Annotated in this window: 59 protein-coding genes, 2 tRNA genes and 2 pseudogenes (1 of these 63 running past the window's edge); 44 read left to right on the forward strand and 19 right to left on the reverse strand. The window is 42.2% G+C overall.

The features are described 5' to 3' along the window. The 3 genes and pseudogenes from N7974_RS03580 to N7974_RS20730 form a co-directional block, all read left to right on the forward strand. Positions 1–504 carry the 3' portion of a DUF2285 domain-containing protein gene (locus N7974_RS03580; protein WP_262964290.1) on the forward strand. The gene continues 315 nt to the left of window position 1, outside the view, so only the last 504 of its 819 coding nucleotides appear in the window; its start codon lies off the left edge, out of view; it ends in the stop codon at positions 502–504. A 143-nt stretch (positions 505–647) separates the two neighbouring features. Continuing rightward, the gene (locus N7974_RS03585) at positions 648–1136 is read left to right on the forward strand and encodes a YkgJ family cysteine cluster protein (protein WP_262964291.1); all 489 of its coding nucleotides are present in this window, start codon (positions 648–650) and stop codon (positions 1134–1136) included. A 228-nt stretch (positions 1137–1364) separates the two neighbouring features. After that, a pseudogene (locus N7974_RS20730) lies at positions 1365–1436 on the forward strand (DUF924 family protein); the annotation flags it as partial. Positions 1437–1866: 430 nt separating this feature from the next. Here the strand turns inward: N7974_RS20730 and N7974_RS03590 are convergent. Further along, the gene (locus N7974_RS03590) at positions 1867–2235 is read right to left on the reverse strand and encodes a hypothetical protein (RefSeq protein WP_262964292.1); all 369 of its coding nucleotides are present in this window, start codon (positions 2233–2235) and stop codon (positions 1867–1869) included. Positions 2236–3522: 1287 nt separating this feature from the next. Next, positions 3523–4686 (reverse strand): hypothetical protein, encoded by a 1164-nt coding sequence (locus N7974_RS03595; RefSeq protein WP_262964293.1) that lies wholly within the window; start codon positions 4684–4686, stop codon positions 3523–3525. A gap of 681 nt (positions 4687–5367) precedes the next feature. Between N7974_RS03595 and N7974_RS03600 the strand changes: the two genes are divergently transcribed. The 8 genes from N7974_RS03600 (at position 5368) to N7974_RS03635 (ending at position 10410) form a co-directional block, all read left to right on the forward strand. Next, positions 5368–5619, forward strand: a complete 252-nt coding sequence (locus N7974_RS03600) for a hypothetical protein (protein ID WP_262964294.1) — start codon at positions 5368–5370, stop codon at positions 5617–5619. Positions 5620–5725: 106 nt separating this feature from the next. Continuing rightward, a complete protein-coding gene (locus N7974_RS03605; RefSeq protein WP_262964295.1) occupies positions 5726–6055 on the forward strand; it encodes a type I restriction endonuclease subunit M in 330 nt (109 codons plus the stop codon). Next, positions 6052–6582 carry a hypothetical protein gene (locus tag N7974_RS03610; RefSeq protein ID WP_262964296.1) on the forward strand — a complete coding sequence of 177 codons (531 nt, stop codon included), beginning with the start codon at positions 6052–6054 and terminating at the stop codon, positions 6580–6582. The genes N7974_RS03605 and N7974_RS03610 overlap by 4 nt, the downstream gene beginning before the upstream one ends. A 136-nt stretch (positions 6583–6718) precedes the next feature. Then, a complete protein-coding gene (radC, locus tag N7974_RS03615) occupies positions 6719–7213 on the forward strand; it encodes a RadC family protein (RefSeq protein ID WP_262964297.1) in 495 nt (164 codons plus the stop codon). A gap of 135 nt (positions 7214–7348) precedes the next feature. Then, positions 7349–7753 carry a DUF2787 domain-containing protein gene (locus N7974_RS03620; protein WP_262964298.1) on the forward strand — a complete coding sequence of 135 codons (405 nt, stop codon included), beginning with the start codon at positions 7349–7351 and terminating at the stop codon, positions 7751–7753. A 169-nt stretch (positions 7754–7922) separates the two neighbouring features. Beyond that, entirely contained in the window at positions 7923–8858 is a 936-nt protein-coding gene (locus N7974_RS03625) for a tyrosine-type recombinase/integrase (protein ID WP_262964299.1), read from the forward strand. A 305-nt stretch (positions 8859–9163) separates the two neighbouring features. Then, complete coding sequence (locus N7974_RS03630; protein ID WP_262964300.1) at positions 9164–9490, forward strand: hypothetical protein; 327 nt, start codon at positions 9164–9166, stop codon at positions 9488–9490. Positions 9491–9639: 149 nt separating this feature from the next. Next, positions 9640–10410 (forward strand): tyrosine-type recombinase/integrase, encoded by a 771-nt coding sequence (locus tag N7974_RS03635; protein ID WP_262964301.1) that lies wholly within the window; start codon positions 9640–9642, stop codon positions 10408–10410. 60 nt (positions 10411–10470) lie between these two features. Here the strand turns inward: N7974_RS03635 and N7974_RS03640 are convergent. From N7974_RS03640 to N7974_RS03650, 3 genes are all read right to left on the reverse strand, one after another. Beyond that, positions 10471–10546: transfer RNA gene (locus N7974_RS03640), tRNA-Thr, on the reverse strand. A 51-nt stretch (positions 10547–10597) separates the two neighbouring features. After that, positions 10598–12766 (reverse strand): YgiQ family radical SAM protein, encoded by a 2169-nt coding sequence (locus N7974_RS03645; RefSeq protein WP_262964302.1) that lies wholly within the window; start codon positions 12764–12766, stop codon positions 10598–10600. Beyond that, on the reverse strand, positions 12763–13572 hold the full coding sequence (locus N7974_RS03650; protein ID WP_262964303.1) for a spermine/spermidine synthase domain-containing protein: 810 nt from the start codon (positions 13570–13572) through the stop codon (positions 12763–12765). The genes N7974_RS03645 and N7974_RS03650 overlap by 4 nt, the downstream gene beginning before the upstream one ends. 356 nt (positions 13573–13928) lie before the next feature. Between N7974_RS03650 and uvrC the strand changes: the two genes are divergently transcribed. The 4 genes from uvrC (at position 13929) to N7974_RS03670 (ending at position 17314) form a co-directional block, all read left to right on the forward strand. Next, complete coding sequence (uvrC, locus tag N7974_RS03655) at positions 13929–15776, forward strand: excinuclease ABC subunit UvrC (RefSeq protein ID WP_262964304.1); 1848 nt, start codon at positions 13929–13931, stop codon at positions 15774–15776. Further along, positions 15760–16323, forward strand: coding sequence for a CDP-diacylglycerol--glycerol-3-phosphate 3-phosphatidyltransferase (gene pgsA, locus N7974_RS03660; RefSeq protein WP_262964305.1), 564 nt, complete (start codon positions 15760–15762; stop codon positions 16321–16323). Before uvrC ends, pgsA begins: the two co-directional genes overlap by 17 nt. Positions 16324–16502: 179 nt before the next feature. Next, positions 16503–17102, forward strand: coding sequence for a TetR/AcrR family transcriptional regulator (locus N7974_RS03665; RefSeq protein ID WP_262964306.1), 600 nt, complete (start codon positions 16503–16505; stop codon positions 17100–17102). 26 nt (positions 17103–17128) lie between these two features. Continuing rightward, on the forward strand, positions 17129–17314 hold the full coding sequence (locus N7974_RS03670) for a hypothetical protein (protein WP_262964307.1): 186 nt from the start codon (positions 17129–17131) through the stop codon (positions 17312–17314). Between the two features lie 175 nt (positions 17315–17489). Here the strand turns inward: N7974_RS03670 and N7974_RS03675 are convergent, their stop codons facing one another. The 3 genes from N7974_RS03675 to pdxA form a co-directional block, all read right to left on the reverse strand. Then, positions 17490–17975, reverse strand: a complete 486-nt coding sequence (locus N7974_RS03675; protein WP_262964308.1) for an EVE domain-containing protein — start codon at positions 17973–17975, stop codon at positions 17490–17492. 539 nt (positions 17976–18514) lie between these two features. Then, positions 18515–19300: a 16S rRNA (adenine(1518)-N(6)/adenine(1519)-N(6))-dimethyltransferase RsmA gene (gene rsmA, locus N7974_RS03680; RefSeq protein WP_262964309.1), complete on the reverse strand. Its 786-nt coding sequence runs from the start codon at positions 19298–19300 to the stop codon at positions 18515–18517. A gap of 1 nt (position 19301) precedes the next feature. Then, the gene (gene pdxA, locus N7974_RS03685) at positions 19302–20297 is read right to left on the reverse strand and encodes a 4-hydroxythreonine-4-phosphate dehydrogenase PdxA (RefSeq protein WP_262964310.1); all 996 of its coding nucleotides are present in this window, start codon (positions 20295–20297) and stop codon (positions 19302–19304) included. Positions 20298–20541: 244 nt separating this feature from the next. On the opposite strand from pdxA, the gene hemC reads away from it, so the two are divergent. From hemC to N7974_RS03710, 5 genes are all read left to right on the forward strand, one after another. Continuing rightward, positions 20542–21468, forward strand: a complete 927-nt coding sequence (gene hemC / locus N7974_RS03690; protein WP_243221096.1) for a hydroxymethylbilane synthase — start codon at positions 20542–20544, stop codon at positions 21466–21468. Then, entirely contained in the window at positions 21465–22256 is a 792-nt protein-coding gene (locus N7974_RS03695; protein ID WP_262964311.1) for a uroporphyrinogen-III synthase, read from the forward strand. Before hemC ends, N7974_RS03695 begins: the two co-directional genes overlap by 4 nt. Beyond that, positions 22244–23491, forward strand: coding sequence for a uroporphyrinogen-III C-methyltransferase (locus N7974_RS03700; protein WP_243221098.1), 1248 nt, complete (start codon positions 22244–22246; stop codon positions 23489–23491). Before N7974_RS03695 ends, N7974_RS03700 begins: the two co-directional genes overlap by 13 nt. Positions 23492–23504: 13 nt before the next feature. Then, positions 23505–24734, forward strand: a complete 1230-nt coding sequence (locus N7974_RS03705; RefSeq protein WP_262964312.1) for a heme biosynthesis HemY N-terminal domain-containing protein — start codon at positions 23505–23507, stop codon at positions 24732–24734. Between the two features lie 64 nt (positions 24735–24798). Beyond that, positions 24799–25137 carry a DUF2147 domain-containing protein gene (locus tag N7974_RS03710; RefSeq protein ID WP_243221100.1) on the forward strand — a complete coding sequence of 113 codons (339 nt, stop codon included), beginning with the start codon at positions 24799–24801 and terminating at the stop codon, positions 25135–25137. Positions 25138–25290: 153 nt separating this feature from the next. Here N7974_RS03710 and modC read toward each other — a convergent pair whose 3' ends face one another. The 5 genes from modC to N7974_RS03735 all read right to left on the reverse strand — a co-directional run bounded on the left by modC (position 25291) and on the right by N7974_RS03735 (position 30444). Then, the gene (modC, locus tag N7974_RS03715) at positions 25291–26370 is read right to left on the reverse strand and encodes a molybdenum ABC transporter ATP-binding protein (RefSeq protein ID WP_262964313.1); all 1080 of its coding nucleotides are present in this window, start codon (positions 26368–26370) and stop codon (positions 25291–25293) included. Then, positions 26367–27053 (reverse strand): molybdate ABC transporter permease subunit, encoded by a 687-nt coding sequence (gene modB, locus N7974_RS03720; protein WP_262964314.1) that lies wholly within the window; start codon positions 27051–27053, stop codon positions 26367–26369. The genes modC and modB overlap by 4 nt, the downstream gene beginning before the upstream one ends. A gap of 154 nt (positions 27054–27207) precedes the next feature. Continuing rightward, positions 27208–27972 carry a molybdate ABC transporter substrate-binding protein gene (gene modA, locus N7974_RS03725; RefSeq protein ID WP_262964315.1) on the reverse strand — a complete coding sequence of 255 codons (765 nt, stop codon included), beginning with the start codon at positions 27970–27972 and terminating at the stop codon, positions 27208–27210. A gap of 82 nt (positions 27973–28054) precedes the next feature. Beyond that, positions 28055–29575, reverse strand: a complete 1521-nt coding sequence (locus tag N7974_RS03730) for an alginate export family protein (protein WP_262964316.1) — start codon at positions 29573–29575, stop codon at positions 28055–28057. Between the two features lie 440 nt (positions 29576–30015). Continuing rightward, positions 30016–30444, reverse strand: coding sequence for a TOBE domain-containing protein (locus N7974_RS03735; RefSeq protein WP_262964317.1), 429 nt, complete (start codon positions 30442–30444; stop codon positions 30016–30018). Positions 30445–30820: 376 nt separating this feature from the next. On the opposite strand from N7974_RS03735, the gene N7974_RS03740 reads away from it, so the two are divergent. Next, entirely contained in the window at positions 30821–31630 is an 810-nt protein-coding gene (locus N7974_RS03740) for a TOBE domain-containing protein (RefSeq protein ID WP_262964318.1), read from the forward strand. Between the two features lie 117 nt (positions 31631–31747). Here the strand turns inward: N7974_RS03740 and hemJ are convergent, their stop codons facing one another. Together hemJ and N7974_RS03750 are read right to left on the reverse strand one after the other, a co-directional pair. Then, entirely contained in the window at positions 31748–32173 is a 426-nt protein-coding gene (hemJ, locus tag N7974_RS03745; protein ID WP_243221107.1) for a protoporphyrinogen oxidase HemJ, read from the reverse strand. A 3-nt stretch (positions 32174–32176) separates the two neighbouring features. Beyond that, positions 32177–32701 carry a peroxiredoxin family protein gene (locus N7974_RS03750; protein WP_262964319.1) on the reverse strand — a complete coding sequence of 175 codons (525 nt, stop codon included), beginning with the start codon at positions 32699–32701 and terminating at the stop codon, positions 32177–32179. Between the two features lie 93 nt (positions 32702–32794). Between N7974_RS03750 and serA the strand changes: the two genes are divergently transcribed. The 18 genes from serA (at position 32795) to N7974_RS03840 (ending at position 47373) form a co-directional block, all read left to right on the forward strand. Next, positions 32795–34378, forward strand: a complete 1584-nt coding sequence (serA, locus tag N7974_RS03755; RefSeq protein ID WP_262964320.1) for a phosphoglycerate dehydrogenase — start codon at positions 32795–32797, stop codon at positions 34376–34378. Next, on the forward strand, positions 34375–35013 hold the full coding sequence (locus N7974_RS03760; protein ID WP_243221110.1) for an HAD-IB family phosphatase: 639 nt from the start codon (positions 34375–34377) through the stop codon (positions 35011–35013). The genes serA and N7974_RS03760 overlap by 4 nt, the downstream gene beginning before the upstream one ends. Before the next feature lie 186 nt (positions 35014–35199). Beyond that, complete coding sequence (locus tag N7974_RS03765; RefSeq protein WP_262964321.1) at positions 35200–35949, forward strand: YebC/PmpR family DNA-binding transcriptional regulator; 750 nt, start codon at positions 35200–35202, stop codon at positions 35947–35949. Positions 35950–36044: 95 nt separating this feature from the next. Next, the gene (locus N7974_RS03770) at positions 36045–37712 is read left to right on the forward strand and encodes a DUF262 domain-containing protein (protein WP_262964322.1); all 1668 of its coding nucleotides are present in this window, start codon (positions 36045–36047) and stop codon (positions 37710–37712) included. Between the two features lie 51 nt (positions 37713–37763). Further along, positions 37764–37988, forward strand: coding sequence for a hypothetical protein (locus N7974_RS03775; protein ID WP_262964323.1), 225 nt, complete (start codon positions 37764–37766; stop codon positions 37986–37988). Positions 37989–38079: 91 nt separating this feature from the next. Next, positions 38080–38580 (forward strand): crossover junction endodeoxyribonuclease RuvC, encoded by a 501-nt coding sequence (ruvC, locus tag N7974_RS03780; protein ID WP_262964324.1) that lies wholly within the window; start codon positions 38080–38082, stop codon positions 38578–38580. After that, positions 38577–39182, forward strand: coding sequence for a Holliday junction branch migration protein RuvA (ruvA, locus tag N7974_RS03785; RefSeq protein WP_262964325.1), 606 nt, complete (start codon positions 38577–38579; stop codon positions 39180–39182). The genes ruvC and ruvA overlap by 4 nt, the downstream gene beginning before the upstream one ends. Then, on the forward strand, positions 39182–40213 hold the full coding sequence (ruvB, locus tag N7974_RS03790; RefSeq protein WP_262964346.1) for a Holliday junction branch migration DNA helicase RuvB: 1032 nt from the start codon (positions 39182–39184) through the stop codon (positions 40211–40213). The genes ruvA and ruvB overlap by 1 nt, the downstream gene beginning before the upstream one ends. Before the next feature lie 86 nt (positions 40214–40299). Beyond that, on the forward strand, positions 40300–40704 hold the full coding sequence (gene ybgC / locus N7974_RS03795; RefSeq protein WP_262964347.1) for a tol-pal system-associated acyl-CoA thioesterase: 405 nt from the start codon (positions 40300–40302) through the stop codon (positions 40702–40704). Beyond that, positions 40694–41371 (forward strand): protein TolQ, encoded by a 678-nt coding sequence (gene tolQ / locus N7974_RS03800; RefSeq protein ID WP_243221117.1) that lies wholly within the window; start codon positions 40694–40696, stop codon positions 41369–41371. Before ybgC ends, tolQ begins: the two co-directional genes overlap by 11 nt. Next, positions 41368–41802: a protein TolR gene (tolR, locus tag N7974_RS03805; protein ID WP_262964326.1), complete on the forward strand. Its 435-nt coding sequence runs from the start codon at positions 41368–41370 to the stop codon at positions 41800–41802. Before tolQ ends, tolR begins: the two co-directional genes overlap by 4 nt. 6 nt (positions 41803–41808) lie before the next feature. Beyond that, positions 41809–42930 (forward strand): cell envelope integrity protein TolA, encoded by a 1122-nt coding sequence (gene tolA, locus N7974_RS03810; protein WP_262964327.1) that lies wholly within the window; start codon positions 41809–41811, stop codon positions 42928–42930. Positions 42931–43077: 147 nt separating this feature from the next. Next, the gene (tolB, locus tag N7974_RS03815; RefSeq protein WP_262964328.1) at positions 43078–44361 is read left to right on the forward strand and encodes a Tol-Pal system beta propeller repeat protein TolB; all 1284 of its coding nucleotides are present in this window, start codon (positions 43078–43080) and stop codon (positions 44359–44361) included. Between the two features lie 56 nt (positions 44362–44417). Continuing rightward, on the forward strand, positions 44418–45017 hold the full coding sequence (pal, locus tag N7974_RS03820; protein WP_262964329.1) for a peptidoglycan-associated lipoprotein Pal: 600 nt from the start codon (positions 44418–44420) through the stop codon (positions 45015–45017). An 8-nt stretch (positions 45018–45025) separates the two neighbouring features. After that, positions 45026–45919 (forward strand): tol-pal system protein YbgF, encoded by an 894-nt coding sequence (ybgF, locus tag N7974_RS03825; protein WP_262964330.1) that lies wholly within the window; start codon positions 45026–45028, stop codon positions 45917–45919. A 2-nt stretch (positions 45920–45921) separates the two neighbouring features. Further along, on the forward strand, positions 45922–46563 hold the full coding sequence (queE, locus tag N7974_RS03830) for a 7-carboxy-7-deazaguanine synthase QueE (RefSeq protein WP_262964331.1): 642 nt from the start codon (positions 45922–45924) through the stop codon (positions 46561–46563). A gap of 6 nt (positions 46564–46569) precedes the next feature. Next, a complete protein-coding gene (queC, locus tag N7974_RS03835) occupies positions 46570–47247 on the forward strand; it encodes a 7-cyano-7-deazaguanine synthase QueC (protein WP_262964332.1) in 678 nt (225 codons plus the stop codon). A gap of 50 nt (positions 47248–47297) precedes the next feature. Further along, a tRNA-Lys gene (locus N7974_RS03840) sits at positions 47298–47373 on the forward strand. A gap of 100 nt (positions 47374–47473) precedes the next feature. Here the strand turns inward: N7974_RS03840 and N7974_RS03845 are convergent. Continuing rightward, positions 47474–48586 carry a tyrosine-type recombinase/integrase gene (locus tag N7974_RS03845; RefSeq protein WP_262964333.1) on the reverse strand — a complete coding sequence of 371 codons (1113 nt, stop codon included), beginning with the start codon at positions 48584–48586 and terminating at the stop codon, positions 47474–47476. Positions 48587–49046: 460 nt separating this feature from the next. Between N7974_RS03845 and N7974_RS03850 the strand changes: the two genes are divergently transcribed. The 4 genes from N7974_RS03850 to N7974_RS03865 all read left to right on the forward strand — a co-directional run bounded on the left by N7974_RS03850 (position 49047) and on the right by N7974_RS03865 (position 54377). Then, positions 49047–49283: a hypothetical protein gene (locus N7974_RS03850; protein ID WP_262964334.1), complete on the forward strand. Its 237-nt coding sequence runs from the start codon at positions 49047–49049 to the stop codon at positions 49281–49283. Positions 49284–49292: 9 nt separating this feature from the next. Then, entirely contained in the window at positions 49293–50414 is a 1122-nt protein-coding gene (locus N7974_RS03855) for a tyrosine-type recombinase/integrase (RefSeq protein WP_262964335.1), read from the forward strand. Positions 50415–50643: 229 nt separating this feature from the next. Continuing rightward, on the forward strand, positions 50644–52911 hold the full coding sequence (locus N7974_RS03860) for a PriCT-2 domain-containing protein (RefSeq protein ID WP_262964336.1): 2268 nt from the start codon (positions 50644–50646) through the stop codon (positions 52909–52911). Positions 52912–53273: 362 nt separating this feature from the next. Then, positions 53274–54377, forward strand: a complete 1104-nt coding sequence (locus N7974_RS03865) for a hypothetical protein (protein WP_262964337.1) — start codon at positions 53274–53276, stop codon at positions 54375–54377. On the opposite strand, the gene N7974_RS03870 is transcribed toward N7974_RS03865, so the two are convergent. From N7974_RS03870 to N7974_RS20735, 3 genes and pseudogenes are all read right to left on the reverse strand, one after another. Beyond that, positions 54323–54652, reverse strand: a complete 330-nt coding sequence (locus N7974_RS03870) for an IS66 family transposase (protein ID WP_262964338.1) — start codon at positions 54650–54652, stop codon at positions 54323–54325. The genes N7974_RS03865 and N7974_RS03870 overlap by 55 nt on opposite strands. A 316-nt stretch (positions 54653–54968) precedes the next feature. Then, on the reverse strand, positions 54969–55721 hold the full coding sequence (locus N7974_RS03875) for a hypothetical protein (protein WP_262964339.1): 753 nt from the start codon (positions 55719–55721) through the stop codon (positions 54969–54971). Positions 55722–55964: 243 nt separating this feature from the next. Beyond that, positions 55965–56096, reverse strand: a pseudogene (locus N7974_RS20735) (IS3 family transposase); the annotation flags it as partial. 524 nt (positions 56097–56620) lie between these two features. Between N7974_RS20735 and N7974_RS03880 the strand changes: the two are divergent. Further along, entirely contained in the window at positions 56621–57046 is a 426-nt protein-coding gene (locus N7974_RS03880; RefSeq protein WP_262964340.1) for a hypothetical protein, read from the forward strand. Positions 57047–57085: the final 39 nt, after the last annotated feature.

The raw sequence follows: 57085 nt of genomic DNA on the forward strand, positions 1-57085 counted from the left end.
AGAAGAAAGATTCTGGACGAATTTCCAGTCCTTACGTTTTCTATTCAACTCAAGCCTAGCAATGTTGAGCCACCTCAGTTCAACACTGATTATAACTATCCTCACATATACATTGCTGCCGACTTTGAAGAAGAATTTTTTTATAATACCCAGAATGATGACGAAGTATTTATAGTTTTTTCATCGGCACTGCCAATAGCAGATCAAATTAAAAAAGCCACTGAACAGCTAATGAAAAATCAGAAGGAATACAAAGTGAGCGGGAACGATGTTGGTGCGCGCTGTAAGTTTACTTATGATTCGCTTAAGAACTACCTACGTTTTCTTGATGGGGAGCTAGCTGGAGCTACGCCAACGGAACTTGCCGAGGTAATATTTCCTGGGCAAGGAATAACTGCTGGTGATAATGGTGCACTGGATAAAGTAAGTAAAGGATTAAAAAGAGCTAAAGAATATAGAGATGGTGATTATCTAAAAATTCTTGGGACTGTCTTGATGAATTAAAACCAATTGACAATTGTCAATTGCCATATCAGTAAAAGGTATAACCATTAGATACAGCATGATTGGTCAGAATACCGCTCACCATTTAAGACGCTTTTCTTTTTATGCAACAAACTCAAAACAAAGAAATTTCAGATAACAAAATGAACACTCTCGCTCAAATTCATACCGATATTGATACTCGCGTAAAAGCCATCCGAGACGATCATTCTGATTGGCTATGCGGCTTGGGTTGCGACGGTTGTTGCCACCGACTTTCCGAAATACCATTACTCACCAAGGCGGAATGGGATTTACTAAAAGAAGGGCTGTCGGCTCTGCCTTTGGAGCAACTTCGGGAAATTGGTCAGAACATTGCTGCATTGAACGAGCAGACATCGCGTCCTATTATCTGCCCGATGCTGGATCGGTCGGCAGGAGCCTGTCGGGTTTATGCTCACCGCCCGGTAGCTTGTCGTACCTACGGATTCTACGTCCAGCGTGACAAAGGGCTTTACTGCAAGGACATCGAAACACGCGTAGCAGATGGCGACTGGGCTGAAGTAGTGTGGGGCAATCAAGATGCTATCGACCACCGTCTTAGCGGCCTGGGCGATACCCGTGAATTGACCGAGTGGTTTACGCACTGGTAGAGTGGTATTTAATTTATGACAGACGATAAATAAGGGGGGGGGGTAACAACATGAGTTCAGTGCCGCTAAGCTAATGCCGGATGACGTTCTCGCTTTTTGGTTCGAAGAGATCACCCCAAACAGTGGCGGGTAACATCAGACGACCTGGATCGGCACATTAAGTAACGTTTCGGAGCCCAAGACTATGCAGCCAAACGCTGTGAGCTTTATAGTTGGTGTGAGCCAGCCAAAAGCCGATTTGCCGAAATCATTGTTCTCGACCAATTTTCACGTAATATCTATCGTAACCATCAAAATTAAAATCAGTAGATTCGTCGTTTTGAAAAACAATCTCAATACCGGCCATTCAAAGTTGTAATTTTTTTAAGGAGATCACGGGCGGCCCTCGACCCACTCCAGTCATTCGGATATGGATTTAAGCTTACCGATACCGGTCATTGGTAAAGTAAAACTATCAAACCAAATTGGCCAGTCAAATATGAGCTAATGCAGAAAATTAGTATAATGCGTTTACAGACTTTTTTAAGACGGTTTTATCGTGGGAAGTGGCGATGCCACGAACCATAAGCTTCAAGAACACCCTCCTAGCTTGGAGCGGAATACTGAATCAATCCGCTAATCCAAGAAATCAAAGTAAAGCTAACCGGGCGCGGCACGGGAAGCTGAAAAATAAAATCGTAGTATAAACGCGCTCCGGTTGAGCGCAAAGTTAGTCCCCACGCCACATAGCTCAATGCCACCGGTTACTTTCCTTTGGGATGTAGCCTTTTTTCACCCAGAAAACGCCGAAGCCTGCGACACAAACGACCTCGATTACCTTCTCGGCTATCAGGATCAGTGGTTGCACATGCTCTGCTACCACATGAATGACAAAGACAACGCTAACCGCGAGTGCGCACTGAAACCAAGGCAACTTCGGCGCAGCTAGCTTTAAACCGACAAGCACGATGAGAAGAAGCACTTGAAATAGATATTTGTATAACGAAACGCCGCCAGCAGCAGCGAGCGAATAAATAGAACCCCCTGCTGCAGTAGCCAGGACAGCAAGTGTCGTTAGCAGGATTACGACTGGATAAAACGGTGGTTCTTGATTATTCATGGTGAAAAAAGTATCGGTTAAAGTGCTGTTGGTTAGTTTGGTGCTTAACGTAAAGCTAACCGGGCGCGGCCTGGAAAGCTGAATAAACAAAACCGCATTATAACCGCGATCCGGTTGAGCGCCATGTTAGATTTGACGAACATACGAGACAATGACACCGGCGAAGTGATGGTTGCTTTCAAGTACATTAACTTCCGGGTTGTTTTCGTCAGGATATGAGACTTCCAGACCTTTACTAATCGTTTCGATATTTATTCTGCAGTTGACGTCAGAGGGATCCCAACTTCCGTTTGCCAACTATTATATTTCGTTCGCAAGCTAGACAAGTCGGCTTTAATTTGATCATCAGTGATTGACTTCGGAAACGAGTGCATAGCCGCGAAGCAGGTATATTGAAGTTGTTAGCCCCCGTTCGGCACACAAGCTTAAAATACTCGGAATTTCGCCTTAAGTCTTGTAATACGAGCGTTCGGCTGGGATCGAACCCCTTTAACTCGATCACACAGATCGGCGTACCAACAAGGCCGTCAGTGTTGTTGTATAGCGTAATATCAGCCTTTCCATTGCGACTTGTGTTGTGCTGTTTTCTAAGGACTTGCCTATGTCCAAGGAAGTTGTTCGCCACTTCTCGGCCAAAAAGAGGAACGCAATCACTAGCAATTAGTCGGGTCTTTCTTTCTAGGTAGATTTTGTAGGGATGACCTATGTATTGATTAAGATCGGCCAGCTTTTTTGCCACATTGACAGTGAGAAGGTATTCGGCTCCGATTTTTTGCGACTCATCTTCGAGAAAAAGAAAGGTGTCATTGCATGAGCTTCTTATTCCTTCCAGGATTTTTTCTTCAATCTGTTCAATCAGTGGCATAAAAACCTAACGTAAAGCTGAATAAACAAAACCGTATTATAACCGCGCTCGGGTTGAGCGCAATGTTGGGCTGATTTAGCCTTACGGTTACTTACCAAAGCCCAAACATCGCAGCAGTCACAAAGATAACGGCAATTATTGCACCAGTAATAACGGCAACCCCTAACCGAAACAGCAAGTTGTGACCCAACTTTGATTCGGTAACCTTTAGGGCCCGGAATTTCAAAATTGCGACGACACAAATAACCACGCCAACCACGAGCAGTAAATAAGGAATGAACATAAGAGTAAGGCGCGCACTTAGTAGTCCAACGTTACGGTAAGGGGCGTACCGCTAAAGAAAGCCAAGCGAAGTCGCCGAACCTTGATAAAAACTGAACTTCAAAACCGCTAACGGCCGGCGCGTCCCTTTGACTGACTTGTTATGCTTCACTGCCACTTACTCTAAAGTCTGCGGTATGCTCGGAGAACAAAGCTCCTAGCCTACCATTTGCAGGATTATATCCAAGTTCACTGTTAGTCATTATGAATTCGATTTGTTCCCTTAGTTTGTTTGATAGATGATTGAGAATAAAATCGATAAAGTCTGTGACAACGGCATGATCATCATGAATAGTGTTATATTTTACCGAACTCAATGATATTCCCATTGTTTTTTGCCAGAAGTCTTCATAATCAATGAATACTGGGACTTTACTGCTGAAATATACTTCGCCTATTTTAAGTTTATTAACCTCAACATTGCCATGAAGTAGGTCATTACGTTCATTCATTAATGTATGGAATTTTTTACAAATATCATTTGTATAATCAATTGCCTTTATAAAACCTATACAATTCAAATGAAGTGACTGTACTCGAATATCTATTTGTTGACGTATTGTGTTTTGAAAAAGTCTATCGTTGCTCTTAATTTCTGGTTTGGATAAAACAAATAAAATTAGGTTGATAAACGACTCTGCAAGAACTGGGAACATTGAGCGTAAGCCAAAAGTAAGGCCGATTGCGTTGTCGTACTTATCTCCAATCAATTTCCAGTTTTCTTTCATATTATGGAAGTTTGTTTCGTTTAGTTTAACAAGCTCCCTGTCTTTATCGATATTTATATCCAGCTCTTTAAGTGATTTGATGTTTTTAGAAACTACTGAATTTATTCTATGGTAAGGATTTATAAAACGAGTCCATTTTTCTAGTTCGATTCGAACCTCTTTCATGGCCTTGCCATAATTTTTTAAATCTGACTTTATTTCTTGAATGAACATATCCAATGTTAGATTTTGACCTTTATGCTCGCCAATCAAATGTACTTCTGTTCGGAAGTTTTGACCTTGAATTGATACAATCCCAAATTCACTTGCGAGAGACCACTCCCAATGAATTAAATTGTCTGATGAGTCGCTTCTGAGGAAATTTTGCAGACCGTTCGGCCTACCATATTTGGCATATAAGTAACAGTACATATCAACTGGTTTGATTTCATTAGTAAACTCCCAAATGATTGCCTTTCTAGGTAACTTGTCTCCAGTCAAAATCTTTACGAGACAGCTTGGATGAATAGCTTCCAAGTCAATAAAAAAATTATTCATTGTTCACGAACTCTTTGTGAGCATAACGTTAAGTAGACACCTATAAAGCGGTCTATATCAATAAATATACCTAAATGATGTTTGGTAGCTAAATGTTGGGTGGCCTTCAACCAATCCATTTGACAAAATTACTACATAAAGACCCTTGGCATCTAAAGCAATTTAAAAAACAGTAGACAATACGATAACATCATCTGAATTAATAGCATATTGTCCATCTTCATTCTGCCATATTCATCGCCCTAAAGCGGCCACTCGCCACCGTCAGTGGCCGGCGGCCGATTGTGATAATGTCTTAAGTGAGCCTATTGCCAACGACAGCTTTTTGCATAATTCTGATAAGTTGGAGGAAAAAACACTTCAGACTCCAGATTCTACTTCTGCATAGAATATCTTTATGGCTTGGTGCTTAAAGACATCTCAAGCCGTTTTAACAGCTAAGCTATTGATTTGCATGGGAAATAAAAAATACACGCCTTGACAATCAAGCATCATTATGTTATAATATATCAACGGTAATGTTGTTCAATTTTTACCGCCACCAATCCTTCCAGCGCCATCAAAATCATCACGCTTGTCATAAACTAACCATCGAATTTAAACATCGGTGCGCTTTCGCGTGCGCGTAGGTTTTTGTGCGTCGGGAGGAATTTTTAAATTATTGTTTTATGGAGATCCATTATGAAGTCACCTTCAATCACCGTTACTCTCGTTCCAGCCATTGAGGTCTTAGCCAAATGCTTGGCGCAGACCAGTGATAATTATCAGCAATTGTTGATGAGTAATCCTGATACCTATGCCGTTTGCTGTGAGGCCGGCCGGAGTATGCGCCATTTAGCGAGACGTTATTCCAAGGTATTAGCCGCAGCACTGATTTACCAGGTTAACTCAGAGGAAGACAACAGTCCTTCAGAGGAGGATTTTGACGAATAAGTTGCCGTAACCGCTCTGTTAAGAAGGTTGCGCAATTGATCTACGCACGGCGGTCAATTCTGGCTGCCGTGCATTTATTACCCCTGTACTTCAGGAGATTCTAAGCATGGATATGACATCAAAACCACCCGCACAATCGCCACTCTTTGAACTCGGGCAACTGTGTTACACGCCGGCCGCGCAAGAGATCTTGCAACGTTACCAAGCCAACCCATTCCAGTTATTAACACGTCATGTAATCGGTGACTGGGGAGACTTATGTATCGAAGATGCTCGGGCTAACAATGAGGCGCTTAAGGATGGTACACGTATTTTTTCAGCCTACGTAGTGCCGCCGCCATTATCTGGAGATCAGTCGTTATCGCCCTGCAAGATATGGATCATTACCGAGGCAGATCAGAGCGTAACCACCATTTTGCTGCCTGAGGAGTATTGATAGGCAAAGCCAATAGACCATTGGGTGACTGCCTAACCGTCGCCTGCGAATATTCGTTAACAGAAATACCTGTGAATACTGCCGTTAATATTATGCAAATAGCATTAAGCCGGTGCTACTCAGTAAACAATGCGCAACGTCCACCGACCGAGAACTTCTCTCGTTCGTTTCAATTAAACCTATTTAGAGATACCAACATGACTCAGAAAAAAGCAACAGCATCAATGGAATCAAAAGCAGTAACCGAAACTTTACCGGTTAATCCAGAAACAAAAACAGATGTAGTCACCCAGCCCCAGCAGGCCGAACAGCCCCAGCAGACTGAGCAGGTTACCAAGTCTTCAAAGACCGGTCGTGGTGCTGCTACCGGTGATTTGTCGTCAGAGCTGATTGAGCTGGTGACGGAGCTACGCGAGACAGTTAGACGCATTGATCCCCGTAAGCATACCGAGAAGACTCTGCGCCGCGTCCTGTTCAACATCAGCGATATTCTGAAGGACATCGAAACGCTCTACACCAAAAGCTAAGGCTTCGACTTCTGTCAGACATCCAGGTCAAATGCCTTTATTCCGGCTGACTGACCAATAACCTTAATTAGGACGTGACTACCCGATGAGCAACTCTGCTCAGGGTTAGTCGCGTCCATTGCTAAGAGAAAACCCCATGACTAATCCCTTTCACGTCAATGAAACATCAGGCCATTTTGAGGTCCTGCGTCCCGTTACCACCGCCGAAATAGTGTCCATGGCAAAAAAGCTAATCAAGAGCAAATTCGTGCGAGGGCAGGCCCTGACTAGTCCCGAGGCAACCCGTGACTTTTTAATACTGGAGCTGGCACTCTTAGAGCGCGAGGTATTTTATTGTATTTTCCTCGACAACCAACACCGGGTTATAAAAGCTGAATGCTGTTTTAAAGGCACTATCGATAGTGCTAACGTTTATCCACGGGAGGTGCTGAAGCGAGCTCTGAAGCTAAACGCTAAGGCGCTTATTCTCGCTCATAACCATCCCTCTGGCTTACCCGAGCCCAGCGAGGCGGATCGATCTATCACCAGCCGGTTAATCAGAGTATTAAGTTTGGTTGATATCAGGGTTCTGGATCATTTCATTATCGGTGGTACAGAGCATTTTTCGTTTGCCGAGCATGGCCTGTTATGACCTGACTTTAGAAAAAAGTAAGTCCTATAACACTGCAACACAGCTAAGATCTTCACCCTTTCCAATTCAATCTACAACATCAGAGCCAGCGAGCAAGCAATTGCCTTTCGTTGTGCTTTGCCATGGGAGTTACACATGATTATTCAACAAACCGGTTATCCATTAGCTATCAGTAACAAACTGATCTTGATCCTCAACAAAGAAATCCAGCTGCACAGCGAGGTCGATATTTCCTCAGGTTGTATCTTCAATTTTCGAGACCCTGACTACAGCGCCGAAAGCGGCGGCTATCACCCGGTAGAAATTTATATCGATGAAAATGGCTGCTTTAAATACCTCACTGACTTCGCCTATGTGGGTGATGGTCATTATGCGGAATTAGTTAAAGAATTAGACTTTGATTTGAGTCACGGCCTATTCCAACAGATGGGCCGTGACTACCCCATCGTTCAAGGCAAAGGTTTATTCAGAATATGGCAGAGCAATTTCTGCGCCTATTACCAGAGCAAGGTTTTTACCGTCACTGTTGAAGAGCTTTGAAATCAATGGACAGATCGTCGCCCTCATTAATACTACCCATCAAGCTTCCAGGAGAGCAGGCTATGAATGCAGCCCAAGGCAAACAGAGTAAACAACCGTTAACCACAGGCGTTTTAATATACATTAACATACCTATAAGCTGGCCCCATTGCCGCCAAGGGGGGGCGTCATGACACGCGTAACGGCATCAGCACGTACACGACATCAACAGTCACCGTCTTGTGTTGCATTGACGCTCTATCTCGGTAATTTGGCGCCCAGTGGCCGACGCTCTATGCGCTCATTATTGCAGCAAGTGGCCTTATTGAACAAATGGCCGGGCACTTTGGAGCAGATGCCGTGGCTAACATTACGTTATGAGCAGGTTGCCTGCATTCGCGCTGCATTACGACAAACCAATAAGTCACCTAATACCATCAACACCACTCTGGCTGCCATTCGGGGTGTCTTGAAGTCAGGCTTTTTATCAGGCCACTTTCCGGCACTGGACTGGCAACGTATTCAGTCCATTGGCCGTATTCCTGGAAAAATCCTGCCTGCTGGTCGTCAGTTGCGCGCGATTGAGGTCACCCGTTTATTCAAAGCCTGTCAAAGTGATCCTCAACGGGGTATTCGTGATGTCGCTATTTTAGCAGTTTTAGCCTATGCCGGATTACGCCGCAGTGAGCTGTCCAGCTTAAACAGGGACGATTACTGCCGTCGTAATGGGCAACTTATTGTGCGTGAAGGCAAAGGTCAGCGCCAGCGTGAATTAATGCTACCAACTGCCGCCAGAGCTTATATAAGGCAATGGCTTCAATACCGTGGTTCTTCACCTGGCCCGATGTTTTGCCATATAAGCAAAGATGGAGAGTATCACTTGACCCAACGACTCAGTGCGTTACGTATTTACGGCATTGTAAAGCGCCGAGCCAGGGAGGCGGGAATCGAACCTTGCTCACCTCACGATCTTCGTCGCACGTTTGTCACTCGACTGCTAGAGCAAGGCGTTGACTTTAATACTGCTCGGCAATTAGCAGGACACGAGCATATTCAGACAACGGCGCTTTATGATCGGCGACATATCAAAACCCAACGGCAAGCAATGGCAAATTTTTGCTTTTAAGTGCTACCAACAGTCAAAAAAAATCGCATAAAAACACCTTTGGCAAAATCGGCAAAGCAGTATTTTTGACATGATTTGCCGCGCCAAAAACATCATCCGAAATATAAAAACCATAAAAAAAGTTACCGAAAAAACACGATGTTTTTATTTTGGTAAATCACTGTTTTCTAAAAACATCGTAAAAACAGTGGGGTAAGTGCTGATTTTTGAAAACTGTAAATAAGTAGCATCAATAATTATGAGATGCCGTTATGCCACTAAAAAAACCTAAAAATTTCGATCGCCCTCTTCCAAGGCTACTACGCATGAGAGATGCGCCGTTCTATATTGGAATGAACAAAAACCTTTTTAATGCAGAAGTACGACCCTTGCTAACCGAGATGACAATCGGTGACACGGGTATTGCTTTTGACCGCCTTGAATTAGAAGCCTGGGTTGACGACTTAAAGAGTCGTAGTAGTAAACCCGGCACACGCAAATTGGAGAAAACATCATGGGACGCAAAAAAACATCTGGGCTCATTAAAAGGGGCGAGCTCTGGCACATCGACAAAGTCATCAAAGGTCGACGCGTTTGCCAAAGCACTGGCACAAGTGACCAAGAAGAAGCCGAAAGCTTCCTCGCGCACTTAATGGAAGAAAATCGGCAGGCAACGGTTTATGGCGTTCGTCCGAAGAGAACTTTCAGAGAGGCCGCAACTAAGTATTTATTGGAGTCACAAAAAGCGAGCCTTAAGGACGATGCGTTACATCTAAGGTTACTGGACGAGTATATTGGAGACATGAGCTTAGAGTTGGTACATATGGGAACTTTGCAAGCCTATATTGAAATGCGCCGGATGCAAGGTGTTAAGAATAGAACAATTAACTATGCTTTACAGGCTGTCAGACATATTTTAAATCTGGCGGCATTGGAATGGCGAGATGAATATGGCTTGACTTGGATGGTAACTCCACCGAAGATCAAGTTACTTACACAGCATGATGCCAGGGAGCCCTACCCAATGTCACGGGAGGAGCAAACTCGGCTGTTTAATGAGTTGCCTGAGCACTTGGTCAAGATGGCTTTATTTAAGGTGAATACCGGATGTAGAGAGCAAGAGGTGTGTTCTTTGCGTTGGGAATGGGAGGAACGCATTCCAGAGCTCAATACCAGTATTTTTGTAATACCGGCCCATACCGTAAAAAATAGAACCCGACGCGTGGTTATTTTAAACAGTGAGGCAAAGGCGGTGATTGATCAGTTACGAGGGCAGCATTCTGAGTTTGTCTTTACCTATAAAGACCATCGCGTTCTGGCTATGAATAATTCGGCCTGGCAGAAGGCAAGAAAACGTGTGGGGCTTACGCAAGTGAGAATTCATGACCTGAAGCATACCTTCGGGCGGCGCTTGAGAGCAGAGAATGTATCGTTTGAAGATAGGCAGGATTTATTGGGTCACAAGTCAAGCAGGATCACGACGCATTATTCGTCGGCGGAATTGGGGAATCTGATCGCTGCGGCTGAAAAGGTCTGCGTAATCAAAACACGCAAAAGTCACGCAACATTTTAAACAGGCATAAAAAAAGGAAATCAAAGGTGTTGTAACCTATTGATTTCCTTTAGTATTCTTTGGAGCTAGTGAGGGGATTCGAACTCCTGACCGGCTGATTACAAATCAGCTGCTCTACCAACTGAGCTACACCAGCAAAGAAAGGCTATTATACATTATAAAATTACTTTGCAAAGTAATTTGTTACTTATTTTTGTTTTCCTGTTGTTTTGTTTTTGCCAAAGCTTTTTGGGCTTCGGTTATCAAGACCTGTATATTTGGTTTTAAACTGCTGGATCTTGCCTGACGATTCAACAGTGCCTTTAGGTTGGTAGGTTGGAATTAAATGGTGCTTGCCATTTCCTATCAAATCATTGCGACCCATGGCATTTAAGGCATCACGTAATAACGGCCAATTTTTAGGATCATGATAGCGCAGGAAGGCTTTATGCAGGCGACGTTGTTTGATGGTCTTTGGTATCGGCATGTCTTCAGCCGTACGACTGACTTTACGTAGCGTATCTTTACCGGAATGATACATCGCAGTGGCGATGGACATGGGCGATGGTAAGAATGCCTGGACCTGATCGGCTCTAAAGCCGTTACGTTTTAACCATAAAGCCAGGTTAAGCATATCGATATCGGTAGTGCCGGGGTGAGCGGCGATAAAATAAGGGATCAGATATTGCTCTTTACCCGCTTCTTTGGAGTATTTGTCAAACATTTCTTTAAAGCGGTCATAAGTACCCATGCCCGGCTTCATCATTTTTGATAACGGTCCTTGTTCGGTATGTTCGGGAGCAATTTTAAGGTAGCCGCCGACATGATGGGTAACCAGTTCTTTAACGTATTCAGGCGATTCAACGGCTAAATCATAACGGAGACCGGAAGCAATAAAGATCTTTTTGATGCCTGGCAATGCCCGAGCTCTACGATAGAGTTTAATTAACGGTGTGTGATCAGTATTCAGATTAGGGCAAATGCCTGGGTAAACACAAGATGGCTTGCGACATGCGGCTTCAATCTTTTCATCTTTGCAGGCCAGTCGATACATATTGGCTGTGGGGCCACCCAAATCAGAAATATGACCGGTAAAAGCGGGTGATGTATCACGGATCGCTTCGATTTCCCGAATAATGGAATCTTCGGAACGGCTTTGAATAATGCGCCCTTCATGTTCAGTGATGGAACAAAAAGTACAGCCACCAAAACAGCCACGCATGATGTTGACCGAATGTTGAATCATTTCAAAAGCCGGTACATTAGCATTGCCATATTCTTTGTGAGGCACGCGTGAATAGGGCAGATCAAAAACGCCATCCATTTCTTTGGTCGTTAGCGGAATAGGTGGCGGGTTAATCCAGACTTGGCGTGTACCGTGTTGTTGAATTAACGGACGCGCATTACCCGGATTGGTTTCACCATGCATCACCCTTGAGGCGTGGGCATACAATATAGGATCGTCTTTTACGGCGTCATAATCAGGAATGCGAATAACAGTTTGAGAGCGCTGGTCTCTGATCAATTGCTTAAGCATTACGACGCTGGAGAGCGAAATCACTTTTTCATTGGGATCACTATCATCAGATTTTTTATCGCAGGCAGGCTCTTCCTGATAAGGATTCTGTATAGGGCTTAGTGCGCCAGGCTTATCAATATCAGTAGAGTTTTTAACGATCCAGCCTTCGGGTATCTGTTTAACAAAATGTACTGTACCACGTATGCCTTTCAGTTCGGAGATAGCTTCCCCGTGAGCCAAGCGATGAGCGATTTCAACAATTTGCCGTTCCGCATTACCATAGACCAGCAAATCTGCCTTGGAATCCAGCAATACTGATTTACGTACCTTATCAGACCAGTAATCGTAATGGGCTATGCGTCGTAAACTGGCTTCTATGCCGCCAATAATAATCGGTACCTCTTTGTAAGCTTCCCGGCAGCGGTGCGAATAAACATTGACGGCGCGGTCGGGGCGCTTTCCTGCCGCACCATTGGCTGTATAAGCATCATTTGAACGAATTTTTTTATCGGAGGTGTAGCGGTTAACCATGGAGTCCATGTTGCCACCGGTTACTCCAAAAAATAAATTGGGGCGGCCCAGTTTGCTAAAATCAACGGCACTGGTCCAGTCTGGCTGAGAGATAATTCCCACTCTAAAGCCTTGTGCTTCCAGTAAACGTCCTATTAATGCCATACCAAAGCTGGGGTGATCAATGTAGGCATCGCCAGTGACAAGAATAACATCGCAACTATCCCAGCCAAGTTCATCCATTTCAGATCTGCTCATTGGTAAAACAGGGGCTACACCAAAGCGTTGCGCCCAGTATTTACGGTAACTGAAAAGATTAGGTTCGGTTTGTAAGGCAGTGGAAGTCATGGTTTTATCACTTTATTAAAGGTGCTGGCGTTATGTCTTTTAAGGTCTTTCAAAAAAGTCGGAAATTCAATTTGGTATTTTTGCTCAAGAACCAGAGCATTGGTTCTTAGTTCTTTCAGGGAAAAAAGCGGTGCATAATTATTAAAGGCAAAAGCAATGATATTGCCTCTATCCCGAACCGGCAGGAATAAAACTTGCCAGTTAAAAACGCGTGCCAACCACTGGGATACTTGCTGGAACTCGGGATTACTGGTGCCGCCCCAAAGATTGATGACCAGTATGCCGTCTTTCTTTAACAAGGCTTGGCAAGCATCAAAAAAAGCCTCATTACAAATTGAAGAAGCCATGCCTTCATGATCAAATGCATCTAAAAACAATAAACTGTAGTGTTCCCGATTGGATTCTGCGCGTTGGCGTATATAGTCACCCCCATCATCAACTATAATTTTTAATCGGGAATCCAACGGTAACCCAAAATAACTACGGGCAATTTTAACCACGCTTTTTCTGTACTCAACTACTTTTAAGCGGCAATCCGGAAAATGCTCAAGTAAATGTTTGGTTAAAGAGCCACCACCTAAGCCGACAACCAGTGCGTCGTCATCCAGGATAGGCTTGAACAGCAACCAACTGGTCATTGCCCGAACATAATTTAACTCAAGCTTATCAGGGTCAGTTAATAACATGCTGCTTTGTCGCGGATGCGAGCCAAAATGTAAGGATCTGACCCCCTTACACTCGATTATTTCTATAATCCCCTCATCATCGTGACTTTCGTGGATAAGCAGGCCTTCATATTTGTACATAGTAAAGCTTGTAATTTTCTAAATCATAAATAATTATTATACACGAGGATTGCTTTTAACTGACTGTATTTGTTTATATTTATTTATTTATAAAGCACTTGATTTGAAGGGTTATAGGCATTTTCATGCAGGTAGATCATGTGTTTTTAAACGGGATTTTATAAGCAACATACGCTTTATCTCGTCATGCGAGCACTATAGAGATTGGGATTATGTTGTCGATCGTCAACATAAAGTCATTTTGACTACATTAATTTATGTGCACTTTAAACCATTGTTATTATTTCATTGGTACCCTGTTTTATTTATGATGATAGTATTGACGATTTTGTTGGGCAGTATTTTCAGGATAAAAAGTGGGTTCCGAAATCTCAGAAAGCAGTTTTGACAGTGCTGCCTTTTTAAAAAATCTAACTACGCGTCCAGGCATTTATACGATGCTAAATGACAAGGGCGAGATTATTTATATAGGTAAAGCTAAAAACCTTAAAAATCGCGTTTCCAGTTATTTTAAAAAACAAGCCGCGTCAATTAAGCAACAGGTCATGGTGACTAAAGTGGCTGCCATTGAAGTGACTATTACCCATACTGAAGGCGAGGCCTTATTGCTGGAATGTCAGCAAATAAAACGGCACAAGCCTCGTTATAATATTTGTCTCAGGGACGATAAGTCCTTTCCCTATGTATTTTTGTCCAGTGAGCAAGACTTTCCGCAAATTACCATTCACCGTGGTGCCAAGAATAAAAAAGGCCGCTATTTTGGTCCTTATCCCAGTTCGGGAGCGGTTAGAGAAAGTCTTAAATTACTGCAAAGATTGTTTCCAATCCGGCAATGTGATGATGCTTTTTATAACAACCGTACCCGGCCTTGTTTGCAATATCAGATAGAGCGTTGCACTGCACCTTGTGTAGGGCTTATTGACAAAAAAAACTATGCGCTGGATGTTGAAAGTACGGTAATGTTTCTAGAGGGCAAGGGAAGCTTGCTGATTGATCAGTTGATTATTAATATGGAAACCGCTGCGGCTAGTCTTGATTTTGAGCAAGCTGCCGGATTTAGGGATCAGATTGCAAGGTTGCGTTCGGTATTGGAAAAACATTTTGTTCACGGAGAAAAGGGCGATGTTGATATTATTGCCTGTGCCAGCAGAGGCAGCGTCGCCTGTGTTCAAGTGTTTTTTATCCGTAATGGCCAGCATTTAGGTAATAAAGTCTTTTTTCCGAAAGTGACTGATGAATATGAGCCTGCGGCTATCTTGCAAGCTTTTATCCCGCAATATTATCTTGATAAACCCGTACCTTATGAACTAATAGTTAGTCATGAACCGGAAGAGGCTGCATTACTGATCGAGGTTTTAGCCAGTCAGATAAAGCATCCTGTGAGCATTTCTTCCAGCGTCAGAGGCGAGCGCTTAAAGTGGCTGCAAATGGCAGGGACGAATGCTGAGAATTCATTGCTAAGCAAGTTGTCAGATAAACAGGGTATTTATGACCGGTTTCTTAGTCTACAAGAGGAATTAGGTTGTAAAGATTTACCCAAGCGTCTGGAGTGCTTTGATATTAGTCACACACAAGGCGATCAGACGGTTGCATCCTGTGTGGTTTTTGATAGGGATGGCCCGGTAAAATCAGCTTATCGTCGCTTTAATATATCAGGTATAACCGGGGGTGATGATTATGCGGCTATTCACCAAGCGGTTTTCAGGCGCTTTAAACGTCTGAAGCAGGGCGAGCATGAGGCACCTGATATCTTGTTTATTGACGGCGGTAAAGGTCAGGTGCATGAAGCACAAAAGGCATTAGCAGAATTAGACATAAACAATGTTATGATAGTCGGCGTTTCAAAGGGACCTGATAGAAAACCCGGCATGGAAAAACTTATCCTGGTAGATCAGGAGCAGCCCGTGGACATAACAACAGGTGCCAGCGGTTTACTGTTAATACAGCATATTCGCGATGAGGCACACCGGTTTGCAATAACAGGACACAGACTACGTCGCGGTAAGGCATCAAAACAATCAGTTTTGGAAACTATTCCAGGACTGGGTTCCAAGCGACGACAGCTTTTATTAAAACAGTTTGGGGGGCTGCAAGGCATTTCATGCGCAAGTGTAGATGCACTTTGTAGCGTGGACCGCATAAGTCGGCATTTGGCACAACGAATTTACGGGCTATTTCATCATCAAGATGACGATTCAATTTAACATACCTACAAATCTTACGCTGTTAAGAATTGCGTTAATTCCGTTATTAACCGTGGTTTTTTATCTGCCCTGGCAATATTCCAATCTGGCTTGTACCCTGATTTTTTTGTTGGCTGGCTTTACCGACTGGCTGGATGGCTACCTTGCCAGAAAAATGCAACTGGAAACCCCTTTTGGTGCTTTTTTAGATCCTGTTGCTGATAAACTAATGGTCGCCATCGTACTGGTTTTAATTGTTCAACAGCAAGCGACGCCTTACCTGGCGATTCCTGCCGCGATTATTATCGCCAGAGAAATAACCATTGCTTCACTGCGGGAATGGATGGCAGAAATCGGCCAACGAGCAAAAGTAAGAGTCTCTCAATTAGGTAAATGGAAAACTACCGCACAAATGCTATCAATTGGCATGTTGTTATATCGTGAAGATTTATTGGGTATGCCCATTAATTTAATTGGCTATGGCTTGCTGTATATTTCTGCCGTCCTGACATTATGGTCTATGATTAATTACCTAAGCGCTGCTTTGGCAGTCATTAAGGAAAAATAAATATATTACACTTTCAGGTTTGTTACTGATAAACCTGTTTGATTTTTTGGCTTTCCGCTTTTTTAGTGGGGTAAATGATAAAGCTTAACTGCTAACTGTTAAATGCCCTGACTGACATTGAAAGCCATTTTTTTTTAACACACTCAGATACAGCATATTGATACGCTGCGGCAAAAAAAATGGATCAGGAAATAGAAATTATTCAGCCAAGAGCTGAAACGCAAGACGAGATATTAGTGGCGGCTTTAAAGTTATTTGCCACAAAAGGGTATTTTGCTACATCGTTAGTAGATATTGCTGCGGCTACAGGTATGAAAAATACCTCAGCTATTTATCATCATTTCAAAAATAAGCACATGATGGCGGCACAACTGTATACCAATATTTTTGATAGCTTCAATATTTCTTTTGATGATATCAGGCGCCGAAATGAAAAGCCTTCAGAGCAGTTACGTAGCATTGTTGATTTATTTTTCAAGCTGACTGACGATGCACCGGATGTTATGCAGTTTCTGCTGATTTTAAAACTTAATGAGTTTTTACCCGAAGAGAAACCGGTGATGGAAACCGCCGCATTTGTAAAAATTATTAAAATCATTCAGGTGGGCATAAAAGTGGGTGAAATACGTGATATTGATCCGCAGTTGGTCAATGCCTATTTCTTTGGCGTTATCAATAATACCTTGCGATCAGTATTAACCGGTGCGTTGGATAAAAAAGCCGATACCTATCTGTCGCAAACATGGTTAACGGCATGGAATGCTATTGCCAAAAAATGAGCATGATTTTGAGTTAAAGAAAAATCGTGGGTGATATTGTTCAGTTTAAACGACCAACCGTCGCTCAGCGGCATAAAGGTAATACTTTATGCCGTAGTGGTTTCCATAAATGGGAAATCCTCAAGGAAAAGCAGTTTGATGTTAAGCAGGGGAAATTGATTACAGCTTATCAATGCACTCGCTGTGCAAAAATCAAAACTAAAGCGTTGTAATAGAAAGTAGCGATAATCTCTCAGATAAATAATTTAGATGCCGACAGATACCATAATAGGTGTCTCATAAGTAGAAGCAAAAAGAAGGTCGACTGAGAAGTCAATGTCCGTGTTTCAAGTTAAGCAAACTCATAAAGCGGCAAGGGATAAGAATTGAACTGTTTTGCAGTCTTTACTACGAAACTTCCATAATTGGCTGAGTTGTCTCTAGCGAAATAATATACCGCCATTCTTCTTCGCTCACTGGTATTATAGATAAGCGGTTACCTCGCCTTAACAGCACCATTCCTGTCAATTCGGGGCGTGACTTTAATTCTTTAAGCGTAATGGTCCGGGATAATGTTCTGACATATTTAACATCAACCATTATCCATCGAGGCTGGGTGGGATCGCTTTTAGGATCAAAATGGCTATCATCAGGATCAAAGGCAGTAAAGTCAGGATAACCCTCCTTAGCGACTTCCATAATTCCAACAATGCCAGGTTGGTCGCAGTTTGAATGATAAAAAAATACGTGGTCACCCAGTTTCATGGCATCCCTCATCATGTTTCTGGCTTGATAATTACGCACGCCATCCCAATGCTCGGTCCGGTTTGGCTTGTTGTAAAGATCATTAATGCCAAACACATCAGGTTCTGATTTCATTAGCCAGTAGTTCATGGTGTTCTCATAGGGGGGGGTAAATATAAATAATTCCAAGTTTGATAGTAAGTTAGCGTTTATAAGCTATGCTACTAGAAGGCTGTCCGAAAATAGCGGGTTGTAATTTAGTTTTGAGTTGAATTGAATAATGGTTTTTTTTTGATACCAGTCAATACGGAGAAGTATAACTGGTTTTGTCTGTCAAAATGTTTTTTGAGAAAAAACATCAGGCAAAAAAAATGCGACTGATTGGGTCGCATTAAAAGAGGGATATAACGCTCTGATTTCCGGGAAGGAAGTTTGCATCTCAAGAGTTGGTCTTATAATAACTATAAAGAGTAGAAGAGGGAATGTGGCATATTGCCGCGTGACAAATTGTCGCAGAGACAATGGAATTGCAGGCAAAAAAAATGCGACTTATGAGGTCGCATTAAAAGAAGGATATAACGCTCTGATTTCCGAGGAGGAAGTTTGCATCTCAAGAGTTGCAGTTATAATAACCATAAAAATTAAAAGAGGGAATGTGGCATATTGCCGCGTGACATATTGTCGCAGGGTCAAGGCATTTCTTGTAAAACATTACTCAATTTTGCAAAATCATTCAGTGATAATGCTTCAGCCCTTAATGTAGGGTCGATGTTCAGGGCGATAATAACATCTTCATCGATGAGTTTTTTTAAGGAATTACGCAATGTCTTACGGCGCTGCGAGAATGCCTGTACGACGACTCTATTGAGCTTTGTCATATCATTAACTTTAACGGGCGGTTGTTGATGCGGTACCAGTCTTACAATTGCCGACATGACTTTAGGTGCCGGGTCAAAGCTTTCAGGGGGGACGTCAAATAACAGTTCTGTTGCACAGAAATATTGCATCATGACGCTAAGTCTGCCATATTTTTTACTGCCTGGAGCCGCACAAATTCGGTCAACGACTTCTTTTTGCAGCATAAAATGCATGTCTTCTATGCAAGAGGCATTATTTAGTAAGTGAAACATTAGCGGCGTTGAAATGTTGTAAGGTAAATTGCCAATGATACGGAGTTTTTCATTATCTTTAGCCAGTGCTGAAAAATCGAATTTTAAGGCATCGGCACTGTAAATTTGCAAATTATCATGTTGTTTGAATTTGTCCTTTAGCAATACCACCAGATCCCTGTCGAGTTCAACTACATCAAGACGTAATTTCTGCTGTAATAAAGGTTCTGTTAACGCTCCCATGCCAGGGCCTATCTCAACCCAATGTTGGCCAGGTTTTGCCTGTAAGCTGGAAAGTATGCTGTAAATAATATTATGGTCATGTAAAAAATTCTGACCAAAGCGTTTGCGTGGAGTATGTGTCATTTTATAAAGAAGGGTTAGTTGCCATTGTTAATGCCGTTTGCAACGCAAATTGCAGGCTGCCGATATCGGCTTTGCCAGTACCTGCCAAGTCTAAAGCAGTGCCATGGTCAACAGAGGTACGGATAATAGGCAGTCCCAGCGTGATGTTGACCGCTTTTCCAAAGCCCAGGTATTTAAGCACCGGCAAGCCTTGATCATGATACATGGCTAACACGGCATCTGCAGAGTCCAGGTATTTAGCAGTAAACAAGGTATCTGCCGCGAGTGGCCCCTGAAGATTCAGGCCTTGCTGGCGAAAGCCTTCCAATACGGGTTCAATAACGTCAATTTCTTCACGACCCAGGTGACCATTTTCTCCGGCATGGGGGTTAAGCCCACATACCAGTATTTTTGGATTATCAAGGTTAAAGCGTGTACGTAAATCATGATCCAGTATGCGAATGACGGCTCTCAGGCGTGTATGAGTGATAGCCGGACTGACTTCAGCAAGAGGTAAGTGGGTTGTCACCAAGGCAACCCGCAAGCCTGGTGTTGCCAACATCATTACCGGATGTCCGCCGGTAATTTCGGCAATATATTCGGTATGACCGCTAAAGACAAAGCCGGCATCATTGATAATGCCTTTATGGACAGGCCCCGTCACCATCGCGTCAAAAAGCCTATCCATGCAACCTTTCGTTGCTATAGTAATTGTTTTTAATACATAACGGCTGTTCAACAGGTTTGTTTGTCCACACTGAGCAGGTTCGGAGAGTTCAACAGGTAGTATCGTCAAGTTTCCGGCTTTCTGGTTTGTTGGCGGTAGCGAGCGATCAAATTCATTTAGCCGGATAGACAGGCCTAACTGTTCGGCGCGTTGCGTCAATAATTCAGGACTGGCTATTACGATGAGTTGGCAGGGTAAATCCTGCTGTGCCAGTTGGATGCAAAGATCGGGGCCTATGCCGGCAGGTTCTCCGGGAGTTAACGCAATGCGTTGTATGGAATTAAGAGCCATGTGCCATGTCATCTGAAAAAAAATTAATTTTACAGCATAATGGCGCAGTTTTTTTAAAAAATGCTGTCGAGAATAAGTTTTAGGGGGCAGTAAAACGATTATGCAATTAGATAATAGAGTACTAATTGACTTCCAAGGAATGATTGCTTTATGTTTAATCAAACAAAATATTAATGCGCTATAACTTACCATTAAGTTAAATAAGGTTACAATAAACCCATTTTTGAAAAATGAAGGTTTCCTTTTGGCTGAAAAAATTATTCGTATTGCAACACGTCAGAGTCCATTAGCATTGTGGCAGGCAGAGCACGTCGCAGAATTATTGGTACTGGCATTTCCAGGTGTCAGGACGGAATTGGTTAAAATGATGACGCGGGGCGATAAAATTCTCGACGCACCTTTAGCCAAGGTTGGCGGCAAGGGCTTGTTTGTCAAAGAGTTGGAGCAAGGCATGTTGGAGGGATTGGCTGATATTGCCGTGCATTCGATGAAGGATGTGCCGGTAGATTTTCCTGACGGTTTGCATTTGGCGGCTATTTTGACTCGCGAAGATCCAACAGATGCCTTTGTATCGAATCGTTACTCAGCGTTAAACGACTTACCGAAAAATGCCAGAATTGGCACGTCCAGTTTGCGCAGGGAATGCCAGCTTAAAGAAAAATTTCCTGATGCTGAAGTTGTCCCGTTAAGAGGTAATGTTAATACCCGATTAGCCAAGCTGGATGCGGGTGATTATGATGCAATTATTCTGGCATCAGCCGGTTTAAAAAGATTGGGTATGACTAAACGTATTACGCAATCGCTAGATACCGACGTGAGTCTGCCGGCAATTGGGCAGGGTGCCATTGGTATAGAATGCCGCACCGATGATTTGGAAATTAACAAAATTTTAAGTGCGTTGCATGATACAGAAACGGGTCTTTGTGTTTCTGCCGAGCGAGCGATGAATGCACGATTGAATGGTGGTTGCCAAGTGCCAATTGCAGGTTTTGCGCAATTACAGGATGGGCAAATAGTCATGCGCGGATTAGTTGGCAATCCTGATGGTAGTGTGCTGTATAGATCGCAACGTTCGGGCGGGTTGGATCAGGGTGAAGTTATCGGTCGATGGATTGCTGAAGATCTTCTGGCGCAGGGTGCGGATGAAATTTTGCAGGCGTTATTTCATTGATTAAATCGTTAAAGGGCGCGCAGGTATTAGTGACTCGTCCGGCACATCAAGCAGAAAACTTAAGTCATTTAATTGAAGCGTGCGGTGGTGTGGCTGTACGGTTTCCAACACTCGCTATTGCGGCGTTGGATAATTCTGGCGAGATAGACAATACCCTGACACATTTGGACGGGTATCAATGGCTTATTTTTATTAGTGCTAATGCAGTAACAATGCACAGTTACTATTCAGATGATGTTAAAATTAAAAAGATTAAGTCAATACGAATTGTTGCAATAGGAAAGGCAACTGCGCAAGCCTTGGCTATGGCTGGCTTGCCGGTCGATTTAGTACCTGAAAGTGGCTATAATAGCGAGGCATTGCTGGCAATGCCGGAAATGAAGGATATTGCCGGGCAGCATTATTTAATCGTTCGTGGCAAAGGTGGACGTGAAGAATTGGCCGTTACGTTACGCAGTAGAGGTGCAATTGTTGAGTATTTGGATGTCTATAAAAGAATAATTCCGGATATTGACAGCTCGCAAGTCAGTTTATTGATTGCCCAAGATAAGTTGGATGTCATCACGATAACCAGTGGTGAAGCCTTGCAAAACTTGTTAATCATGTTGGCAGAAAAATATCATCAGCGATTGTTCGAAGTGGCTCTCGTGGTAGTTAGTAACAGAATAAGGCAAATAGCTGCCGACTTAGGCTTTAAACGAATTGCAGTGACCCAGAGTCCTTCAGATATGGCAATTCTTGAGACAGTATCAATGTGTGTAACAGGAGGAATAGAGTGGCCGAATTGAGTGAACAACAAGAACAAGATCTGAGCGAGACCAAACAAATCCAGCGATCGCGGAGTGGCTTATGGTTTGGCATTATTGTACTGCTCATTATTATTGGACTTGCAGGTGCCGGTTTTTATTTTTTTACACAATTACGAAGCCAACAGGAAGGCTTGGGTGGTGAAGTTAAAGGGCAGATGTCAAAGCAGATTGCTGACTATCAGTCCCAACTTGTTGCCATTCAGTCCCAACTTGCAACCATAGAATCTACTGTTGCCGGTAAAGATACTCACTTTACCAAAACACTTGCTGACTTCTCCAGCTTACACAACGAAAAATTGGAAAGTACCCGCAAAGAGTTGAATGATTCTATTGCCAGAATCCAGCGTCAACTGGGCAAGACCCGTGGTGACTGGTTAATCGCCGATGCCGAGTATTTATTAAGTGTTGCCAATGAACGATTGCATTTAATCGGTGATGTTAATACCACACGTGAAGCATTAGAAGCAGCCGATCAGCGCTTAAGAGAAAGCGGAGATGTTGGTGCATTTAAAGTACGGGAACAGATTGCCAAAGAAATTGACGTGGTCAAGAGAGTTAACGTGCCTGATGTTGTGGGTATTTATGCGGCAATTCAGGCTATGCAAGATCGGGTTGATAAATTAGTCTTGTTTTTGCCTTACACAGGTAAAGCTTTTACACCGCCTGTTGCAGAAAAGGAGCCATCTGGTGAAGCAACAGCAGATCAAGGTATGATTGATTCAGCCATGGATCAACTGGAAGGCATCGTCACCATCAGACACTCAGAACATGAAGTTAAAGAAATACTGACACCCGAAGAAGCGCAATTTATTAAAGAGCAATTAAGAGTAAAGCTGGAAATGGTAAAAATTGCCCTGGTTCAGCATAATGAAGGACTTTTTCATTCCGGTCTGGCAGATGCAAAAAAATGGACAGAAGAGCATTTCACCAAGGATGTAGAGGTGAATAATTTTATTGCCGAGTTGGATAGATTTACTACTATTAAAATTCGCAGCCAGTTTCCTGACATCAGCTTATCGTTAAAAATGCTCAGGGATATTACCAAGCTGAGAATAGAAACAGATAAAAGTATGCAACCCGCTGAAACAGTTGTGCCGGTAGAGAATGTTGATGCCGTCAAGCCAACTGAAATAGTTGTACCTGTTGAGAAAATTGAATCAACGAAGCCGACTGAAGTAATCGTTCCCTCTGAAGCAGTACCTGCGGCGCAATAATAGAGAATATATAATGAAAAAATTATTTTATTTTCTAGGTCCCCTTATTGCCACAGTTGTCTTGGCATTTTTTGTCAATTACTGGTTACAACAATATGATAATCCCGGCTATGTACTGATTGGTATTGGGCATTGGTCGCTGGAAACATCGCTTGTAGTTTTTGCAGTTAGCCAGATATTTGGTTTTTTTGTGTTGTATCTATTCTTCCGTGTTTTGGGTTGGTTGTTCAGATTGCCCGGGCAAATGCAGAGTCGTGGTAAAAATATTAAATTTAACCGCTCTCAAGAAGCATTGATTGCTGGTTTGGTTGACTCTGCAGAAGGTAATTGGGAAAAAGCGGAAAATATTTTAATTAAACACGCATCTCATAGTGGTGCGCCGTTAATTCATTATTTGACTGCCGCAAGAGCCGCCCAATCGCGTGGTGCATTTGATAAAAGAGATGAGTATTTAAGAACAGCTACTGATCAGGCACCTGATTCCAGTGTGGTTATAGGTCTTACGCAAGCCGAACTGAATTTATCCGGGAATCAGTTTGAGCAGGCCTTGGAAACCTTGACCCGATTACATTCCATTGACCCGACGCATGCCAGCGTTTTAAAGCTATTGCATCAAACTTATCAGCAGGTAGGCGACTGGCAAGGGATAAGAAAACTCATTCCTTCGTTGCATACTAATAAAATTTTGATGGAGGCCGAAGTAAAGTTACTGGAAACCGAGGCCTTTAGTGAGTTGCTAAAACAGTCTGCTGAAAAAGGCAAGATTGAAGAAATTCAAGCATTATGGTCAGAAGTTCCCAAGTATATAAAAGCCATGGCAGGTATTTCGGCTATCTATTTTGCCGCAATGATTGATGCCGGGGCAGGTGCCGAGATTGAAAACGAGCTGGCCGGTACTTTATCCGTTGCCTGGGATGAAACCTTAGTGGTATTGTTCGGAAGCATTCAGTCGAATGATGTTGCCAAGCAGCTTGAAACCGCTGAAAAATGGTCTTATGTACATCAAGAAAATGCCGTGTTGTTAGCGGTTCTCGGTAACTTGGCCATTAAATGTGACGACACCTTTAAAGCTGAAAGTTATCTCGCTAAAAGTATCGCTGCAGAACCTACCGTTCAGGCTTATCAATTATTGGGTGATTTGTTGTTTGCACAAGGCGATAAAGATAACGCATTCAAGTGTTATAAGAGTGGTTTGGAATTGGCGTCCAGTGAAATTGTCAGTCGAATAGATACGGTATCATAATAATTTTGTAGTATATTAATGACGCTTTTTCAATCAAACACAAAAAATTATGAGGCATAAAAAAATGAAAGCAATCGTGGCATTTTTATTGGTATTTTTAACCAGTGCAGTCTGTTTTGCCCAAGGGGCCGATGATAACTTTGCCGGAACATGGAAAACCGCCGAGGGAAAGGACGTTGTTATTACTAAAGTGGGTGCCGGTTTTATCGGTGAAGCAATAGACAAAAAAGTGGTTATATTAAACGATGTCAAATTTTCTGACGGTAAATGGACTGCTACCGTATTTAACCCAATAAAAGAAGTAACCGCTGATTGCGAACTCTTCTTGGAAGGTAATAATCTTAAAATTGTCGCAACAAAAGGCTTGTTTTCTAAAACGATCTATTGGAAAAAAGAAATATAGTCATTCCGTCTGAATCGATCAAAATGTGAATACCGCTTTAATGCGTTATGCACGCTCCCAAATTGTTAATTCGACTACCAATTTAAACCGGGATGTTTTTACAGATTCCACTCTTGAAGAAATGGTATCTGTCCCGGTTTAAGTCGGCAGCCGTTAATTCAATATCGATGTACCTTTAATCTGCACATAAACTGCGATGCCAATTTGTAAGTTAAGCGATACTGTTGATTTGCGGGTTATGTGCGCGAGCAGTGTCTGATTTCCAACCTGTAATCGTACGACACTCTGACCGCTGCGATCATCAGTAAGACCGGTGATGGTTGCCGGTAGCACATTCAAAATACTGGTGCCAGTCGTTGCCTTAAGGGCAATGCTGACATCGCGTGCGTAAATTTGTACACGTAACGAAGTACCGATTTTGACATCGATCATCGGCAAACTGAGCGTCCCACCCGCAAAAGCGACATGAGTGAGATGATAGTCGGTTTCATGTTCTATGATAGTGACTTGCCAAACTGAGGAGGCTTCCCGGTCTTGTGCCAGTGGTACGTCGAGACGACTCAGCGTTTCCGAAAGAAATCCACAGGCCAGTGCCTTTCCGTCTTCCAGAATAACCAGCGTGTCTGCCAGTTGCGCAACTTCCTGTTGAGAGTGGGTAACATACAAAACCGGAATATTTAGTTCTTGATGCAGTCGACTTAAAAACGGCAGGATTTCCTGTTTGCGCTTAAAATCCAGTGATGCCAGCGGTTCATCCATCAGCAATATTTCCGGATTTAAAGCCAAGGCACGGGCGATGGCAACTCGCTGCCTTTCGCCGCCTGACAATCGATCCGGCATGCGCTTAAGTAAATGCCCGATACCCAACAATTCCAGAATACGATGAAGATCGATAGCGTCCGGTTTTTTGGTTATTCGCTTCAAACCAAATTGTAAGTTTCCTGCTACCGTCAAATGTGGAAACAGATTGGCTTCCTGAAATACATAACCCAATGCCCGTTTATGGGTAGGCAAAAACAGGTTTTTCTGGCTGTCTTGCCAGACTTTACCATTGATTTCCAGAAAGCCTTGCTGCGCGTGTTGCAGACCGGCAATGCAGCGTAGCAGGGTAGTTTTGCCTGATCCGGAATGGCCGAACAATACAGTAATGCCGGTGACCGGAAGTTGCAAGTCGACGTCCAGGATAAAGTCGTCATAGTTGAGTTTGAAGCGGGCAGTGATCGGTTGCGTCATTTCAGTGGATGAGTAACAGGTTGGGTTTTTAATACGGTATAGAGTGTCAGTAGTACGGCAAACGAGAACGCCAGCAAGCAACCTGCCAGCCAGTGCGCTTCGCTGTATTCCAGCGCTTCGACATGATTGTAAATTTGCACCGATACCACGCGGGTTTTATTGGGAATATTACCGCCAATCATCAGCACGACCCCAAATTCACCGACCGTATGAGTAAAGCCTAAAATGGTGGCGGTCAAAAATCCGGGTTTCGCCAGCGGTATAACCACGCTAAAAAACGTATCCAAAGGACTGGCTCGCAAGGTTGCCGCCGCTTCCAACGGCTGCTCACCAATGCTGGTAAACGCCGCCTGCAAAGGTTGCACAACAAACGGCATCGAATACAACACCGAGGCCACCACCAATCCGGCAAAGGTAAACGGTAACGTACCCAATCCCAACCAGCTGGTCAATTCACCAATGGCTCCCGTAGGCCCCATCAATACCAGCAAATAAAAGCCCAATACCGTCGGTGGGAGTACCAGCGGCAACGATACGACGGCATTGATTAAGCCTTTCCAGCCAGAATTCGTCCGCGCCAGCCACCAAGCCAGCGGAGTACCAAGCAACAGCATTAAAAATGTCGCTAAGCTGGCTACTTTAAAGGTTAAAAAAAGTGTATCGAGATCGGCAGAAGTTAGCATGAGCGGCTCTTTATATTATTTGATGTTACCTGTCTGGAACAAACCACCTGAGACGTGACAGGGTTTGCAAACCTCGACCGGCATCGGTACCGTTCTTAAACCTTCGTGTCTTCGTGGTGATTGTTTTCAGCTTAAAGTAAAGTAATGTCAATTATTATTGAGGTAAATCGTAGCCGTATTTTTTGATAATAGCCAATGCCGGTGCGGATTTTAAGTAATTTAGCAAGGCTGGTGCAGCCGGATTTTCAGCACCCTTCTTCATTAAAACTGCACCTTGGCGGATTGGTGTGTGGTCATTGTCGGGAATAATCCAACCTGAGCCGTTAGTAATTTTACCGTTTTCAATCACTTGCGATAAGGCGACAAAGCCTAATTCGGCGTTAGCGGTATTAATAAACTGGTAAGTTTGCGCGATATTTTCACCCTGTACGAACAAGGGTTGCAATTTCTCGAACAGCCCTTGTTTTTTCAAGACCTCCACGGCCGCAGCGCCATAAGGCGCCAGTTTCGGATCAGCCAGGGCCAAATGCTTAAAGTTGCCGGTTGTTAAAATTTTACCTTGATCATCAATGTAACCGGGTTTTGCCGACCATAAAACCAGTCTGCCCTGTGCGTAGACGAAACGACTGTTCGGGACAGTAAAGCCGTCTTGTTCCAGTTTCTGCGGACCTTTTTCGTCTGCTGATAACAGTATCTCAAAAGGACCACCATTTCCCAGTTGCGAAACAAATTTACCCGACGATCCAAATGATAAGTGGGCGCTGTGCCCGGTCGCTTTTTCAAATTCGGCGGCTATTTCCGTCATCGGTTTGCTAAAATTGGCAGCAACGGCGACCAGCACGGTAGCTGCCCAAGTGGTTTGGCTAAATAGCAGCAACATTGACAGTATGACTGCGCGTGAACAAGCATTAAGTGACATGATCTATCTCCAGGGCAAATAAAAAATGGGCTTGGCAGGCCTTGCTCAATCGGCGAGGGCCGTATATTTCCATAAGCTGTGCTTAAAATCTCAGCATGCTTTCTATATAAACGTAATTGACATCGACAGGGGCTGGAGCTTGCGGCGCATTTTCGGCGAATGAGCCTTTAAATAAATGGGTATAACCGGTTTCAAAATTCAGGCTGCTATTAAAATCCCAGCGCGCAATTAAATCAATCTGTGAGCCGACATTATTACCGCTACGACCGGTTTTGTCCTGGAGAATAAAATTAGTGCCGCTACAGGTGGCACCGCCCCAACAATCGGTTGCCTCTGCCAACCAGAATATACGATGGTCAAGTTGTAATGACACATCGGAACGGGGCGCAAGGTTGATACGGTAACCGGGCGAGTTGATGTTGGCACGAGAGAATGCGCCGTAAATGCCGGTGGGGCCAAAGTCAAAACGGCGGGCCCCGTAAAGGGTATCAAAACGCTGGTCTTGATTATCTTTTGGGTTTTTGTCGCCGCTGGCGTAATCATATTCCAACCCCAGGCGGGGTGACCATGGCATATCAATGGTATAACCGATATCAGCATGTTGATACCAGGCATTATGGTTGAGATTTTTACTGTTAGGTGCAGTGGTCTCCTGTACAGTGCCGAACTGACCGATGGTTTCCAGTTGAAAGTCAATTGCTGCCGTGGCGGGTTTGCTGAAAAAGCGCGTACCGGGCGTAAAATAGCGGCGGTGACGGGTCGGCACGCTGGTGCTGCTACCTTCGTCAAGATGATACAAATACAACTCGCTGCTGATGCCCAAACCCAGTTCATTCATTTCAAGGAATCCACCGGAAAACCAGGTGTTGGTATTTTCCCTGTCGAAAACCTGGTCATTGTCGAGCAGACCGGAGGAAGAAGTCGGGAGTCGATTGACCGGTGTGCTGGCAAAGCCGTTGAACTTCCAGTTACCGTAATCGATCACCCGTACCTTTATCCCGGTAAAGCTATTGATGGTGTTGCGGAAGGTATTCCTTGCCACCAGCCGCCGGCTACCGAAATTTAGGGTTTGCCTGCCGGCAATAACCTCAACACCTAAGCCGCTGTATAATATATTTTGGTCAGACCAGGCTGCATAACCTTGTAAAAAATCCAAAGTATTGCTCATGGTGTTATTCATACCGGTACTACTGTCGGAATTCAATGCACGGGCATCCATGAACTCGGTGCCAAGCCGGAATGAACTTAAACGAGCTTCCAGCCATAGCGTGGTTTGTAGTGGAATTTGCTGGTCACCGCCTTTACTGTTGGCTTTGAAAGATCCGGACATGGTTTCGTAGCGGGTGCGCTGTTCGAGTGTTGCAGACAGCCAATTTGGCAATTTCAAAGTATCGTGCAGATTCCAGACCGGTTTTTCATATTTATCTGATCCCAACAAAGCATCTTCCATTTGACTGGAGAAGGCACCAAAGGGTACCCGAGTGTAAGTTTTCTTTTCCGCTGCTTCAATGGTATCGTTGCCGCTTATAGAGAAGCCGCCGGCGATAATTAATTTAAGTGCGCGGCTGACAGTAGCTCTTGCCTGATTTTTTCTTGGTTGCATCACAATCACCGATAGTGTGTCATTAGGAAGGCGCATCGATGTTGTTTCGTCGATGTAACAGATCTTATTCAGATAAGTCTCTGTAATAAAAACAACTTCATTATAATTCGTTATGTATAAAAGTAAATAACGATAATGGAAATAGATTGTTGTTGGTGGGTAAATAATTGCAGGGCTTGATTATGTAAAGATGACAGAACCTGAAAGGCTCTTCAGTTTGAATATGAAGTCTGTATAAAATGGATTTGATGGATAAATAGAGGGCTTTGGTGGTAAATAAAGACTGAGGCTTTAGCGGGCAGGTTATTTAGGACAATATGGTGCCGATTGCCTATTGGTTTGTATGCAGTTTTACATTCATTTGCAGCAGTATGGTGACCTCTATTGTAAAGGCCACCCAACTGTAACAAAAAGCCGGATTACAGTTGAGTTGTGTAAAATTATTTGGCGACAGCCAGAATAACGGCGCCTGCTTTAAAGATAGCGGTGACCGCTTGGCCTTTGCGCAAACCCAGGGTTTCGACACTGTCGTTGGTAACGGTAGCAGTAATTTGCTCGCCGCCCGTTGACTCAATGTCGATTTCGGTGTTTACTGCGCCAGGTTTAACCAGGGTTACCGTGCCTGTTAGCTGATTACGTGCAGAAACACGATAGCCGCCAAAATCAGTGACGATGATGATTTGTGGAGCCTTGACCAAGGCAATGACTTCAGTGCCGGTCTTGATGTTCAAAGTTTCGGCAGATTCCTTGGTAATTGAGGCTACGATGATTTCTCCACCCTTCAAGCCAATATGAACTTCTGCGTTGACTGTGCCGATAAGTACTTCACTGACGGTTCCACTAAATTGATTACGTGCACTTGTTTTCATAGTATTTCTCATTGGTTGGACTTAGGCTTAATACTAACACTATTAATAGGGGAATACTTAAGTGGTATATTCCGATTATCGCTAAAGTTAGTGGTAATTGGGCTAATTGTTCGATTAAGAAGCGAAACAGTAAAAAATTTACTTTGTAGAAACATGAGCGCCCTATAATTACACTAGTAACCTTGCATCGGCACTTGATCGATTTTTTTAAATAAAACTTGTTGGCAATATTCAGGATAAGATCCAGATCTAGTATATTACGTTATGTATAAAAATAAATAACGATAATTAGAAACAAATTATTGCTGAAAAAGAAACAAGGCTTGAGCTGAAAAGGATTTTGGCTCTTTTAAGTCTTCACAACTTAGATAATGAAATGCCAAAAAAACAGCAAGACAGTATAACCAGGCCTTGGGTTGAGGGCGAATTACGTCTGGTCGGTGGACTGGATAGTCGCATGATCGGCTTGTTGAGGGCTATAGAGCAAAGTGGCTCCATCAATCAGGCCGCCAAGCAAGTAGGATTAAGCTACAAAGGCGCCTGGCAGATAATCGAGCGTGCCAATAATCTTGCTCCCAAAGTGTTGATTAGCACCGCTACCGGCGGCAGCAAAGGCGGTGGTACTTGCCTGACCACCGCTGGTCAATCGCTGCTGCAGTTGTTTACCCGACTGGAACAGCAGCATGAGCAATTTTTACAGCAACTCAATCAGGGTTTGGTCAACGATCCTGATGTGCAAATGCTGCTTAAGCGCTTGGTGATCAAAACCAGTGCAACCAATCAGCTGTTTGGCACCATTACCGCCATTCAAAATGGTGCGGTTAATGCCGAAGTATTGGTTGAATTAAAAGGTGGCGAACAGCTTGTGGCTACCCTGACTTTGACTGAGCTTAAACACCTTGAACTCGGTATCGGTGGCGATGTAGTGCTACTAATTAATGATCCCGAGATTATTGTCATCACCGATCCGAATAGCTACGTTTTGTCAGCGCGAAACTGTCTGCGCGGTACGGTGATTCGTATGCAATATGACGGCGTTGATGCCGAGGTTGTGATTAATCTGCCCAGTGGCGATAGTCTTGTTGCCACCATAACCCAAGCCAGTGCAGAAACATTAGGTTTGAAGCCGGGTATTTCGGCCTGTACCGTTTTTAAAAGCAATGCCGTGATAATTGGCGCGATATAGCTATCCATTTTCAGATAAATAATTTCGATGTTAACAGATACCATCCCTTCAAGGGATGTTATCTGTATGAGCTTACACCGACGTGAATTAGAAATTTAATTTCTGAAAGACTATATTTTAAAAAGGTTTAACCACCGCCAAAATGATAATGCCCACCAAAAACAATACCGGTACTTCATTCATCCAGCGGTAATAAACATGGCTGTGCTGATTGCGGTCATGTTTAAAGTCGGCAAGCCACACGCCGCAAAAGTAGTGATAAACCAGTGCGAGTGCAAGCAGCGTTAATTTTGCATGTAGCCAGCCACTGGCAGAATAAAGTCCCCACGCATAATCAGTCAGCATCCAGATACCAAATATAAATGTCACTATCATGCCCGGCGTCATAATGCCGTAAAACAGTTTACGTTCCATTACTTTAAAACGTTCATTGCTAATTTCATCAGAACTCATGGCATGATAAACATACAGGCGTGGCAGATAAAAAAGACCGGCAAACCAGGTGACCATAAAAATCAAGTGCAGTGCTTTTAACCAGAGCATGGCTTATCCTTTTATAAATGTTTCAATAAGGGTTTTTATTTCCGCGGGATCAAACATGCCGGTTTTTTTTAGGGCAATCAATCCGTCCGGGCTAATTAAAAATGTGCTGGGTGTTAATTGTATATCGCCAAAGGCCTGAGCGTGTTCGGCTGTTAAGTCCAGTGCGACATGATAAGGCAGTTGCCGGTTTCCAGTCAGGTTAATGACATGATTAGGTGGGTCGTAAGACATGGCAACCGCTATAATTTCAAGGCCTTGCTGGTGATATTGTGTATAAAGATCAATCAAGTGGGGAATCTCTTTTATACAGCCCGGACAATCGGTTGCCCAGAAAGTGATGATAACCGGTTTACCGCGTAACTCTTTTAAGGCAATTTTTTTACCGGTAATGCTCGTGAATGTCACATCGGGCGCTTGGATAGCGGTGCGATTGATGACGCTTACCAAAATAAATACCAGCAGTATTAATAAGGTGACCAATAAAATAAATCGAGTCTTTACAGTAAGGGAAGGCGATTGTTCGGGCATTTGCGTTAATGTCTCACTTGGCAATATCGGGATTATAGCAAAGCTGTTAGACTGTGTATTTTTTAACGGGTAATCTTTTTAATCAATAATGCCATGAAAAAAATTCTTATTTCCGACAAATTAGCAGAAGCTGGTATTAATTATTTAAATGAACAGTCAGGTATAAAAATACATATCGAGACGGGACTTAATGAAGAAGGGCTTTGTAAAATTATCGGCGATTATGATGCCTTATTGATTCGCAGTGATACCCAGGTTACCCCGGCTGTATTGCATGCCGCCAAACGTTTAAAATTAATCGGTCGTGCCGGTATTGGTGTTGATAATGTCGACATTCCGGAAGCAACCGAACTGGGTATTATCGTCATGAATACGCCTGATGCCAATGCGACGACCACGGCTGAACTGGCTATTGCACATTTAATGTCACTGAGTCGACATTTGCCTACCGCAGATCGCTCTATTCGCGCCGGTAAATGGGAGCGATCCAAATTGATGGGTTCGGAAGTCGCTCACAAGACCTTGGCGATACTGGGCTTTGGTACCATCGGGCGAATTGTTTCGCAGCGTGGTTTGGGCTTGAAAATGGATGTTATCGCTTATGATCCGTTTGTTGCGCCAGAAATATTTGCAAGCTTGGGTGTCGAATCCGTCAGTCTGGATGAATTAGTAATGCGTGCCGATTATCTTACTTTACATTGTCCGCTTTTTGAAAAAACCCATCATGTTATCGGTAGCGCCCAGTTAGCGATGATGAAGAAAGAAGCCATGATCATCAACTGTGCCAGAGGTGGCTTGATTGATGAAGCTGCATTATATGACGCTTTAAAGAATGACCGGATTGCCGGAGCGGCTCTGGATGTTTATGAAAATGAACCTCCGGTAAATTCGCCCTTGCTGGAGCTGGATAATATTGTTTTCACGCCACATTTGGGCGCGTCAACCACTGAAGCGCAAGTGGCGGTGAGCGTGGAAATTGCCAGGCAGGCGGTGATGTTTCTGAAGACGGGTGAGGCGGTTAATGCCTTGAACTTGCCCAGATTGTCGGCGGAAGAGTTAAAAAAAGCGCATGAATTTATGAATCTTGCCACGATCTTAGGCAAGATACTGGTCGATTTGGTAACCCAACCCCTGGAAAAAATAGAGGTGGCTTTATTTGGCCGGGCTGCTGAAGTGGCAGTGCGTCCGGTATCCGTTGCGGCGTTGATCGGTGTCTTAAGTGGTAATGTTTCTACGCCGGTTAACCGCGTTAATGCCGAGAATATTGCCAAACGCCAGGGCATTACGCTGGTTGAATCAGTTACCCAAGAATCGCAGGATTATGTGTCATTGATTAAAGTAACCGGGCATTGTGCAGACCAGAGCATTACCTTGTCGGGTGCGTTATTGGGTGGTCGTCAACCGCGTTTGGTTTGTATCAATCATTTTGATATTGAAGTTGTGCCGGAAGGAACCTTATTAATTACCCGACATGATGATAAGCCCGGTGTAATTTCGGCAATCAGTACACTATTGGGTAATGCCAATATCAATATTACCCGCATGCAAGTCAGTACAGCAGATGGTTTGCAGCAGGCGATGGCTGTCATCAGTGTGTCGGAGCCATTAACCGATGCTTTATTAAAACAATTGTGCGGCATTGCTGCCGTGCATCAGGCGACCCAGATTACGTTATGAATTTTGATGTTATATGTTTTGACTGCGACAGTACCTTAAGCAAAATAGAAGGTATAGACGAGCTTGCCCGTCGGGTTGGTTTGGGTGAAGAAATGTCCAAGCTGACCGATGCGGCAATGAATGGAATTGTGCCTTTGGAAGCGGTTTATGAAAAACGTCTGTCGCTTATTCGGCCGGACCAAAACAGTATCGACTGGTTGGCTGATTTATATATTGCCGAAATAGTCGATGGCGTTAAAGAGGTCTTTGCGGCTTTGTTGGCTCAAGATAAAACCGTGCATATTATCAGTGGTGGCTTGCGTCAAGCTATCTTGCCGTTGGCAAAGCACTTGGGCTTACCGGAAAGTCATGTACATGCGGTTGATGTTTATTTCAACGAAGATGGCAGTTACGGTCACTATGATTTGAACTCGCCATTGGCCAGAACGGGTGGCAAAGCTGTCATTGTCGGCAGTCTTAAAGCGCAAGGTTCACTGGCAATGATCGGTGACGGCAAAACCGATCTGGAGGCCAAACAGGCTGGCGCTTATGTGCTGGGGTTTGGCGGGGTAGTCGATAGAGCGATTGTTCGTGAATTAGCTGATTTTTATACCACGGAACCTAGCTTGCTTTCGGTTTTAGAGCATATTTTATAAGCTTCCGTCGATAAGCATTACACAAGCTGTTGAAAGAGCACACCACGAAGACACGAAGTACACGAAGAAAGGCTAAGATAAAAAACGGTGTGTTCTTACAGATTCTATGCCTTCAAGGGGATATTATCTGTTCTGGCTTGGTAGCCTTTATTCCTAAACACACACTAATTTTTAAAGAGAGAAACAATGGCTGGACATAGTAAATGGGCGAATATCAAGCATCGCAAAGCCGGGCAGGACGCCAAGCGCGGTAAGATTTTTACCAAAGTCATGCGGGAGATTACTGTCGCAGTTAAAGCCAGCGGCCCTGATGCCGCCAGTAATCCAAGTTTACGCACCGCAGTTGATAAGGCCTTGAGTGCAAATATGCGCCGCGATACTATTGATACCGCCATTAAAAAAGCCGCCGGTGCGCTGGAAGGTGTTAATTATGAAAATATCCGTTATGAAGGTTATGGCCCTGGCGGTACAGCGGTTATCGTTGATTGTTTAACCGATAATCGTAACCGCACTGTTGCTGAAGTTCGTCATGCCTTTGCCAAAGCGGGTGGTAATTTGGGTACGGATGGCTCGGTTGCCTATCTGTTTAATAAAGTCGGTATCTTAAGTTACGCTCCTTCTGTTGATGAAGATGCGTTGATGGACGCTGCCCTGGAAGTTGGTGCAGAAGATGTGATTAGCTATGATGATGGTGCCGTTGATGTAATGACAACTCCTGAAATGTATTTAACGGTAAAAGATGCCCTGATTGCGGCAGGCTTTGAGCCGGACAGTTCTGAAGTCACCATGCAAGCAACCATCCAGGCTGAACTCGATGCCGATGATGCAGAAAAAATGCTGCACTTAATAGATCGCCTGGAAGATCTTGACGATGTGCAAGATGTTTATTCCAATGCCGATATCAGTGACGAAATTATGGCTGGGTTGGATTTATAAGTGGTGCGTGTGGGTAATGATTTTTTGCTTACCAGGTCTGAAGCGGCAAGTCTTGGGTTATATACTGACTTTAAAGCTATTAGGAGGGTCACTCTATGACAGAGAATACAGTTACAACGGAAGAAAAAAATGTAGCACAAAATATTCAACAACTTTTTAATGGTTCAAATTGTATTAGAATTCCTGCTTATCAAAGAGCTTATAGTTGGGAAACAAAACAACATTGTTCTCAATTCCTTGATGACCTTTTAGAGCAAGAAGGAAAAACATATTATTTAGGGCAGTTTTTGTTTGAGAGAGATGGTAATGTGCTTTTTATTATCGATGGACAACAAAGACTTACAACGACTATATTGTTCCTTTCAGCTATTGCCAAGATTTTAAATACTCAAGGAGAAAATTCCGAAACTATTAGATCAACATATTTAACCGATGTATTTAAAACAATTGATGACGATCAAGTGATTTTCAAAAAAATCACTCAAAAGCACCTTATATCTGCAATTGATAGTACTGAAACAATTTCACAAAGACGAATTATTGAAGCCTTTATCTTTTTTGAGCAAGAATTAAGTAAGCTCGATGTTGATAACCTTAAACAGATACAAGCAACTTTAGAAAATGCAGTCATAAGCACATTTTTCATATTAAATAAAATTGAGGCAACACAAGTTTTTGAATACCAGAACAATCGTGGTAAGGAGTTATCACGTTTTGAAGTAATCAAAGCCTACTTAATGCACCAGATTTATATTCAAAGTACAGACTCTAACCAAGCAAATAACGACATTACGGAAATCCAAAGCGTAATTTCAAAAACATACAGATACATGGAAGCGGTTGAAGGTTATTTTTCAGAGAACGAGATTTTAGACAATTACTGCAACTTATTCTTCAACATAGATGGCAATATCAAAGCAATAAAAGAACGTTTGAGCAAGGAACAAAACAAGAGTAGATGGATAAAGCTTTTCTTTGAAAACCTTGTAGAGCTTACACACAGCGCAAAAAGTATAGTAAGTAGTAAAAATAAAACAGAAATTATAAATCTCTTCTTTGTTGGTAATGAAGCAAATTGGAAATTGGTATTGCTTACACTTTTTTACAAAGGTGAAGTTTCAGGAGAGACTTATAAACGAATTTTAAAGCTGCTAGAAATTCTTTGCTTCAAGCTTAAATTAGGCAATTACAAAACAGACGCTTTACCAAAATACGCAAAACTCTATTTTAATCAAAAGGATGGATACAGTCTTGATTGCTTGTATCGGGGCATAAGGAAAGCAACAGAAGAAGGCTTTCAATGGTATTGGAACAACGAAGACCATTTTAAGAACATAATTCCGAAGTATTTTGACGATCGAAACCATCACTACGACAGAAGTACAATTAGATTTGTGTTGTGGCAATACGAAAACAGTCAAAGACTAAAAAATCGTTCGGGAGCATTGTTGGATAAAGAGCTATACAACAGTTACACCATTGAGCATATTAAACCTCAAAATCCGATCAATGAAGAATACACGGAAGATTTTAAGAAAAATCATTTGCATAAAGCGGGTAATTTGGCATTGTTGACACAAAGCCAGAATAGTAAGTTTGGGAACAAATCCTTTGAGAAGAAAAGTGAATTATTCCAAGATACCGCTTTATCAAGCTATACGGAAATAAGAGAAAAATCCCAATGGACAGAAACTGAAATTGCCGAAAGACATAAAAAAATATCTGACTTTGCTAAACAGTATTTTGACATTACAACGCAGTAAGACGCATCCCGTAGGTTATGCTATCACCAACTCGACCGAGTTAATTTTTCAATGATTGATTTTGAAGAATACCAGTCAATTAAAGCACTGTTATCAGAACCTGAAAAACTGGCAGATTATTTAGATTATTTACATATGCAGACGGTTAAACAAACCTCGTCTAAACGTCATACTTTGGCAGAGGTTAAACAGGCTTGCGGCATTTTACAGGCGCTACAGGGTATTACCTTGGAACAAATGGATGAAGCAATAAAAGAACGCGGCGGGAGTTTATGATTGCAGTTGATACAAATGTGCTGGTGCGTTTGTTAATCAATAAGCCAGCAAAATGGTGCGCATAGTGCACCCTACCACTAATTAATAATAAATGAGAATTTTAGGGATAGATCCCGGTTCAAGATTAACCGGATACGGAATTATAGAAGAATCGCCACGAGGCTATAAGTATATAGCCAGTGGCAGTATTCGGATTAAAGCGGATTACTTTCCGGATCGGCTCAAACAAATTTTTGACGGAATCTTGGAAATTGTTGATAACTATCAGCCTGATCAAATGGCTATAGAACAAGTCTTTATGCACAAAAATGCAGATTCGGCACTTAAGCTGGGGCAGGCGCGTGGCGCTGCAATTTGTGCTGTGCAAACCAAAGTAATACCGGTATTTGAATATGCAGCACGTCAAGTCAAGCAAGCGGTGGTAGGGAAAGGTGCTGCCGATAAAATTCAGGTTCAACACATGGTAAAAATGTTGTTAAATGTCCAAGGCGAATTATCGTTGGATGCCAGTGATGCCTTGGGTATCGCAATTTGTCATGCCAATTATCAGCAAACGGCAATCATGCTTGCCAAGCAAGGCGTGTCGAGATGATCGGTTTTTTACGCGGTATATTGGTTCATAAAGCACCGCCTTTTTTAGTGTTGGATGTCCACGGTGTTGGTTATGAAGTAGAGGCACCGATGACGACTTTTTATGACTTACCTGCCATTAACGAAGAAATAAAGTTACATACCCATCTGGTCGTCCGCGAAGATGCACATATTTTATTCGGCTTTTCTAATGAAGCGGATCGCACGTTATTCAGAACGCTAATTAAGGTTAATGGTGTCGGCCCCAAGCTGGCCTTAACGATTTTATCAGGACAGAGTGCAGAAGAATTTCATCGCTGCATTAATGATAACGATACGTTGGCCTTGGTGCGTTTGCCTGGTGTTGGCAAAAAAACAGCAGAACGCTTGGTTGTTGAAATGCGTGATAAATTACCGGATTTAATTGACTCGACGATAGTTAATACTGATAAAGCCGGTATGACTAAATCAGTAATTGGCAATCCAAAACAGGAAGCAGTGAGTGCTTTGTGTTCCTTGGGCTATAAGCCACTGGATGCCAGCAAAATGGTGCAAAACATTAGTATTGAAGGTAAAAGCTGTGAAGACATTATCAGGCTGGCATTGCAAGGCGCGCTGAGATGATTGAAAGTGATCGACTGATAACAGCTCGCGGTAATACTGATGAAGAACGGCAAGATCGCGCCATTCGACCCAAGCGCCTGACTGAATATATCGGACAGAAAGAATTGTGCGCACAGATGGAGATTTTTATCCAGGCAGCAACGGCCAGAAAGGAAGCTTTGGATCATGTATTGATTTTTGGTCCGCCAGGATTGGGTAAAACAACGCTGGCCAATATCATCGCAGCGGAAATGTGTGTTAAAATTCGTCAGACTTCAGGGCCTGTATTGGATAAGGCGGGTGATCTTGCCGCTTTGCTGACTAACCTTGAGCCTCATGACGTGTTATTTATTGATGAAATTCATCGCTTAAGTCCCGCAGTTGAAGAAATTTTATATCCGGCCATGGAAGATTATCAGCTGGATCTTATGATTGGTGAAGGGCCTGCAGCCCGCTCAATCAAACTGGACTTACCGCCTTTTACGCTGGTTGGCGCAACGACCCGCGCTGGTTTGCTGACTTCGCCGTTACGTGATCGCTTTGGTATTGTACAACGACTGGAATTTTACGCGGTTGATGAGTTGGCCAGTATTGCTATACGCTCCGCTAAAGTTTTGGGTATTACCATGGAAGAAAAGGGCGCGTATGAGATTGCTCGCCGCTCTCGCGGTACGCCCAGAATTGCCAACCGATTATTGCGGCGGGTGCGGGACTATGCTGAAGTAAAAGGTAATGGCAGCATTACCGAACAAGTATCCATTCAGGCTCTGGACATGTTGAGAGTGGATAGTAACGGCTTTGACGCATTGGATCGTAAGTTACTGATGACGATGATTGAAAATTTTGACGGTGGTCCGGTAGGTCTTGATACGTTGGCAGCGGCTATCAGTGAAGAACGTGGCACTATTGAAGATGTCCTGGAGCCGTATTTGTTGCAACAAGGGTTTATTATGCGGACACCCCGTGGACGTGTTGTTACCCGGAATGCTTATTTGCATTTTGGTTTGCCGCTACCGAAACAAACAGGTGATCCTGGTGATTTTCTGGACTAATCCAGGAAACGCCCTGCATGTCTTTACCGTATAAAGTATGCATTCTGAGCAACCCAATCTTTGCACATTAATCGTCAACCATGCATATTAAAAAATTTATCTGGCCAATCCGTGTTTATTATGAAGACACTGATGCCGGTGGCGTGGTGTATCACGCTAATTATCTCAATTTTTTTGAACGGGCAAGAACAGAAATGCTCAGGGCAATGGGTTATGAGCAGGATGAGCTCATGGTCAATGACAGCATTATTTTTGTTGTTCGTTCCGTGCAGATTGATTATCTTCATTCTGCCCGATTTAATGAACAAATCCAGGTAAGTGCAGAGGTAACGATCGTTAAAAAAGCCAGCCTGATTTTTGAACAACTGATTACACGAGGTGATGATGTTTTATGTAAAGGCATCATTCGTATCGCCTGTTTGGACGCTAAAAGCATGCGTCCTAAAGCAATTCCTGAAAACTTACTAGAGCTGTTAAAGAATGAACACTGATTTATCCATTTTCCATTTAATCAAAGAAGCCAGTTTTGTTGTTCAATTTGTCATGGTGTTGCTGTTAATAGCATCACTGGCATCATGGACGTTTATCTTTTCCAAACGCAAGGAGCTTAATCAGGCGATTGGCATTACTGACGAGTTTGAAGAACAATTTTGGTCAGGCGTTGCCCTGGCCGATCTCTATAGAAAACTGGCCGCAAAGGATTTTGAGCCAGAAGGTATAGAGAAGATATTTTTGGCGGGATATAAAGAATTTTCGCGGATGCGCCAAACGGGTAATGTTGAACCGGCAGTGCAAGTCGAAAGTGCGCAGCGAGTTATGCGTATCGAGTTATCGCGTGAACTGGATCGATTGGACGAACATTTGGCCTTTCTTGCTACGGTCGGATCTACCAGTCCTTATGTCGGTTTATTTGGTACGGTATGGGGAATTATGAATTCTTTCATGTCGCTCGGCAGTGTTAAGCAAGCGACACTGGCGCAGGTCGCACCAGGTATTGCCGAAGCGTTGATTGCAACGGCCATTGGTTTGTTTGCCGCGATACCTGCAGTAGTCGCTTATAACCGATTTTCTACCCGATTGGATCGGCTGACAGGCCGTTATGAATTATTTGTTGAGGAATTTGTCGTGTTGTTGCAAAGACAGGCGCATAGCAAATGAGCAGGAAACACGGACGCAGAAAACCAATGGCAGAAATCAATGTGGTTCCCTACATTGATGTAACCTTGGTATTGCTTATTATTTTTATGATTACGACACCCATGTTGCAGACCGGTGTAGAAGTTGATCTTCCGCAAGCTGAATCCAAAACGGTAGAGTCGGAAGGTGACGGCAATAATCCACCTATTGTTATTTCAATTAAAGAACAGGGCCAGTTTTATATCAAGTCTGATAGTCAGGATGATGAGCCTGTATTACCTGAAGAGATAAATTCCCGGGTAGCTGCGATATTGATTAATAAACCAAAAACCCAAGTACTGATTAATGCGGATAAAGGTGTGAGTTATGGCACGGTAGTTACAGTGATGGCGGCATTAAAAAATGCCGGTGTGCCTACTGTGGGGTTAATGACCAAGCCGGAAGAAAAATAGATTTAAATGGATAAGCAAAAAAGATTTACATGGCCATTTTTACTGGCATTGGTTTTACATTTTACGCTTTTGGGTCTATTTGTATTAAGTGCATTATACAAGCCGGAAGTAAAAGAAGAACCTAAGCCTGTCTCGGAAATTATCCACGCGACAATGATTGATACCGCCAGTTTGCAGGAAGAAGCAGCGGTCATAAAAAATGCCAAAGAGGTAAAAAAACCAGCCGCAAAAGAACAGCTTGAGGCTGTAGAATCGAAGGAAAAAACTGCTTTAGCGGAACAAGCCAAAGCGGATGCTGAGAAGCAGGCGAAAGCGGACGCCGCCGAGCAAGCCAAAGCCGATGCTGCGAAGCAGGCGAAAGCGGAAGCCGCCGAACAAGCCAAAGCCGATGCGGCCAAACAGGCGAAAGCCGATGCCGCCAAGCAGGCGAAAGCCGAAGTCGCCGAACAAGCCAAAGCCGATGCGGCTAAACAGGCGAAAGCGGAAGCCGCCGAACAGGCCAAAGCCGATGCAGCTAAACAGGCAAAAGCGGAAGCTGCCGAACAAGCCAAAGCCGATGCGGCCAAACAGGCGAAAGCAGAAGCTGCGGCACAGGCCAAAGCTGAGGCTGCTTCTCAAGCGAAGGCTGAGGCTGCCAAACAGGCTAAAGCAGAAGCTGCTGCACAAGCCAAAGCAGAAGCAGCTGCACAAGCGAAAGCGGAGGCCGCCAAGCAGGCGAAAGCCGAAGCCGAAGCTGCTGCACAAGCAAAAGCCGAGGCAGCTGCACAAGCAAAGGCTGAGGCGGCCGCACAAGCTGCTGTGCAAGCCAAGGCTGAAGCTGCAAAAGCCAAAGCATCTGCGTCAGCGACAGAAGCTGCACAGGCAAAACTTGCCATCCAGCAAAAAGTAAATCGAAGCTGGATTCGGCCCATATCTGCTACGGAGGGTTTAAAGTGCACAATCCGGGTTAGATTAATGTCTGATGGTACCGTGATAGATGCCGAAGTTGTTTCCAGTAGTGGCGATGAGATTTTTGACAGGTCAGCAGAAAATGCGGTTAACAAAGCATCGCCGCTACCTGTGCCGAAAGATAAAGAGCTATTTTCCAGAGAATTTAGATCATTTCAGTTTTTGTTTAATCCAAAATAATTAAAGAATTACTTTTACAATAGGTTGGTTTTTAAGATAGAAGATTGGGTTGTTTTTCAGGTAATTTAACGTATCCAGATGTTAACTCATTAAGTTGTAGTGTGATAATGACATCGGTTTTTTTTGAGTGCAGACGTAGAGGTGAGCGTGAATTTTTTTAGAAGAAGTTTATTAATTGTGCTGTTTGGTTTTAATTTACCAATTGGTTATGCAGCGCCACTGACCATTGAAATTACTGAAGGTGTTGAAAGTGCTGTGCCTGTTGCAGTCGTTCCTTTTGCCTCACAGGGTGCGCCGGTAAATATTAGTGCTGTCGTCAATGCCGACCTGGAGCGTAGCGGTTATTTTAAAATGATGAGCGAGCAAGGTATGCCTGGCAGGCCTAGCACGGCAGGGGAGGTTAATTTTAAAGATTGGCAGGCTGTAAATCAGAATTATCTGGTAATCGGACAGGTTGTTGCTAGCGGTAGCGGTCAATATAACGTTCAGTTTCAATTGTTTGACGTCTATAAATCCGGGCAGTTATTAGGTTACAAAATGACCTCTTCGGCGGCTGATTTACGTAGAACCGCCCATCATATCAGTGACCTTATTTTTGAAAAATTAACGGGTAAAAAAGGTGTTTTTAGTGGTCGTATTGCTTATATCACGACAAATAATCAAGGCACCAAGCAACAATCACAACAGCTTCAAGTTGCTGATGCGGACGGTTTTAATCCTCAAACCGTCGCGTCATCTATTGAGCCGTTAATGTCTCCGTCCTGGTCGCCCGATGGCAAAAAAGTAGCTTATGTCTCCTTTGAGAGAAAATCAGCGGCCATTTATGTGCAGACATTGGCCACAGGTGAGAGAGTACGTGTAGCTGAATTTCCAGGCATCAATGGTGCACCATCCTGGTCACCTGATGGCTCAAGATTAGCTTTAACTTTATCCAAAGATGGTAGTCCCGATATTTTTGTTTTAAATCTGTCAACACGATCATTAACCAAACTAACCAAAAGTTTTTCTATTGATACCGAACCAAGCTGGTCACCTGATGGCAGCAGCATTGTTTTTACCTCTGACAGAGGTGGTAGTCCACAAATTTATAGCGTCTCCAGTCAGGGCGGACAGGAAAAGAGACTGACTTTTTCTGGTAATTATAATGCCAAAGCCAGTTTTTCACCGGACGGTAAGAGCTTGGTGATGGTGCACGGAAATGGTAATGACTATCGTATTGCTGTTATGGATCTGGCAAGCCGATCTATTAATGTATTAACCGGTGGTAGATCAGATGAATCCCCCAGTTTTGCACCAAATGGCAGCATGATCCTGTATGCTTCAAAAAAAGGCCGTACAGGATTCTTATCTGCAGTGTCATTAGATGGTAAGATGCAACAAAAGTTGGTCTTTAATAGTGGTGAAGTTCGTGAGCCTGCTTGGGCCCCTTAGTTTTTGGGGCTGAAACACAGTTATTTTATAGTTTGTAATTACTTTGGGAATTGAAAATGAGATTAAATAAAACACTATTGGCCTTGGCTATTAGTACGCTAATGTTATCGGCTTGTAGTGACTCTGATGAAAAAGACACCAGTCTTACTGACGGCAGTCTAAACGAGACCAGCGGTATCAACGATGCTTCAACCAGCGGTTTAAACAAAGGTTCTGGTATGAATGGTTCAGAGCTTAATGGTTCGGGTATGAATGGCATGTCAGGGAATGGCGATTATGCCAGTACTTTGGGCCCCGAATTTAATGATCCTAATAACCCTTTGTCCAAGCGTACTGTCTATTTTATGTTGGATAGTAGTGAAGTTATGCCTGATTTTATTCCGGTTATTGCAGCTCACGCACAATATTTGATTGCCAATCCGGGTCAAAAAATAACCTTGGAAGGTAATGGCGATGAACGTGGCTCTCGTGAGTACAATATTGCACTGGGTGAGCAGCGTGCAAAGTCGGTATCCAGCATGATGAAAATTAAAGGTGTTTCTGATAATCAGCTGAATATTGTCAGTTATGGTGAAGAAAAGCCGGTAGCTTTTGGTAGCGATGAGTCTGCCTGGGAGCAAAATCGTCGTGTTGAGATAGTTTACCAACCTAAGTAGATCGTTAAATGAAAAAAATAAGCCTTGTTATGCTGCTGTCTGCTTGCAGTAGCGTTTATGCAGAATTGCCGCCTGTTGTTGACCATTCATTGTATCCGGCATCGGCAACTCCGGCTCCCGCTTCTGCCAATGCGCCGTCAACAAATGCTTTGTATGAATTGATGGGGCGATTGGAGCAAATGCAAGCTGAAGTGCAGCGACTTACCGGCAAGGTAGATGAGCAGGCTTACCGTATTGAAGAGTTGAAAAAGCATCAGAGTACCATGTATTCTGATTTTGACGAGCGCTTGCAAGGTATTGAAAATAAAGGTAATGGTGTTGATCAGCCGGCTGCTGAAGGCACTCCGGAAGCGGTGGGTACGGGTGATGTGGAGGTTAAGCCAAGTGATTCTTCCGCAGCAGAGCCTGTATCAGCCACTGAGCCGGTTCCTGCCAATAAGCCGGCATCAGTTAGTGCGCCTGCAGCGGCCGAGAATCAGGCTCCTCAGCCAAAGTCTGATGGTGTACAAGTTTCCGGTCCTGAAAAACAGGAGTATTATCAAGCTTATGACGAGCTTAGAAATGGGCATACCGATCAGTCTATAACGCAGTTTAATACTTATTTAAGCAAGTATCCATCCGGGCTCTATGCCAATAATGCCCAATATTGGTTGGGCGAAGCGTATCGCGTTAAACAGGATAATGATGCAGCACGTAAGGCATTTAATGGTGTTATTGAAAAGTATCCCGATGGTGCAAAAGTACCGGACGCACTATTAAAGTTGGGTTACCTGGAAATAGAACTAAAAAATTCGGCAAAAGCGCGGGAGTATTTAACCCGCGTTACTACGGATTACCCCAAGTCACCGGCAGCGTTACTGGCAGCAAAAAAACTGCTTAAGCTCAATGAAGTTAAAAATTGACCGTGAGCTCACTTCGAATCACTGAAATTTTTTATTCTCTTCAGGGCGAGTCAAATACAGTCGGCATACCCACTGTATTTATCAGACTTACCGGTTGTCCGTTACGATGCGTGTATTGTGATACCGCTTATGCTTTTACTGGCGGTAAAAAAGTAAAAATTACGGAAATAATCGCTCAGGCAGAACAATTTGCAACGCAATATATTACCGTAACAGGCGGTGAGCCTCTGGCTCAGCCTGCCTGTCTTGAGTTAATTATCCAATTGCTTGATAAAGGCTTTATTGTTTCCTTGGAAACTAGTGGTGCGATTGATGTATCTGCGGTAGATCCGCGAGCGGTTAAAGTTATGGATCTTAAAACGCCCGGCTCAGGCGAATTAAGTAAAAATCTTTATCAAAATATTGCTTTTCTTAACGCTAAAGATCAGGTTAAGTTTGTGATTGGTAGTGATGAAGACTATGACTGGTCAAAAGCTGCTTTAGCTGAATATCAGCTGCCTGGTCGTTGTGACATATTATTTTCACCCGTTATGGGTCAGCAAAATCCAACCGAACTTGCCGAAAAAATTCTTCGGGATCGGTTGCCTGTTAGATTTCAAATTCAATTACATAAGCTACTCTGGGATGATGCCCAGGGTAAATAAATACTCATGCAAAAAAAAGCAATTATCCTTCTCTCGGGAGGACTAGATTCGATTACCGTCCTTGCCCTCGCAAAACAGCAGGGATACACTTGTTACGCCTTAAGTTTTGATTATGGGCAAAAGCATAATGCCGAGTTGGCAGCCGCTGCACAGATCGCCTTGGATTATCAGGTTGAAGAGCATAAAATCATTAAACTGGGACTGGACTCCATCGGCGGCTCGGCATTAACTGATGAACATATCGCCGTGCCTGATACGCTTCAGGAAGGTATACCTGTGACTTATGTGCCGGCAAGAAATACCATTTTCCTGTCCTTGGCTCTTGGTTGGGCTGAAGTGTTAAATCTGCGTGATATTTTTATCGGTGTTAATGCCGTTGATTATTCAGGTTATCCCGATTGCCGTCCGGAATTTATCAAAGCTTTTCAGCAACTAGCCAATTTGGCGACTAAAGCCGGAGCAGAAGGCGGGCATTTCACCATACATACGCCGTTGATTGCTCTCAGTAAGGCAGAAATTATAAAGCAGGGCGTTGCCTTGGGTGTAAATTATCAACGTACCGTTTCCTGTTACTCGGCCGATAAACACGGTTTCGCTTGTGGTGTGTGCGATGCTTGTCGCTTAAGAAAAGCCGGTTTTACCGAAGCAGGTATAGCTGATCCAACACGATACAGAAATAACTAAAAAAAGTCTTGCAAGATCTGAAATTATCTCTATAATAGGCCTTCTTTGTTGGGTCGTTAGCTCAGCCGGTAGAGCACCGCACTTTTAATGCGATGGTCGCGCGTTCGAATCGCGCACGACCCACCACCAAAGATAAAATGAATCAAGCGGTTAGCCTTAATTGGCGGCTGCTTTTTTTATGCCTGAAATTTAGCTGGGTAACTTTTGTGGTAACTTCCCATTTTACTTACCCAACCCGTCGCAGTATCTGCGAAGGCTTTTGATCGACAATACGCTCAACTGCTTCAATTAGTTCTGACACCTCCGCTGGCGAGTAATGTATCGTAATATCGCCATTCGTATGATGCAACAAAACTTTCCTCGTTTCCAATGGCACTCCCGCATTTCTCAATCGTCTTCCGAACGTATGCTTCAAATTATGAGGTCCACGATTGTATTCACCAGATTTCGGAAGTCCTGCTTTTTTCCACGCATTTTTCCAGCCAGTGTTGTGTATCCGAGTAATCCGTTTGCCGCTATATGGGAAAACATACTCATCATGTTTTCCGCGTTGAGCGTCAATAACAGACTTTGCTACTCTATTTAAAACAACCATCTGATCTTCCTTATTTTTTTCGCCTGGCCACACGCCATCAGAGTAGGTACGTTTCCTGCCAGGTGTAATGAAAATACTAGTATCCAGTCCAGGAATTTTTACTTCCCAGTCCCACCGTAACCAACACACACCTTGCTCTCTTAAGCCTGTATTAACAGCAAATAAAGCCATTGCTGCTAAGTGAGAAGGTAGTGCTTCGAATAAACGTTGCTGTTCCTGCCAATCCAGTGGATAAGGAATGGCTGAATCTTCCCAGTCGGGCATTTCTAATAACGGTGGGCAGCTTAAGTAAGCGTGACCATCATTATTCCGCCAAGATCTGGCAGCCAAAGTTAGTATTCGACGAATTACCGCCAGATCACGTTTGACAGTGGCGCTTCTAATACCATCTTTACGCCTCGATTCAATAAGTGCCTGCAACGTCCCCATGTGTATCTGGGAAAGTGTCAAGCTACCAATAAACCCCTTGGCAAGGTTTATTGTGACAATATCGCGATCTAAGCTGCGTTTAGTCGATTCGTTGACATAGCGTGTAGCTGCCTCATTGAAAGTCATGATGCCATCCTGAGTTCTCTGATTACTAACTTGTAAGTCAGCAATAATTCTATAAAACTCTGTTTCAGCTTCTTCTGTCGATGTTGCTTTTAAACGTTGCCTGATTCTCCCATGATTTTTTATGCGTTTATCGATACTCCATTGTTTTGTTTTTCTATCGTATTGCAAGCCTGATATTGTTTTTGACATGATTATGTCTCCTTGGGTCAGTATCAGGATTCACCGTTGCCTTTTAATAGTCGGTTGTTTTTATGAATTAATCAAGAAGTAAGTTCAAAAAAATTACCGTAGAACCACCGAATTAGTTTCAAAATATTTGTTGCATGTCTTTTTGAGGGATAGATGTGGCGGTCAAAATGAACGAACACGAGTTTTTATGTAGAAAAAGTTGAAATAAATTTTCTAGAGGATCGAAAGAGCGTTCAACATCAGGAAATATCTGGGTCTATGTGGAATAATACCTTATAAATTTTCGGCATATGTGGCAAGAAAAATGTGATGGTATGATATACCTATCACATTTAATTGTCTTTATATCCTATTGAATAATAAGGATTATTTGATTAATAAAGAAAAGTAAAATAAAATCTTCTTGTGCTTTCAGAATTTAATAGCACTTTTTTAGACTTTTTAATTTAGGAGAACACTAATGAGCTTAATCGCAAAAGAAACTCAGTTGAAGATGATAGTACCCCGTCTGATTCGTTATAAAGATGCCCCTCGCTATTGCGGTATGGATAAATCTTTTTTTGATTCACGTATCAGACCTAACCTACCTGTCGAATTAAGAGATGGAAGTAAATTTGTTGCATTCGATAGAATCGATCTGGATTTTGCAATTGAAGGTTACAAGGATCGAGTCGGACAGATTTGGGGAAGAAATTAGGAGAAATATATGTCGAAAAATATATCAGGTCTGCAACAAGATAGTAAAACAAAACAATGGAGCATTGATAAGCGAATTAAGGGATATGGGAGGGTTCGTCAGCGTTTACAAGCGAGAACTGCGGAGGAAGCAAAAAGAGAATTTTATAATATTACTGCAAGAATCATTAGTGCAATGAAACGGAAGCAGGAGGGTGTGATGACTGTTAGAGATGGCTTTGAGCGATATTTTGGTGAAAGGAAAAAAAGAAGTATTGATCGCGATATGGTGACGGCTAAAAAAATGGCTCCCTTTATTGGAGATATTCCGTTAGATCAAATAGATAATAGAACAATGAAAGCTTATGTAAAGTCGAGAACAGAGCAGGGGATAAAAAAAGCAACACTTGTAAGAGACTTTGCCGTCTTGTCTAGCATGCTTGATTATTTACATAGGTCGTGCCGAACTGAATTTGGTAGGCCTTGTTTAGAGCACGCTATTAAGCTGGTTTATGAGAGTAAGGATAATGATGCTTCAATTCCATATCCATTAACTCAGAATGAGCAAAAGGACTTATTTAAGAATTTACCGGAATATTTGGAAAAAATGTGTATTTTTGGTGTAAATACAGGGGTTCGTGTGCAGGGGATTTGCAATTTGAAGTGGGACTGGGAAATTGATGTACCCAGTTTAAATGCAAGTGTGTTCATTATTCCAGATTCAAAGGAAGAATTTAGTGGTAGCGATCGATATGGATCAAAAAATCATCAGGATCAGTTAGTAGTATTGAATAAAGAAGCAAGGGCGGTTATTGATGCTCAGCGGGGTATGCATGATGAGTATGTTTTTCCCTACAAAGGGAGGCGACTAGGGAATATGAATAATTCAGCATGGAGAACAGCTTGGAGAAAGACGGGTTTGCCTATCGAGCCTATTTATAAGCGTGGACCGCATAACTTGAGACACACTTTTGGAGGAAGACTAAGTGAAGATGTGCCGTTAGAGACGCGAAAAAAGCTTTTAAGCCATAAAAATGGTGGAGTTACTCTGACATATTCTCCCGTTGCGGTGAAGGAATTGTTAAACGCTGTGGAAAATATAAGTGGTAAAGGAGGTGAAATAGTGCGAAAGAAACTTAATAAAAAGGGTTAATCCAGGCATGAATTAACCCATTTCGTATACTTTTTTACGCTTCTTAGGCATTCCGGCAAGTTTACACTAAGAGGCATTTATTAAATTTGTGTTACTTAACACTAAACAGAAAGATCAAAATTTTCTAGATAAAACGATCCAGTTAGATCTTTATTATCATATTTCATATCTTACATAAAAATGTGAATGCTGGCAAGATTAGACAGTGAATTTTGGCATAGGAATTTTTATGTTGGAAAATACGTTAAATAAAACCACCCCTGTAGATGTTAAGGTGATTTCTAAATTTGGGTTGACAAGAGTTCAATCAATTTTAGATCAGAATCAATCGCGGGTATCTTTAGTGCATGATTTTGACCAAGCTCAACGTCATTTGTCAAAAATTGATTGCAATGCGGATAAGTTCTGTTTTCAAACTTTTACTGACTCAAAACAAAAACAGTTCCCTGATCCATTAGCGCGTATGTTATACGGTTCTTTTGCCGAACATAAAGGTACTTTGGCTAATTATAATAATCAAGGGGCTGGTGTGTTCGTCACTGTCAATGAAACCGAAGGCAAAGGACGAAAGAAAGCTGATATAAAAAGTATCAGAGCTGTTTGGGTAGAGGATGATAACGGTGATGCACCAGAGCTTCCTATGCTACCTCACTTGAAAATTCAATCATCACCTGGAAAATACCATTCCTACATTTTTACCGATACAGATAAATTGGATGAGTTTGAAGGGGTAGAGCAGCGACTAGTTGATGATTATGGGTCTGATCCTAATGCAAAGGATCGGTCAAGAGTGCTCAGATTGGCTGGCTTTTATCATCAAAAAAATCCTGAAAAACCATTCTTAGTGAGGATTGTTTTTGAAGGGGATGAAAAGCCGTTAGATTGGGAAGCGCTTAAACTATTATTCCCACCAGTAGTTGTGCCTATAAAAAACAACGTTGTAGCAATACAGAAAAGTAAGGTTGAGAAATGTGAATTTAATATAGAGGATTGCCGTAGCGCGCTTAAAGCAATTGATCCTGATATCGACTATAAAGACTGGCTAAAAATTGGTATGGCTCTATATAGTTCAGGTGAGAGTGAAGTTGCGTTCAAGTTATGGGATGACTGGAGTCAAAAAGGAGTCAAATACAGACTAGAGGATTGTGAGTTAAAATGGAAGTCATTTGGCAATGACAATACGATCAGCTTAAAATCGTTGTTTTTTCTCGCACAACAAGCGGGGTGGAAGAAACAAAAGTCAAAAAATCAGAGAAATAGCATCTGTGATGCTGAAATTTTAGAAAAATATGTATTCATAAGTTCACAAGACCGCTTTTTAAACGTACAAACGGGGAAAGTAATCTCAAAAGAAGCATTTACAGCGACGTGGTTACATATTTATCAAAACCCCAAGGCAGCGCAATGGTTATTAAGTAATGAAAGCTGTGTAAAAGTTGACGATTTGATCTATTTACCAGGTGAAGTAACGAATCCTGTCAGTAGAGATAATAATTTGTTTTGGAATATATGGAGTCCTCCCAATATTATTTTACCGTTGCTAGCGACGAATGTGGATGTCAAGCCGTGGCTTGATCATTTAAATTATTTGTATCCCGATAAAATTGAGCAGCAACATCTCTTGGATTGGTTTGCTTTTATGCTTCAATTTCCCCAGATAAAAATAAATCATGGGGTTCTGTTAGCTGGCAAAAGTAGGGTGGGAAAGGATATGTTCTTGAATCCAATTCGTTACGGACTAGGTACACGAAATGTCTGTGAACCGTTAGCAAGCGAGTTAGCTGAAACATATACGGAGTATTTACATCACGCAAAATTAGTTATTTTTCAAGAAATTATGAATTTTGAGGGGATGAAGCTTGAAAATAAATTAAAACCAATTTTAGCCGCACCACCCGATATGCTTCGTGTGCGCCGGTTTAATTTGGGATTTTATGAAACACCCAACATTGTTCAGGCGATTTTCATGAGTAACCATAAAGATGCTATTCATGTTTCAGAGGGCGATGGTCGATATTTTGCACTTTGGTCTGATGTTAATCCATTAGGAAAAGAATATTATGCTGAACTTGCTAGCTGGATTGAAAAAGAAGGTAATGGACTTGTAGTGCGTTGGTTATTAGATAGAGATTTAAGATTATTTAATGCTAAAGCACCTGCTCCCATGACCGCGTTTAAAAAAACTATAGTCAATGGAAGCCGGTCACCGCTGAAATTTCAGATCGAAGAAATGATAAGTGCATTAGATGCTCCTTTTGACGCAGATATTGTAAGGTCGGCAGATATTGTAGATGCTTTAAATGGTAAATATTCAACAAAGGCAATAGGTGGTGTATTAGCGGAAATTGGATGTATCAATAAAGAGTGTAAGCGATCAACAGGGAAACGTGAAAAACTAAGTTTATTTGCTGTTCGTGACTACGATAATTGGGACAAAAAAAATGCGTCATATTGGTTTGATGACTACGATTTACATCGTAAAAAGCATCGTCGTTAAGTGGGGTCTTTAGGCTAAATAGAGAGACAAGGGGACGTAAAATGTTCCCTTGTTCACTTATTGTCTCTTCATGTGTAGACAGTTGGGGTGTTGGTTGGGCTCAATGAAAATGCTATCTGTAAACGATATGTGTCGACAGGACCTATCAAAAACGAAAATAAAATAGGTCGATTTTAAATTACTTACTTTATGGAATGACTAAAAATATTGCTTAATGTGAATTGTGCCCGATATTTACTTTTAGTGCTAACTGAATAAAATCACTATAATTAAATATTATGGTAATTTTTATGTATAACAAAAATTGAAAAATTTAATCTATTATAAAATTTTAAAACTCAATTCTTTCCAGCGTATTTATTATGAATGAAGAAGAAAAAAATATAGCAATATCTTATGTAAAAGAACATGAGTCTAAAGAAAAAATGTTATGTTTTCTTAATAAAAATAATCAGAAAAATGGTGATTTGAATAAGCTTATTAAAGAACTAGGGTGTGACATGAGCCTAGTTTCTGAGTGTGATAAAATTTTAAAACTGAAAGAAAAATGGTTTAAGATAAAAGATACGGTTATATATTTAAACTATCAGTCTAAAATAAATAAAGACGAGAAAAAACCTTATGATAATTTAAAAGCTATTGCAGATAAGGTGCTTAGGTCCTCCCATACTGTAAAGAATATTATATCAAATTATAACAAAGATAATAAATTTAATGAAGCTAATGAAGCTAATGAAGCTAATGAAGCTAATGAAGCTAATGAAGCTAATGAAGCTGTTATTAAAATTAAGAATAATCGGGCCTTAAGCATGGATAAAGAGCTTGATATGATTGAGCATTTTTTAGGAAAAACATCACATTTAATTTGGACTAAAACCGATGTAGATAAATCATTTAATTTAAATGTGACATCTAAAACAATTGGTAACTACATTAAACGTTGGGGAGTAAAATATAAAGGGTCAATTGATCAAGAGACTTTACTATTGAATAATGTTAATAAAATTAATTTAAGTAAATATTCTGAAATTGAGACAAATGCAAAAGATGCAGGGCATGAGATCTTATTATTTGATCATTTTGGAATTTCTATATGTAAGGAAACAATGAGCAATAAACAGACTAATAAAGACTTACACATGTTAAGTAGTGGGAGGCGTTTTTTAAATGGTGGTTTGATAATAAATAACGTACTGTCTGTTCATGCTGTATTCGGTAAACAAACATTTTATTTAACGACCAGTACAATAAACGATGAGCTGATAGGTAGATTACTTAAGCGAATTGTTCCACCAAAAAAACAAACTGTAATTATTATTAGAAGTGATACAAATAATTATCACTTTAAACAAATGTGTGACCTAAAAAAGGGCGAAGTTGAAAATATTTTTTTTGAAATCGATGTAATGATTCAGTCCCCCTTGACTAAAGGAAGTCTGGGCACAGAAAATTCGGCCCGCCGTTGACGAAATACCGCTGCCAAAAAAATCCACGGCGACTGTTGACGAACACGGCAGGTTTCAATAGCGCTGATCAGAATCGCGAAAATTCTCGTGCCATCTTCGGTTCGTATTCCATGACAAATACTTCTTAAAATCACCCAATGACGTAATGCTTGCTCAGCCTCGTTGTTGGTCAGCGGTAACTGTGGATGTGCCAATACCTGAAAAATAGCCTCCCAGTCGTTGAGTATTTCTCTGGCTAATGCACGTGCCTTGGTATGTGTCGCCGACGCAGCCATTACTTCACAGGTACTCCGGTAATTTGATAGAGCGCTTTGATAATTGATAGCTCCGATACTTACCATTGTGAAATTTTGGAAACAAGTAAATTATTCCTATTGATTTAAGCAGGGTCAAAGAAGTTAAGAATGGCATAACCTTGTCCTGATATATATTTAGCCGCGTAGCATGGATACTTTTTACGCTAATTGACTGCTATTTATTGAATGCTATATGCAACTACTAACCTCAGTGAATTTTAGTGTGCCGTTTTTCCGGAGTGGCCCTTGTTTTAACTATCTAAAAGATTTTTTGGCAAAGGTCATTGTTAGTGTTTCAAGGTTCTTTGATAAAAATTCTACTGTCAATTGCAATCGGAAGAACGAGTATTTGTTTAGAGGTTTCTAGTCGGTGTGTTCTTCGCGGTTGAGGCAGGCTTGAAAGGGTATGGCAGTCATCAGGAATGATTAATAATCCGTAACTCATCCTGACTGCTTGGAAATTATCAGGATATCGGACTCTTGCATTGTACTGATATCCACTGCTTTCGCGCACAGTTAGTTTTTTTGCAGTTGAATAGGCAACAAGGTCTTGAGATAGTATATTTAGAGTTTTACCAAATCCTTTGTTGTGTACTTCTGTTCTAATGCCAATAGCGTTTAAAAAATTGGTATCTTCAAGTGACATATCATCTGAATTATATCGTTTTATCTGAATAAATCCTTCTGTTTTCGAGTCGATAACGCGGCTACGAAAAGCTTCATGTTGTGACAGGTTGATCTGTAATGGCTGTTGCAGTAACTGTGGAAATCGCGAGGGGAGATTTTTGTCTGAAACAGTAAGAAATCGATTCTTAAGCTCTTTAATATCTGTCTCAATTTTTTGGATTAGCGACTTTTCTCCTCCCAACGATATTACACAGTGAATAAACTTAGGTGGGCGCTCAAGCTGCATATTTTTATAATCATGCACAGAGTATTTTAAATCTGATTTATCTCCCGCTAAAAAATTTTGTTGTGACAAAAATTCTAGTAGTATTTTTTCAAAGGAAAAAAACTGTTTCCAGTTTGCTTTTGTTGTTTTAGCCATTGTCTTGTTACTTATGAGTTAATAAGGGCAATGATACCTAATATAAAGCAAAGGTGGTGGGATAGCCTCAAAGTGACTAATAAATTTAACAATTCCGATCGAATCCGATGGAATAGATTCGCTACATATAGTTTTTCAGATAAATAATTTCCAAGCCGCTTAGCGAAATATATTAGCGGACTATGGCAAAATCGTTACACATTTTCTGCATAATGTAATGATCAAGTAAAATCGGACACTTTCTTAAGCAGTCTTCTTGTAAAATTTCCGTTCAAATTCGAGTGGGGATTGGTATCCTAATGTTGAATGCAGTCGTTTGCCATTATAAAACGCCAAATAATTAATAATACTCAGCTTTGCCGCCTCTTTAGCTTTAAATTGTTCGTAATTTAGTTGCTTATTGTTTTAAGCTTCGAAAAAATCGCTCGGTCGGCGCCTCATATTATCCCAACAATTACCTTTACGGCTCATGCTCTGCTGCATCTTCATTATTCCTAAATGACTTCGGTATTGATGGCTGGCATATTGCCTACCCAGATCCGAATGACCCACCAAGCCTGGTTCAGGTTTTCGACGCCAAAACGCCATTTGCGTATAGCCTTTTTTCATTAACTAACTTGGCCGCATGTTGTTACAAAAAACTTCAGATTTAACCTGTTACCCTATTAATAGGTGCGCATTCAGTGCTCTGAATTTTCTATGAAGTCGACTTATTTTAGTTTCCGGTCTAGAGCCTATAAATAACGATTTAAAAGTAAAAAGTGTGAAATTACATATTCATATCACATGATTAAAAATCTCATAACTTATTGATTTTGATTGATATTAATTTAATTGTTAAGATTTGTTGTCGCTTGAATAAACAAATGACACTAAATTAACTACACAGGAATTTTTAAATGAATGAATTAAATCAAAATATAACAATAGCATATATAGCCAAGCCAGTAGACTCGCGTTGCCAGTGGTGGAGCATAATCCTACCCACTGAACTGGAGCTAACAAGTAATAAATTATCACAACCATATTTGCGAAATGGCGCGGATCTTGAACTTATATACGGTCAAATGCTGATTAATAGTGAAGCTAATCATCACAACAAATCTCGCGGATATTGCACTAGTCTTCTTGTGTCATTTGGTGATGAATACAATTCATTAATACCAACAAGTAAACGTAAAAAATATATTAAAGAGCACGGCGGACAGGACTTGATGCATGAGAGCGGTGATGTAGCGGGGTGCGTAAGGATGGCCGTGTGGCTACGTCGTCAATCGGATTTAAAAATAGCTTTTGATATACTTGAGTCTGTAGAGGATAGATAAGATAACAATATAGTTGCACACGAGAGCAAAATGCTTTTG

This window comes from Methylobacter psychrophilus (assembly GCF_025583945.1).
In the GTDB taxonomy this organism is placed as follows: Bacteria; Pseudomonadota; Gammaproteobacteria; order Methylococcales; family Methylomonadaceae; genus Methylobacter_C; species Methylobacter_C psychrophilus.

What these genes read in the sequence shown, in the direction of transcription:
- N7974_RS03620 (WP_262964298.1), top strand. Translation starts at nt 7,349, where the DNA reads ATGATTATTCAACAAACCGGTTATCCATTAGCTATCAGTAACAAACTG.
- N7974_RS03740 (WP_262964318.1), top strand. Translation starts at nt 30,821, where the DNA reads ATGCCAAAAAAACAGCAAGACAGTATAACCAGGCCTTGGGTTGAGGGC.
- rsmA (WP_262964309.1), bottom strand. Translation starts at nt 19,300, where the DNA reads ATGACACATACTCCACGCAAACGCTTTGGTCAGAATTTTTTACATGAC.
- ybgF (WP_262964330.1), top strand. Translation starts at nt 45,026, where the DNA reads ATGAAAAAAATAAGCCTTGTTATGCTGCTGTCTGCTTGCAGTAGCGTT.
- N7974_RS03605 (WP_262964295.1), top strand. Translation starts at nt 5,726, where the DNA reads ATGGATATGACATCAAAACCACCCGCACAATCGCCACTCTTTGAACTC.
- N7974_RS03705 (WP_262964312.1), top strand. Translation starts at nt 23,505, where the DNA reads ATGAAAAAATTATTTTATTTTCTAGGTCCCCTTATTGCCACAGTTGTC.
- pdxA (WP_262964310.1), bottom strand. Translation starts at nt 20,297, where the DNA reads ATGGCTCTTAATTCCATACAACGCATTGCGTTAACTCCCGGAGAACCT.
- N7974_RS03675 (WP_262964308.1), bottom strand. Translation starts at nt 17,975, where the DNA reads ATGAACTACTGGCTAATGAAATCAGAACCTGATGTGTTTGGCATTAAT.
- tolA (WP_262964327.1), top strand. Translation starts at nt 41,809, where the DNA reads ATGGATAAGCAAAAAAGATTTACATGGCCATTTTTACTGGCATTGGTT.
- N7974_RS03730 (WP_262964316.1), bottom strand. Translation starts at nt 29,575, where the DNA reads ATGCAACCAAGAAAAAATCAGGCAAGAGCTACTGTCAGCCGCGCACTT.
- radC (WP_262964297.1), top strand. Translation starts at nt 6,719, where the DNA reads ATGACTAATCCCTTTCACGTCAATGAAACATCAGGCCATTTTGAGGTC.
- modB (WP_262964314.1), bottom strand. Translation starts at nt 27,053, where the DNA reads ATGCTAACTTCTGCCGATCTCGATACACTTTTTTTAACCTTTAAAGTA.
- pal (WP_262964329.1), top strand. Translation starts at nt 44,418, where the DNA reads ATGAGATTAAATAAAACACTATTGGCCTTGGCTATTAGTACGCTAATG.
- N7974_RS03635 (WP_262964301.1), top strand. Translation starts at nt 9,640, where the DNA reads ATGAGCTTAGAGTTGGTACATATGGGAACTTTGCAAGCCTATATTGAA.
- serA (WP_262964320.1), top strand. Translation starts at nt 32,795, where the DNA reads ATGAAAAAAATTCTTATTTCCGACAAATTAGCAGAAGCTGGTATTAAT.
- N7974_RS03855 (WP_262964335.1), top strand. Translation starts at nt 49,293, where the DNA reads ATGTCGAAAAATATATCAGGTCTGCAACAAGATAGTAAAACAAAACAA.
- N7974_RS03760 (WP_243221110.1), top strand. Translation starts at nt 34,375, where the DNA reads ATGAATTTTGATGTTATATGTTTTGACTGCGACAGTACCTTAAGCAAA.
- N7974_RS03585 (WP_262964291.1), top strand. Translation starts at nt 648, where the DNA reads ATGAACACTCTCGCTCAAATTCATACCGATATTGATACTCGCGTAAAA.
- N7974_RS03770 (WP_262964322.1), top strand. Translation starts at nt 36,045, where the DNA reads ATGACAGAGAATACAGTTACAACGGAAGAAAAAAATGTAGCACAAAAT.
- N7974_RS03630 (WP_262964300.1), top strand. Translation starts at nt 9,164, where the DNA reads ATGAGAGATGCGCCGTTCTATATTGGAATGAACAAAAACCTTTTTAAT.
- N7974_RS03765 (WP_262964321.1), top strand. Translation starts at nt 35,200, where the DNA reads ATGGCTGGACATAGTAAATGGGCGAATATCAAGCATCGCAAAGCCGGG.
- N7974_RS03880 (WP_262964340.1), top strand. Translation starts at nt 56,621, where the DNA reads ATGAATGAATTAAATCAAAATATAACAATAGCATATATAGCCAAGCCA.
- N7974_RS03775 (WP_262964323.1), top strand. Translation starts at nt 37,764, where the DNA reads ATGATTGATTTTGAAGAATACCAGTCAATTAAAGCACTGTTATCAGAA.
- ruvC (WP_262964324.1), top strand. Translation starts at nt 38,080, where the DNA reads ATGAGAATTTTAGGGATAGATCCCGGTTCAAGATTAACCGGATACGGA.
- N7974_RS03845 (WP_262964333.1), bottom strand. Translation starts at nt 48,586, where the DNA reads ATGTCAAAAACAATATCAGGCTTGCAATACGATAGAAAAACAAAACAA.
- hemJ (WP_243221107.1), bottom strand. Translation starts at nt 32,173, where the DNA reads ATGCTCTGGTTAAAAGCACTGCACTTGATTTTTATGGTCACCTGGTTT.
- queC (WP_262964332.1), top strand. Translation starts at nt 46,570, where the DNA reads ATGCAAAAAAAAGCAATTATCCTTCTCTCGGGAGGACTAGATTCGATT.
- N7974_RS03590 (WP_262964292.1), bottom strand. Translation starts at nt 2,235, where the DNA reads ATGAATAATCAAGAACCACCGTTTTATCCAGTCGTAATCCTGCTAACG.
- modC (WP_262964313.1), bottom strand. Translation starts at nt 26,370, where the DNA reads ATGACGCAACCGATCACTGCCCGCTTCAAACTCAACTATGACGACTTT.
- N7974_RS03645 (WP_262964302.1), bottom strand. Translation starts at nt 12,766, where the DNA reads ATGACTTCCACTGCCTTACAAACCGAACCTAATCTTTTCAGTTACCGT.
- N7974_RS03870 (WP_262964338.1), bottom strand. Translation starts at nt 54,652, where the DNA reads ATGGCTGCGTCGGCGACACATACCAAGGCACGTGCATTAGCCAGAGAA.
- tolR (WP_262964326.1), top strand. Translation starts at nt 41,368, where the DNA reads ATGAGCAGGAAACACGGACGCAGAAAACCAATGGCAGAAATCAATGTG.
- N7974_RS03750 (WP_262964319.1), bottom strand. Translation starts at nt 32,701, where the DNA reads ATGCCCGAACAATCGCCTTCCCTTACTGTAAAGACTCGATTTATTTTA.
- N7974_RS03650 (WP_262964303.1), bottom strand. Translation starts at nt 13,572, where the DNA reads ATGTACAAATATGAAGGCCTGCTTATCCACGAAAGTCACGATGATGAG.
- tolQ (WP_243221117.1), top strand. Translation starts at nt 40,694, where the DNA reads ATGAACACTGATTTATCCATTTTCCATTTAATCAAAGAAGCCAGTTTT.
- N7974_RS03710 (WP_243221100.1), top strand. Translation starts at nt 24,799, where the DNA reads ATGAAAGCAATCGTGGCATTTTTATTGGTATTTTTAACCAGTGCAGTC.
- ruvA (WP_262964325.1), top strand. Translation starts at nt 38,577, where the DNA reads ATGATCGGTTTTTTACGCGGTATATTGGTTCATAAAGCACCGCCTTTT.
- N7974_RS03625 (WP_262964299.1), top strand. Translation starts at nt 7,923, where the DNA reads ATGACACGCGTAACGGCATCAGCACGTACACGACATCAACAGTCACCG.
- N7974_RS03595 (WP_262964293.1), bottom strand. Translation starts at nt 4,686, where the DNA reads ATGAATAATTTTTTTATTGACTTGGAAGCTATTCATCCAAGCTGTCTC.
- pgsA (WP_262964305.1), top strand. Translation starts at nt 15,760, where the DNA reads ATGACGATTCAATTTAACATACCTACAAATCTTACGCTGTTAAGAATT.
- N7974_RS03665 (WP_262964306.1), top strand. Translation starts at nt 16,503, where the DNA reads ATGGATCAGGAAATAGAAATTATTCAGCCAAGAGCTGAAACGCAAGAC.
- N7974_RS03875 (WP_262964339.1), bottom strand. Translation starts at nt 55,721, where the DNA reads ATGGCTAAAACAACAAAAGCAAACTGGAAACAGTTTTTTTCCTTTGAA.
- N7974_RS03735 (WP_262964317.1), bottom strand. Translation starts at nt 30,444, where the DNA reads ATGAAAACAAGTGCACGTAATCAATTTAGTGGAACCGTCAGTGAAGTA.
- N7974_RS03860 (WP_262964336.1), top strand. Translation starts at nt 50,644, where the DNA reads ATGTTGGAAAATACGTTAAATAAAACCACCCCTGTAGATGTTAAGGTG.
- N7974_RS03850 (WP_262964334.1), top strand. Translation starts at nt 49,047, where the DNA reads ATGAGCTTAATCGCAAAAGAAACTCAGTTGAAGATGATAGTACCCCGT.
- N7974_RS03865 (WP_262964337.1), top strand. Translation starts at nt 53,274, where the DNA reads ATGAATGAAGAAGAAAAAAATATAGCAATATCTTATGTAAAAGAACAT.
- modA (WP_262964315.1), bottom strand. Translation starts at nt 27,972, where the DNA reads ATGTCACTTAATGCTTGTTCACGCGCAGTCATACTGTCAATGTTGCTG.
- N7974_RS03600 (WP_262964294.1), top strand. Translation starts at nt 5,368, where the DNA reads ATGAAGTCACCTTCAATCACCGTTACTCTCGTTCCAGCCATTGAGGTC.